Annotated in this window: 61 protein-coding genes (2 of these 61 running past the window's edge); 22 read left to right on the top strand and 39 right to left on the bottom strand. The window is 54.3% G+C overall.

The window, feature by feature from the left end; genetic code table 11:
- The 4 genes from mfd to AC6I8N_RS08410 all read left to right on the top strand — a co-directional run.
- Window positions 1–481, top strand: partial view of a transcription-repair coupling factor gene (gene mfd, locus AC6I8N_RS08425; RefSeq protein WP_497830488.1) — the final stretch only. The gene continues 2963 nt to the left of window position 1, outside the view; 481 of the gene's 3444 nt are visible here — the last part of the coding sequence; the start codon falls outside the window, past its left edge; it ends in the stop codon at window positions 479–481.
- Window positions 482–704: 223 nt separating this feature from the next.
- Window positions 705–1991 carry an HlyD family secretion protein gene (locus AC6I8N_RS08420; RefSeq protein ID WP_208725256.1) on the top strand — a complete coding sequence of 429 codons (1287 nt, stop codon included), beginning with the start codon at window positions 705–707 and terminating at the stop codon, window positions 1989–1991.
- Window positions 1978–4095 carry a peptidase domain-containing ABC transporter gene (locus AC6I8N_RS08415; RefSeq protein WP_497830487.1) on the top strand — a complete coding sequence of 706 codons (2118 nt, stop codon included), beginning with the start codon at window positions 1978–1980 and terminating at the stop codon, window positions 4093–4095. The genes AC6I8N_RS08420 and AC6I8N_RS08415 overlap by 14 nt, the downstream gene beginning before the upstream one ends.
- 259 nt (window positions 4096–4354) lie before the next feature.
- Window positions 4355–4570, top strand: a complete 216-nt coding sequence (locus tag AC6I8N_RS08410) for a hypothetical protein (RefSeq protein ID WP_021185622.1) — start codon at window positions 4355–4357, stop codon at window positions 4568–4570.
- Window positions 4571–4759: 189 nt separating this feature from the next.
- Here the strand turns inward: AC6I8N_RS08410 and AC6I8N_RS08405 are convergent, their stop codons facing one another.
- From AC6I8N_RS08405 to hinT, 8 genes are all read right to left on the bottom strand, one after another.
- Window positions 4760–5302: a glycine zipper 2TM domain-containing protein gene (locus tag AC6I8N_RS08405; protein ID WP_021185621.1), complete on the bottom strand. Its 543-nt coding sequence runs from the start codon at window positions 5300–5302 to the stop codon at window positions 4760–4762.
- Between the two features lie 283 nt (window positions 5303–5585).
- A complete protein-coding gene (locus tag AC6I8N_RS08400) occupies window positions 5586–6890 on the bottom strand; it encodes an NAD(P)/FAD-dependent oxidoreductase (RefSeq protein WP_152521908.1) in 1305 nt (434 codons plus the stop codon).
- Between the two features lie 212 nt (window positions 6891–7102).
- Window positions 7103–7645, bottom strand: coding sequence for an alpha/beta hydrolase YcfP (ycfP, locus tag AC6I8N_RS08395; protein WP_021185619.1), 543 nt, complete (start codon window positions 7643–7645; stop codon window positions 7103–7105).
- 39 nt (window positions 7646–7684) lie between these two features.
- Window positions 7685–8728: a beta-N-acetylhexosaminidase gene (gene nagZ, locus AC6I8N_RS08390; RefSeq protein WP_497830672.1), complete on the bottom strand. Its 1044-nt coding sequence runs from the start codon at window positions 8726–8728 to the stop codon at window positions 7685–7687.
- A gap of 18 nt (window positions 8729–8746) precedes the next feature.
- Window positions 8747–9562 carry a thiamine kinase gene (thiK, locus tag AC6I8N_RS08385; protein ID WP_497830671.1) on the bottom strand — a complete coding sequence of 272 codons (816 nt, stop codon included), beginning with the start codon at window positions 9560–9562 and terminating at the stop codon, window positions 8747–8749.
- Entirely contained in the window at window positions 9549–10145 is a 597-nt protein-coding gene (gene lpoB, locus AC6I8N_RS08380) for a penicillin-binding protein activator LpoB (RefSeq protein WP_021185616.1), read from the bottom strand. The genes thiK and lpoB overlap by 14 nt, the downstream gene beginning before the upstream one ends.
- Window positions 10146–10155: 10 nt before the next feature.
- Window positions 10156–10521: a YcfL family putative periplasmic lipoprotein gene (locus AC6I8N_RS08375; RefSeq protein ID WP_021185615.1), complete on the bottom strand. Its 366-nt coding sequence runs from the start codon at window positions 10519–10521 to the stop codon at window positions 10156–10158.
- A gap of 19 nt (window positions 10522–10540) precedes the next feature.
- Window positions 10541–10891, bottom strand: coding sequence for a purine nucleoside phosphoramidase (gene hinT / locus AC6I8N_RS08370; RefSeq protein WP_013508671.1), 351 nt, complete (start codon window positions 10889–10891; stop codon window positions 10541–10543).
- A 352-nt stretch (window positions 10892–11243) separates the two neighbouring features.
- Between hinT and AC6I8N_RS08365 the strand changes: the two genes are divergently transcribed.
- Both AC6I8N_RS08365 and bglB read left to right on the top strand, forming a co-directional pair.
- Window positions 11244–12836: an MFS transporter gene (locus tag AC6I8N_RS08365; RefSeq protein ID WP_497830486.1), complete on the top strand. Its 1593-nt coding sequence runs from the start codon at window positions 11244–11246 to the stop codon at window positions 12834–12836.
- 9 nt (window positions 12837–12845) lie between these two features.
- Window positions 12846–13985 carry a beta-galactosidase BglB gene (gene bglB / locus AC6I8N_RS08360; protein WP_497830485.1) on the top strand — a complete coding sequence of 380 codons (1140 nt, stop codon included), beginning with the start codon at window positions 12846–12848 and terminating at the stop codon, window positions 13983–13985.
- A 49-nt stretch (window positions 13986–14034) separates the two neighbouring features.
- Here bglB and ptsG read toward each other — a convergent pair whose 3' ends face one another.
- The 14 genes from ptsG to yceD all read right to left on the bottom strand — a co-directional run bounded on the left by ptsG (window position 14035) and on the right by yceD (window position 26269).
- Window positions 14035–15468, bottom strand: a complete 1434-nt coding sequence (gene ptsG, locus AC6I8N_RS08355; protein WP_021185612.1) for a PTS glucose transporter subunit IIBC — start codon at window positions 15466–15468, stop codon at window positions 14035–14037.
- Between the two features lie 288 nt (window positions 15469–15756).
- Window positions 15757–16548 carry a metal-dependent hydrolase gene (locus AC6I8N_RS08350; protein ID WP_021185611.1) on the bottom strand — a complete coding sequence of 264 codons (792 nt, stop codon included), beginning with the start codon at window positions 16546–16548 and terminating at the stop codon, window positions 15757–15759.
- 18 nt (window positions 16549–16566) lie between these two features.
- A complete protein-coding gene (gene holB, locus AC6I8N_RS08345; RefSeq protein ID WP_497830484.1) occupies window positions 16567–17556 on the bottom strand; it encodes a DNA polymerase III subunit delta' in 990 nt (329 codons plus the stop codon).
- Entirely contained in the window at window positions 17553–18188 is a 636-nt protein-coding gene (gene tmk, locus AC6I8N_RS08340) for a dTMP kinase (RefSeq protein WP_497830483.1), read from the bottom strand. Before tmk ends, holB begins: the two co-directional genes overlap by 4 nt.
- Window positions 18178–19197: an endolytic transglycosylase MltG gene (mltG, locus tag AC6I8N_RS08335; protein ID WP_208725249.1), complete on the bottom strand. Its 1020-nt coding sequence runs from the start codon at window positions 19195–19197 to the stop codon at window positions 18178–18180. Before mltG ends, tmk begins: the two co-directional genes overlap by 11 nt.
- The gene (gene pabC, locus AC6I8N_RS08330; RefSeq protein WP_497830482.1) at window positions 19194–20006 is read right to left on the bottom strand and encodes an aminodeoxychorismate lyase; all 813 of its coding nucleotides are present in this window, start codon (window positions 20004–20006) and stop codon (window positions 19194–19196) included. The genes mltG and pabC overlap by 4 nt, the downstream gene beginning before the upstream one ends.
- 123 nt (window positions 20007–20129) lie before the next feature.
- Window positions 20130–21371: a beta-ketoacyl-ACP synthase II gene (gene fabF, locus AC6I8N_RS08325; protein WP_497830481.1), complete on the bottom strand. Its 1242-nt coding sequence runs from the start codon at window positions 21369–21371 to the stop codon at window positions 20130–20132.
- An 87-nt stretch (window positions 21372–21458) separates the two neighbouring features.
- A complete protein-coding gene (acpP, locus tag AC6I8N_RS08320) occupies window positions 21459–21695 on the bottom strand; it encodes an acyl carrier protein (protein WP_208725246.1) in 237 nt (78 codons plus the stop codon).
- Between the two features lie 153 nt (window positions 21696–21848).
- Complete coding sequence (fabG, locus tag AC6I8N_RS08315; protein WP_021185603.1) at window positions 21849–22583, bottom strand: 3-oxoacyl-ACP reductase FabG; 735 nt, start codon at window positions 22581–22583, stop codon at window positions 21849–21851.
- Between the two features lie 10 nt (window positions 22584–22593).
- Entirely contained in the window at window positions 22594–23526 is a 933-nt protein-coding gene (gene fabD, locus AC6I8N_RS08310) for an ACP S-malonyltransferase (RefSeq protein ID WP_415175162.1), read from the bottom strand.
- A 15-nt stretch (window positions 23527–23541) separates the two neighbouring features.
- On the bottom strand, window positions 23542–24495 hold the full coding sequence (locus AC6I8N_RS08305) for a beta-ketoacyl-ACP synthase III (protein WP_021185601.1): 954 nt from the start codon (window positions 24493–24495) through the stop codon (window positions 23542–23544).
- A complete protein-coding gene (plsX, locus tag AC6I8N_RS08300; RefSeq protein WP_497830480.1) occupies window positions 24496–25536 on the bottom strand; it encodes a phosphate acyltransferase PlsX in 1041 nt (346 codons plus the stop codon).
- A gap of 26 nt (window positions 25537–25562) precedes the next feature.
- A complete protein-coding gene (gene rpmF, locus AC6I8N_RS08295; protein WP_013508656.1) occupies window positions 25563–25733 on the bottom strand; it encodes a 50S ribosomal protein L32 in 171 nt (56 codons plus the stop codon).
- Window positions 25734–25747: 14 nt separating this feature from the next.
- Window positions 25748–26269, bottom strand: a complete 522-nt coding sequence (gene yceD / locus AC6I8N_RS08290) for a 23S rRNA accumulation protein YceD (RefSeq protein ID WP_021185599.1) — start codon at window positions 26267–26269, stop codon at window positions 25748–25750.
- Window positions 26270–26409: 140 nt separating this feature from the next.
- Between yceD and AC6I8N_RS08285 the strand changes: the two genes are divergently transcribed.
- The gene (locus tag AC6I8N_RS08285; protein ID WP_208725243.1) at window positions 26410–26994 is read left to right on the top strand and encodes a Maf family protein; all 585 of its coding nucleotides are present in this window, start codon (window positions 26410–26412) and stop codon (window positions 26992–26994) included.
- Between the two features lie 11 nt (window positions 26995–27005).
- Here AC6I8N_RS08285 and rluC read toward each other — a convergent pair whose 3' ends face one another.
- On the bottom strand, window positions 27006–27962 hold the full coding sequence (rluC, locus tag AC6I8N_RS08280) for a 23S rRNA pseudouridine(955/2504/2580) synthase RluC (RefSeq protein WP_497830479.1): 957 nt from the start codon (window positions 27960–27962) through the stop codon (window positions 27006–27008).
- Between the two features lie 573 nt (window positions 27963–28535).
- On the opposite strand from rluC, the gene rne reads away from it, so the two are divergent.
- Window positions 28536–31727, top strand: a complete 3192-nt coding sequence (gene rne / locus AC6I8N_RS08275; protein WP_497830478.1) for a ribonuclease E — start codon at window positions 28536–28538, stop codon at window positions 31725–31727.
- 218 nt (window positions 31728–31945) lie between these two features.
- On the opposite strand, the gene flgL is transcribed toward rne, so the two are convergent.
- From flgL to flgB, 11 genes are all read right to left on the bottom strand, one after another.
- On the bottom strand, window positions 31946–32908 hold the full coding sequence (flgL, locus tag AC6I8N_RS08270; RefSeq protein WP_021186014.1) for a flagellar hook-associated protein FlgL: 963 nt from the start codon (window positions 32906–32908) through the stop codon (window positions 31946–31948).
- A 19-nt stretch (window positions 32909–32927) separates the two neighbouring features.
- Window positions 32928–34571: a flagellar hook-associated protein FlgK gene (flgK, locus tag AC6I8N_RS08265; RefSeq protein WP_021186015.1), complete on the bottom strand. Its 1644-nt coding sequence runs from the start codon at window positions 34569–34571 to the stop codon at window positions 32928–32930.
- Window positions 34572–34691: 120 nt separating this feature from the next.
- Complete coding sequence (gene flgJ / locus AC6I8N_RS08260) at window positions 34692–35633, bottom strand: flagellar assembly peptidoglycan hydrolase FlgJ (protein ID WP_497830477.1); 942 nt, start codon at window positions 35631–35633, stop codon at window positions 34692–34694.
- On the bottom strand, window positions 35633–36739 hold the full coding sequence (locus AC6I8N_RS08255; protein ID WP_021186017.1) for a flagellar basal body P-ring protein FlgI: 1107 nt from the start codon (window positions 36737–36739) through the stop codon (window positions 35633–35635). Before AC6I8N_RS08255 ends, flgJ begins: the two co-directional genes overlap by 1 nt.
- 9 nt (window positions 36740–36748) lie before the next feature.
- A complete protein-coding gene (locus tag AC6I8N_RS08250) occupies window positions 36749–37459 on the bottom strand; it encodes a flagellar basal body L-ring protein FlgH (RefSeq protein WP_021186018.1) in 711 nt (236 codons plus the stop codon).
- Window positions 37460–37521: 62 nt separating this feature from the next.
- Complete coding sequence (gene flgG, locus AC6I8N_RS08245; RefSeq protein ID WP_013508646.1) at window positions 37522–38304, bottom strand: flagellar basal-body rod protein FlgG; 783 nt, start codon at window positions 38302–38304, stop codon at window positions 37522–37524.
- 16 nt (window positions 38305–38320) lie between these two features.
- The gene (locus AC6I8N_RS08240; RefSeq protein ID WP_021186019.1) at window positions 38321–39079 is read right to left on the bottom strand and encodes a flagellar basal body rod protein FlgF; all 759 of its coding nucleotides are present in this window, start codon (window positions 39077–39079) and stop codon (window positions 38321–38323) included.
- Between the two features lie 20 nt (window positions 39080–39099).
- On the bottom strand, window positions 39100–40320 hold the full coding sequence (gene flgE, locus AC6I8N_RS08235) for a flagellar hook protein FlgE (protein WP_021186020.1): 1221 nt from the start codon (window positions 40318–40320) through the stop codon (window positions 39100–39102).
- A 26-nt stretch (window positions 40321–40346) separates the two neighbouring features.
- Window positions 40347–41021, bottom strand: coding sequence for a flagellar hook assembly protein FlgD (gene flgD / locus AC6I8N_RS08230; RefSeq protein WP_021186021.1), 675 nt, complete (start codon window positions 41019–41021; stop codon window positions 40347–40349).
- A gap of 12 nt (window positions 41022–41033) precedes the next feature.
- The gene (flgC, locus tag AC6I8N_RS08225) at window positions 41034–41438 is read right to left on the bottom strand and encodes a flagellar basal body rod protein FlgC (RefSeq protein WP_013508642.1); all 405 of its coding nucleotides are present in this window, start codon (window positions 41436–41438) and stop codon (window positions 41034–41036) included.
- A gap of 2 nt (window positions 41439–41440) precedes the next feature.
- Entirely contained in the window at window positions 41441–41854 is a 414-nt protein-coding gene (gene flgB / locus AC6I8N_RS08220; protein WP_021186022.1) for a flagellar basal body rod protein FlgB, read from the bottom strand.
- Window positions 41855–42008: 154 nt separating this feature from the next.
- Between flgB and flgA the strand changes: the two genes are divergently transcribed.
- The 3 genes from flgA (at window position 42009) to flgN (ending at window position 43516) form a co-directional block, all read left to right on the top strand.
- A complete protein-coding gene (gene flgA / locus AC6I8N_RS08215) occupies window positions 42009–42668 on the top strand; it encodes a flagellar basal body P-ring formation chaperone FlgA (RefSeq protein WP_497830476.1) in 660 nt (219 codons plus the stop codon).
- A 105-nt stretch (window positions 42669–42773) separates the two neighbouring features.
- Entirely contained in the window at window positions 42774–43079 is a 306-nt protein-coding gene (gene flgM, locus AC6I8N_RS08210; RefSeq protein WP_497830475.1) for a flagellar biosynthesis anti-sigma factor FlgM, read from the top strand.
- A gap of 5 nt (window positions 43080–43084) precedes the next feature.
- Entirely contained in the window at window positions 43085–43516 is a 432-nt protein-coding gene (gene flgN / locus AC6I8N_RS08205; RefSeq protein WP_021186025.1) for a flagellar export chaperone FlgN, read from the top strand.
- 120 nt (window positions 43517–43636) lie between these two features.
- Here the strand turns inward: flgN and murJ are convergent, their stop codons facing one another.
- The 4 genes from murJ to rimJ form a co-directional block, all read right to left on the bottom strand.
- The gene (murJ, locus tag AC6I8N_RS08200; protein WP_021186026.1) at window positions 43637–45175 is read right to left on the bottom strand and encodes a murein biosynthesis integral membrane protein MurJ; all 1539 of its coding nucleotides are present in this window, start codon (window positions 45173–45175) and stop codon (window positions 43637–43639) included.
- 121 nt (window positions 45176–45296) lie between these two features.
- On the bottom strand, window positions 45297–46217 hold the full coding sequence (locus tag AC6I8N_RS08195) for a Gfo/Idh/MocA family protein (RefSeq protein ID WP_021186027.1): 921 nt from the start codon (window positions 46215–46217) through the stop codon (window positions 45297–45299).
- A gap of 1 nt (window position 46218) precedes the next feature.
- The gene (locus tag AC6I8N_RS08190) at window positions 46219–46857 is read right to left on the bottom strand and encodes a YceH family protein (RefSeq protein WP_497830474.1); all 639 of its coding nucleotides are present in this window, start codon (window positions 46855–46857) and stop codon (window positions 46219–46221) included.
- A 17-nt stretch (window positions 46858–46874) separates the two neighbouring features.
- A complete protein-coding gene (rimJ, locus tag AC6I8N_RS08185) occupies window positions 46875–47465 on the bottom strand; it encodes a ribosomal protein S5-alanine N-acetyltransferase (RefSeq protein WP_013508634.1) in 591 nt (196 codons plus the stop codon).
- 247 nt (window positions 47466–47712) lie between these two features.
- Here rimJ and mdtH point away from each other — a divergent pair, with 247 nt between their 5' ends.
- The 10 genes from mdtH (at window position 47713) to AC6I8N_RS08135 (ending at window position 55490) form a co-directional block, all read left to right on the top strand.
- On the top strand, window positions 47713–48915 hold the full coding sequence (gene mdtH, locus AC6I8N_RS08180; protein ID WP_021186030.1) for a multidrug efflux MFS transporter MdtH: 1203 nt from the start codon (window positions 47713–47715) through the stop codon (window positions 48913–48915).
- Window positions 48916–49003: 88 nt separating this feature from the next.
- The gene (gene grxB / locus AC6I8N_RS08175; RefSeq protein WP_021186031.1) at window positions 49004–49651 is read left to right on the top strand and encodes a glutaredoxin 2; all 648 of its coding nucleotides are present in this window, start codon (window positions 49004–49006) and stop codon (window positions 49649–49651) included.
- Between the two features lie 110 nt (window positions 49652–49761).
- On the top strand, window positions 49762–50325 hold the full coding sequence (locus AC6I8N_RS08170) for a lipoprotein (protein ID WP_036627684.1): 564 nt from the start codon (window positions 49762–49764) through the stop codon (window positions 50323–50325).
- Between the two features lie 179 nt (window positions 50326–50504).
- A complete protein-coding gene (gene pyrC / locus AC6I8N_RS08165; protein ID WP_021186033.1) occupies window positions 50505–51551 on the top strand; it encodes a dihydroorotase in 1047 nt (348 codons plus the stop codon).
- A gap of 69 nt (window positions 51552–51620) precedes the next feature.
- Entirely contained in the window at window positions 51621–51866 is a 246-nt protein-coding gene (gene dinI / locus AC6I8N_RS08160) for a DNA damage-inducible protein I (protein ID WP_013508629.1), read from the top strand.
- A gap of 143 nt (window positions 51867–52009) precedes the next feature.
- Complete coding sequence (locus AC6I8N_RS08155; protein ID WP_208725234.1) at window positions 52010–52279, top strand: hypothetical protein; 270 nt, start codon at window positions 52010–52012, stop codon at window positions 52277–52279.
- A 289-nt stretch (window positions 52280–52568) separates the two neighbouring features.
- Complete coding sequence (bssS, locus tag AC6I8N_RS08150) at window positions 52569–52823, top strand: biofilm formation regulator BssS (RefSeq protein ID WP_013508627.1); 255 nt, start codon at window positions 52569–52571, stop codon at window positions 52821–52823.
- Window positions 52824–52929: 106 nt separating this feature from the next.
- Entirely contained in the window at window positions 52930–54045 is a 1116-nt protein-coding gene (gene solA, locus AC6I8N_RS08145) for an N-methyl-L-tryptophan oxidase (protein ID WP_497830473.1), read from the top strand.
- 292 nt (window positions 54046–54337) lie between these two features.
- On the top strand, window positions 54338–54913 hold the full coding sequence (locus tag AC6I8N_RS08140; protein WP_497830472.1) for a cytochrome b: 576 nt from the start codon (window positions 54338–54340) through the stop codon (window positions 54911–54913).
- A gap of 1 nt (window position 54914) precedes the next feature.
- Complete coding sequence (locus AC6I8N_RS08135) at window positions 54915–55490, top strand: YceI family protein (protein ID WP_497830471.1); 576 nt, start codon at window positions 54915–54917, stop codon at window positions 55488–55490.
- A gap of 39 nt (window positions 55491–55529) precedes the next feature.
- On the opposite strand, the gene trhO is transcribed toward AC6I8N_RS08135, so the two are convergent.
- Window positions 55530–56585, bottom strand: a complete 1056-nt coding sequence (gene trhO, locus AC6I8N_RS08130; protein ID WP_497830470.1) for an oxygen-dependent tRNA uridine(34) hydroxylase TrhO — start codon at window positions 56583–56585, stop codon at window positions 55530–55532.
- A gap of 266 nt (window positions 56586–56851) precedes the next feature.
- Between trhO and AC6I8N_RS08125 the strand changes: the two genes are divergently transcribed.
- A protein-coding gene (locus tag AC6I8N_RS08125; protein WP_497830469.1) for a Kdo(2)-lipid IV(A) acyltransferase crosses the window boundary here: on the top strand, window positions 56852–57481 show its 5' portion. It continues 294 nt past the right edge of the window; the window shows 630 of its 924 coding nt (coding positions 1–630); the start codon lies at window positions 56852–56854; the stop codon falls past the right edge of the window.

Below are 57481 nucleotides of genomic sequence, written 5' to 3'. Positions count from 1 at the left end.
CGGACGCGAACCCTCGCTGGAAGACCTCACCAGTAACCAGACGGACATTGAGCTGCGTATGCCAGCGCTGCTGCCGGATGATTTTATCCCTGATGTGAACACCCGTCTGTCATTGTACAAACGCATCGCCAGCGCCAGCGATGACGGCGAACTGGCTGAGCTTAAGGTGGAGATGATTGACCGCTTTGGCTCCCTGCCTGATGCAGCACGTAATCTGCTGGATATTGCAGCGTTGCGTTTAGTTGCGCGTCAGCTGGGTGTGCGCCGCATCGAGGTCAGTGAAAAAGGCGGTTTCTTTGAGTTCGCGCCGCAGAATCACGTCGATCCTGGCTGGTTGATTGGTCTGCTGCAAAAAGACCCGCGCCAGTGGAAGCTGGATGGTCCGACACGCCTGAAATTCACCCGCGATTTAGCCGAGCGCAAAACGCGCATGGAGTGGGTGCAGAATTTCGTCAGTGACCTGATGAAAAATCGGGTGTAAGGCTTATTGCTGGTGCGCAGCAATGCGCACCAGCTTAAATTAAATTAAATTAATGGTTTTATCATTCCATTGAAAACACCATAAATTGATTGTCTTTATATATCATAAAATTAAACCTGACTCTTTTTAACCCTGCCCACGTAAAATATCAGTCCTGATACTGGATAAGCCCAGGGTTGCTGACTATCTTTCTCATCAGTCCATTTTATGCGCTGGTGTGTTTATGCTGTTTCGCAAGGAAGTCAGTGAACATTTGCAGTCACGTTACGCCGGACCGATTCTGCTTATCACGGGCTGGCCCGTATGGATAACGTTGTGCATCACCTTACTGTTTCTTGCCGCGCTGTTGCTTTTTCTGTGGCAGGGCAGCTACACACGCCGGGCCAATGTCAGTGGCGAAGTCATCACCTGGCCCCACACCATCAATCTGTTTGCACCTGAACAAGGAGTGATTTCCCGTTTATTAGTCTCCCCCGGCCAACAGGTCAATGCCGGTACGCCGCTGTATGCGCTGGATATCAGCCGCGTGTCCTCTTCCGGCAACCTCAGCGCCACCACCCGTGCCCTGCTGAAAAAACAGCAGCAGCAGATGGGAGAAATGCAGCATCAGTTGGAACAAAATCGACGCGCCACCCTGACCAGCATTCAGCAGCAACTTGATCAGTTACGCAGCGCCCGCGAAAAAACCCAACAGATGGTGGATTCTGCCACTGAAGGGTTGAACGTGATGCGCAGCAGTATGAACGACTATAGCCGTTTCATGCGTAAGGGGTTGATCACCACCGACCAGCAAAACAATCAACGCTATCTTTTTTATCAACAGCTTAGTGTCTGGCATAGCCTGAACTCGCAGCGGGTACAACAGGATATGCAGATTGCAGAACTGCTCAGCCAGCAGGTGACCCGTGCCGCCGATTTTGACGCCCAGCAGGCGCAGTACCACATCCGTCAGGCCGATATTGAGCGGCAGTTGGCGGAAGCTGACGCAGGCAGTGAGCGCCTGATTTCCGCCCCCTCAGCCGGACGTATCTCGTCATTAAGCGTCACTGAAGGTGAGATGGTTAGCGACGGCGATAGCCTGGCGCAACTGGTGCCGACCGGCGATAGCACCCCCAGCCTGGTGATCTGGCTACCGAACGACAGCGTCCCCTACGTCAAACCCGGTGACATGATTAATATCAGCTATGCTGCGTACCCGGCGGAGAAATATGGTCAGTTTCCGGGCAAGGTGCTGTCGATATCCTCCGCGCCGGTTTCACCGCGTGAACTCAACAACTATGGCAGCGCGCCACGGTTAGCGGATGGGCAGATCGCCGGAGCCTGGTTTAAAGCCAATGTAGCGCTGAATCACCAGGGATTGCGCTGGCAGGGAAAAACGCTGCCATTAGCCAGTGGTATGCAGCTTCAGGCCACGGTGTTTCTTGAAAAGCGCCCACTGTGGCAGTGGATGCTCTCCCCTTACTATTTCCTGAAAAACAGCATCACGGGGCCAGTCAGTGACGAACGGTGAAATGAAAGAACTCTTCTCCCGCCTGCATATCCGCCTGCGACGTCGCATACCGGTGCTGTTGCAAACTGAAGCGGCTGAATGTGGGCTGGTTAGTCTGGCGATGATCGCCAGTTGGTATCAGTTACCGGCAGATCTGAGACTGCTGCGCCAACAATCCGGCATCTCATCCCGGGGGGCGACCCTGCGTACCGTGATCGATACCGCAGCGATGGCCGGTCTGAAATCGCGCGCACTACGGCTGGAGATGGATAATCTGCGAGCACTGAAGTTGCCCTGTATCCTGCACTGGGATCTTAACCATTTTGTAGTGCTGGTGGCGGTTAAGCGTAACCGCGTCGTTATTCATGATCCGGCTACAGGTCATCGTGTGCTGGGGATGCAGGAAGTTTCGCTGCATTTTACCGGCGTGGCGCTGGAATTATGGCCCTCGGGTGAGATACCGAAAAATTCCCCTGCCCGCCCACGCATACCTCTCTGGTCACTGACGGGACGCATTGCTGGCCTGGGAACTACGCTCACCAAATTATTCTGTTACTCGGTGCTGATAGAATCCGTCAGTCTGCTGCTGCCCGTGGGGATGCAGATGGTGCTGGACCATGCCATCCCCGCCAGCGATGCCGGACTACTGACGTTGATTTGTCTCGGATTAGTGTTTTTTGTGCTGTTTCGCACCGGCGCCAGCATGCTCAGAGGCTGGACTTCGCTGGTCATGAGCACCCTGATTACGGTGCAAGGCAAAGCGCGGCTGTTTGATCATCTGCTCGCGTTGCCAACCGAATGGTTTGAAAAGCGCAAGCTTGGCGATATTCAGTCGCGCTTTATCTCGCTGGAGACGCTACAAACCACTCTGACCAGTAATGTGGTCAGCGGCATTATCGACAGCATTATGACCGTAGGTCTGATTATCATGATGCTGTTGTATGGCGGCAGTTTATTATGGGTAGTGCTGGCGTTTACCCTGCTGTGGATCCTGTTTCGTCTGGGTACCTACCAGGCATGGCGACAAAGCTCAGAAGAACAAATTGTCAAAAATGCCCGTTCCGGTTCCCATTTTATGGAAACCTTGTATGGCATCCACACCATCAAAGCGCTGGGATTAGCGGCACTACGGGCGCAGCATTGGTTAAACCTGAATGTCGAAAGCGCCAATACCACCATCCGCAAGACCCGTTTTGAGATGCTGTTTTCAGGCGGCAATACCCTGATTGCCACGCTGCAACAAATTACCCTGTTGTGGCTGGGGGCGAATGCGGTGATTGCCGGGCATATGACGCTGGGGATGTTTGTCGCCTTCAGCACCTATCGTGGACTCTTTGCCGATCGCACTGCGGCCCTGCTGGATAATGTGCTCCAGCTCCGCATGCTGTCTGTGCATAAGGAACGCGTGGCCGATATCATCCTTGCGACACCTGAAACGACACCTGGCGCACCTGTCCATCCGCTTCTGCACCACGAGGAGCCAGCGGCATTATCCGTCAGAAAATTGACCTTCCGGCACGACCCGTTCAGCCCCTTGCTGTTCAATGAGCTGGATTTGGATATTCATGCCAGAGAATGTGTGGCGATCACCGGCCCCTCCGGTAGAGGAAAAACCACCCTGCTGAAGATTATGGCCGGATTGCTGAAGCCGACTGGCGGAGAAGTGTATGTCAATGGCATCGACATACGTGCCAGCGGGATCGCCAACTGGCAGGCCTGTATCGCCTGCGTACTTCAGGAGGACACGCTACTGGCCGGTTCCGTGGCGGAGAACATTTGCTCCTTTGATACCCAGCCAGATGATGCGTGGATACAGGAATGCGCCAGACTCAGCCAAATTCACGATGATATTCTGGCAATGCCGATGGGGTATCAAACGTTGATCAGTGAGTTAGGGGGAAGTCTCTCTGGCGGGCAAAAGCAGCGGCTGCTGATCGCCCGCGCACTGTATCGTCGCCCCCAGGTGTTATTTCTGGATGAGGCAACCAGCCACCTTGATGTCGATAACGAGAGCCGAATCAATGCAGCCATCCGCGGGCTGAACATCACCCGAATCCTGATCGCCCACCGCCCTTCAACTATCGCCTCGGCAGACCGGGTGATCGATATGGCGGAGTGGTCATAACCTATTTAGGACAGAACTGAGTTTATTACGGAATTATTCTTTTCCGTATTGATGGTTATATAAAATAATCCGGAAAAATACCGGAGACTTATTTTCGCCAGTAAAAATAACTTTCTTTTTTAGGGCCAATTATTTTTCAAAAATATTCTTTTCATTCATCCAATGCCGTCTATCCTGAATAAGGGCTTTAAAAAAACAAGGCCCGATTCAAATATCGTTATCATCCAGTCAACCATTTTTGATAATCTGGAGTCCAACTATGAATGAATCAATGCGTGAACTCTCTGAGCAGGAAATTTCACAGGTTAGCGGCGGCGCGGTATCACTTCCTGGTGTCGCGGATGTGAGCGGAGTCGTGGGTAACCTCACTTCAACTGTCACGGGCTTACTCGGTTCGGTGCTATCGACCGTCGGTGGCGTGGTGAGTGGCCTTGGCTCAGCATTGAGTGGGTTAACCAATAACTCAGGTATTTGATGGTTGTAGTTTTCATATATCTGTAGCGCCTCAGGGATGAGGCGATAATTAGCCATGAAAAATGACTTTAATTTGTAGCACCGCGATTTATCGCGCTATTTTTTTATAAAAATCCGCGCGATATATGCCAGAAATGATTAGGGGGCGATCCCTGAAGATCGCCCCCTGCTGTGATGTGTCTTTGCCCAATCAGGCCTGATTTGAATTCAGGATCAACTGACCATTACGGTCAAGCGGAATGCGGGTGCCAGGGTCTTTTTCCATACGGATTTTGCCCTGCTGGTCGCCTATTTTATAGGTCACGTCATAACCCAGCATTTTTTCCTGTTTGTCATACACCGTTTTGCAACGTTGTTCTGAAGTGGTGTAGGTATCACGTTCCTGCATACCGGCCTGCACCTGATTACCGGCGTAGCCACCCGCCAGTGCACCTGCGACTGTCGCCACATCCCTGCCGCGTCCGCCACCGAACTGGTGACCCAGCACACCGCCAGCCACCGCACCCAATACGGAACCGGTCAAACGATTCTCATCTTGCACCGGACGGCGATGGGTTGATGTCACATTGCGACACTCCTGTCGCGGTTGCTTGATACTCTCTTTAATCGGTGTTGCGGAGAGAACCTGAGCGTATTGCGGGCCACGGTCAAAGACATCCATGCTGGCAACTGCAGCAACCCCTAATGCGGCCGCTACGCCAATACCGATACCCGCTAACATTGATTTGTTCACAGGAATGTCCTCCTGAAGTTGTTACCGCGCAATCCTGAAACTCACAGCATCCTGTGTAGCCGGGACATAACCGGCGTGCGCGACGCGCCGTGTCTGTGAGATAAGTTTTACAGATGGCCCGATTTTGCAACATCAGATTAATGGAGGAAACGCAGCGCCGGGCCGTCAGGGCCAGCTTTTCGGAGAGTTCTTAGTTCAGAAAAACGCCAGACGGCGCTGCGGGCCGGTCTGAACGTTTTCAATCAGTTAGCAGATTCGGGCGGCTGAAACCGCCCGGAATGGCTTAGTGCAGCTTGAGGCGAGGACGCAGCACGCGGTTCAGGCTACCAACCAACATCATCAGGCCCGTTTTGAAGTAACCGTGCAGGGCGATCTGGTGCATACGATACAGAGAAATGTAGACGAAACGGGCGATACGCCCTTCGACCATCATCGAGCCACGCATCAGGTTGCCCATCAGGCTGCCGACAGTACTGAAGCGCGACAGCGACACCAGCGAGCCGTGATCTTTATAGACATAGGCTTTCAGCGGCTTGCCCTTCATCTGCGCCAGGATGTTCTCCAGCGCGCGCGAGGCCATCTGATGAGCCGACTGCGCACGCGGCGGCACGAAACCACCAGACGGCAGCGCACAGGAGGCGCAGTCGCCGATGGCATAGATGTCATCATCCAGAGTGGTCTGCAACGTGTCCTTCACCACCAGTTGGTTGATGCGGTTGGTTTCCAGCCCGCCGATCTCTTTCATGAAATCAGGTGCCTTGATACCGGCCGCCCACACCATCAGGTCGGCTTCGATAAACTCGCCACCTTTGGTATTCAGGCCGTTGGCTGCGGCGCTGGTGACCATGGTTTGCGTCAGCACGCGCACGCCGAGTTTAGTCAACTCCTGATGCGCCGCAGCAGAAATACGTGGCGGCAGCGCAGGCAAAATACGCTCACCGGCTTCCACCAGCGTGACATTCAGTGCGGAGCTATCCAGACCTTTGTAGCCGTAGCTGTGCAACTGTTTCACCGCATTATGCAGTTCCGCTGACAGCTCAACGCCGGTCGCACCGGCGCCGACAATGGCGATGTTCACTTTATCCAGGCGGCCTTCGCTGGCCGAGAATTTCAGGAACAGGTTGAGCATTTCGTTATGGAAACGACGCGCCTGATGCGGGTTGTCGAGGAAAATGCAGTGATCTTTCACACCCGGAGTGCCGAAATCATTCGAGGTACTGCCCAGCGCCATCACCAGCGTGTCATAGGCCAACTCACGCTGCGGCACCAACACTTCACCTTCCGCATCGAGAATCTCTGCCAGCTCGATGGTTTTGTTTTCACGGTTGATCTGCGTCAGGGACCCCAACTGGAACTGAAAACCGTGATTACGTGCGTGGGCCAGATAGCTCAGCGCATCAATACCTTCATCCAGTGAACCGGTAGCGACTTCATGCAGCAGCGGTTTCCACAGATGGCTGTGGTTACGATCAACCAGAATCACCTCAGCTTTCTTTTTCCGGCCCAGCTTGTGTCCGAGCTGGGTGGCCAGCTCTAAGCCGCCGGCACCACCGCCGACAATGACAATTTTTTTCATAGATGTAGTCAACAAAGACCCCCTCAAAGTTGTAAACCAAAAGTTAATTAATGGTTAATAAAAACCTTAATAAACATAGGGTTGGCGAAATTAAATCGCGAGCTGAGGGCAGAATATCATGGCGGGATCGGGATATCACAACAAAATTGATGTACATCAATCTTTCAGCGGCATTATCAGAATGTTACACAAACATTGCGCCGCATCACACGGCGCAGGCAGGATTAAACCAGGGTTTTGAAGGCTTTGATGCGTTGAAGATGCGGCGCGATGTTCCTGAATTTATGGCTGGCTTCTTCGTCCCAGACAATTTCATAGAAGTGATGCAGCTGTGCGGCACTGCGTTGATTATCCAGCGCTTCATCATGGCGTGATAAAATGGCGAGGCAGTGATCGCGGTTCTTCTCGCGAAAATTGTTGACGCATTTGGTGGCGATATCGGCGTACTCTTCCGGGCGATCGATCTTGCCCTCCATATTCTCTTCCGGGAACAGGTTAGGATTAAAGATCACCTGGCGAATGCCACACAGAAAGCCGATACGTTCGGCCCAATACCCTCCCAAGCCGACACCACAAATCAGCGGCCGATCATCGGCAGCCTGATGCAGCAGCTTGTCACACTCTTTCAGCAAAAACTGCATATCGTGTTTTGGGTGGCGGGTGCTGTAACTGATCAGCCTGACGTCCGGGTCAATAAACTGCAATTGCAGCACCTTTTCATGGTTGCCCGGACTGTTGGAATCGAAACCGTGCAAATAGATGATCATGATTATCCTCAGCGTGGTGAACGTTCCGGGCAGCGGCCGTTATCTGCCCGACGCTTTGTGTGCCAGCCAGCGGTGTTGCAGCTCACTGAGCTGGCGCTGATTCTGCTGCCAGCGCGTGCTCGCCTGTAGCATATCGCGCGTGAATCGTCCCTGATGGTATAACTGCGCCACCCGCGTCGCCCCGATCGGGATCAAATTATCCAGCACGCTGATCGCCCCCTGACGATGGTTACATACCAGAATCATGTCACATCCGGCGTTCAGCGACTGTTGCGCGCGTTCAGCGTAGCTACCCATGACGGCGGCGCCTTCCATCGACAAATCATCGGAGAAAATCACCCCGTCGAAGCCCAGTTCCTCACGCAACACGGTTTTCAACCAGTAAGGCGAACCGCTGGCAGGTAACGGGTCCACCTCAGTATAGATAACGTGGGCGGGCATCACCGCATCTAACGCACGCTCGTCAATCAGTTGCTGGAAGATCGCCATATCATGCTGACGCAGGGTGGCGGCATCACGCGGATCGCGTGGCGTCTCTTTATGCGAATCGGCGCTCACCGCACCGTGTCCGGGAAAATGCTTGCCGGTGGTTTTCATACCCGCTTCATGCATGCCCGCGATAAAGCGACGCGCCACTTGTAAAGCAATGTGCGGATCGGCATGGAACGAACGATCGCCAATCGCCGCGCTGATATGACCAATATCCAGCACCGGAGCAAAGCTGATGTCGATATCCAGAGCAATCATCTCCGCCGCCATTTGCCAGCCTGCCTGCTGCGCCACGTCTCCTGCGGTCGGCAGATCATGCAACGCCGCGAACGACTGCATCGCCGGTAACGTGGTGAATCCCTCACGGAAACGTTGTACCCGTCCACCTTCCTGATCCACCGCGACCACCAGGCGGCTATGCGATGCCGCACGAATCTGCCGCACCAGTTCAGCCAGCTGCGCCGGGTCATGATAGTTGCGGGCAAACAGAATCAGGCCACCTACCAACGGATGTTGCAAAATTTCCCGCTCCTCGGCGTCAAGCTCATAGCTTTCGACGTCGAGCATCAGTGGTCCGGGGGTATTCATCGTCATCATATCAATCCTGTAAAATCAAAGGTCTTGCCAGCTGGCACGCGCCAGTTGCTCCAGCGTGTCATCCTGGCTCTGCTCGGCGCGGAGTTGGTACCAACTGGCCATCAACACCTGTAGCCACGGCTGCCATTGCTGAATTTGCCGCTGCAATACGGCGGGAATCAGCTGCGTCGCCTCGGCATAAGTCGCGATCCATTCCTGTTGCTGTGCTGGATTGACCGCGCAAATTGCCGCGAGTTCCAGCGCGACGTCCCCGTCGGCCGCATACTCCCAGTCAATCAGACGCAGTCCCGCATCGGTCATGATCAGGTTCCCGGCGTGAACATCCATATGGATGGGAGCCAGACGTAATGGACGCGGCTCACCCACTTTCGCCAACCGCTGCAATCGCCGCTGCCAGCGCCAGTGTTTCTGCTGACAAAGCTGCCAGTAACGCTGCAACAACGGCGTAAGGGAGAGCCGATAGCCGGTCAGCGGCTGTTGATGCAGACGCTGCAGTAACGCCACCACCGACTCACGCTGTTGGCTGAACTCGGCGTCTGACAACACCTCTCCCGTTATCCACGGCAACAGCAGCCAGGGCTCGCGCCAGCCCAGGGGGCGAGGTGCCAGTTGGGAGGCCTGGAGTTTGTTCAGCAGACGATATTCACGCTGACGGTCGACAAAGGGAATCGGTGAGCCAGGTGCGCGCCGCGCCAGCAATGAACCCTGCCCACTATCGATGCGTACACTCTGTCCACTCAGACCTGGTAACGTGAAAAAATGACCGCCAGCTTGCGCCGTCGGCCATTGTTGTTCAATCAGATAATTCAGCTGAATATCAGGGCTGTGCAACACCGTTTCCTGACCAGATAATTTCGCCGGTCTGCACCAACATCAGCTGCATTTGTAACGTCGGGGATTTCACATCACCCGCGGCGTTGCTGTACAACACATATTGCGCGTTCACGTTACGTGCCAGGCCAATCGCCTTGCTGCGCGAGTTGAGGCTGTCGTCCGCCGATAAACCCAGCGCCTGTTTCGCTTGAGCCAGTTGCTCCGGCGTTACCAGGGTAAACTTGCCGTTGTTCGCCAGCGCATTCTGGATAGCGTCGGTGGCTTTGTCGCTCTGCAACGCGCCATTGGTGCTGTTCTTGATGCGATCCACCATCAGCACGCTGCCCGGATTGACCCCGGCTGATTGCACCATGTTGGCCACCAGCGGTTGTACGCTGGCGCTCCAGTTGATGGTTTTCAACTTAGGCGGCTGTGGCACCGTTTCCGGTGGCTGTTGCGGCTGGGTTGGCGGCGGAACAGGTTGAGTCGGTGTCGTCGGTTGGGTCGGTTCTACCGGAGCCGGTGTTTGCTGTTTAATCACACAGCCGGTCAGCATCAGCGCAAATAACAGCGCGCCGGAACGTTGTAAACTGCGAATCACGGATTACTCCTCAGAGATAAAGATAGAGACGCACCTTGCTGGCGGTCAGATTGCCGATTTGCGATGCGGCTTCCACGCTGCCATGCGCAGGAACCGTTAGCGTTTGCGCCGGTTCGCGCGGCGTGATTTCCAGCCCCTTATCGTCGTACCAATAATAACGATAGTGTACAGTGACCGGCGTTTCGCGTTGATTGTAAAGCACGCTGGCAGCGCGCAGTTGCCCATCATTACCCGCCAGCTTCGGCTCATCGGTGATGATACCGGCCGAGAGCACTGACGATTCCATCACCAGCGATTGCGAAGTATTGATCATCGGCTTATCACTGCTGCAACCCGCCAGGGTCAGCAATAACAGGCCGCTCAGCCATTGACGCATAGCAAGTCCTGCCTGAGGTTTAGTCAACCAACATCGGTCCAAGCGGTTTGCCGCCGACCAGATGCATATGAATGTGGTAAACCTCCTGGCCGCCATGACGGTTGCAGTTCATGATCAGACGATAGCCATCTTCGGCGATCCCTTCATCACGGGCGATTTTCGCTGCGACGGTAATCATGCGCCCCAATGCCTGCTCGTGTGCGGCCTGCACATCATTCGCGGTGGGAATCAGCACGTTAGGGATGATCAGAATATGCGTAGGTGCTTTGGGTGCGATATCACGGAAGGCGGTAACCAGTTCGTCCTGATAAACCACGTCAGCGGGGATTTCGCGACGGATGATTTTACTGAAAATGGTTTCTTCAGCCATGGTGCATTTCCTTAAACCTGGAGTTTAGTCAGGCAGTATGCGGGAGGAATTCTGTTTCTTTCAACCTCGGGACCACTTTTCTTACATTAAATGGCTGCGTTTACATCACTTTTCCGCGCAATAAATCGCGTCGCGACACAATTCTGACATTTTTCCCACCACGAAAATGAAACGCTGTTTTATAAATTAGATTTATCACCATCGTTTCTTTGCGATTTTGCCACTTGCACAGGGAAGCTTGCCAAATCGCGAAGGTTTAGCACCGCTTCCCGCTCTACTTTCTAACCAATCCGAGCCAGCTGTCCGGAAGGATGAGGGATGTACACCACATTTGTCTCAGGGAGTACCTGCAATGCGCTCACGTAAGATTGGTTTGGGCCACTATCTGGCATATGGCTCCGGGGATTTCCTCGGCGCAGGCACCACGGCGCTGACTGCCGCCTGGCTGCTGTATTTCTACACCACGTTTTGTGGACTGACCCCTATCGAAGCCACCTTTATCTTTGCTGCCGCGCGCGTGCTGGATGCGCTGGTCAGTCCGTTAATGGGTTTTCTCACCGATAACTTCGGCTCCACCTGGCTGGGTAAACGCTTTGGTCGCCGCAAGTTCTTTATCATGCTCGGTATCCCCTGCGTCTTCAGCTATAGCCTGATGTGGATCGCCGACATGAGTTTCTGGTGGTATCTGCTGACCTATTTGCTGTTCGATATCGTCTACACCATGATTCTGGTGCCCTACGAAACGCTGGTGCCGGAGATGACCGATGATTTCAAACAGAAAACTCGCTTCTCGGGTGCACGCATCGCCCTGGCGCAGCTGTCGGCGATTTTGGCGGCGTTTCTGCCGGGTATCCTGATTGGCTGGTTCGGCAAAGAAAATCCGCTGTCGTTCTTCTATGCCAGCCTGGTGTTCGCGGTGATTTGCGCCCTGGTGCTGACGCTGGTGTGGCGCTTTACCTGGGAGCGCCACCCGAATGATTTTTCAGCGGAATCCCTGCGTGCCGAGCAGGAGAAATCCGGCCTGTCGCTGTGGCAAAGCCTGAAACGCCTCTACATCGAACTCGGTTCAACGCTGCGCATTCGTATCTTCCGTCAGCATCTCGGTATGTATCTCGGTGGCTACATCGCGCAGGACGTGTTTAACGCGGTCTTCACCTGGTACGTGGTATTCGTGTTAATGCAAAGCGCGCAGATTGCTTCCAGCCTGATGGGCACCATGGCGGTGCTGCAATTTATCGCGGTGATGGCGATGATCCCACTGTGCATCCGCCTGGGACCGGCACCGGCGTATCGTCTGGTGGTGATACTGTTCGGCCTGAGCGCCCTCTCCTATGCAGGCCTGTGGTACACCGGCATGAATAACAACATGGCGCTGCTGGTGCTGATTTCCGCCCTGGCCGGACTGGGACGGGGTGGCATCAACTATGTGCCCTGGAATACCTACACCTATATCGCCGATGTGGATGAGGTGGTCACCGGTCAGCGCCGTGAAGGGATCTTTGCCGGCATTATGACGCTGACCCGCAAAGCCTCACAGGCCGGAGCCGTCATGCTGGTTGGCATCGTGTTGCAACTGGCGGGATTTGTTTCCGGGCATACCACGCAGGTGCCGGCGGTAAGCCACACCATTCTCGCGATCCTCAGTATCGGCACCGTCTGCGTACTGACCTGCGGTTTTCTGGTGTCACTGCGCTTTAAACTCAATCTGCATACCCACACCGTGTTGCGTGAAGAGACGCTGAAGATGCGTGATGCCGGGCGTCCGGTGCCGGAGCGTATCACCCCGGAAGCACGCGAGATTGTCGAAACGCTGGCGGGGATGCCCTACGAACATTTATGGGGTAACAACAACGTTGGCTACCTCAATCGCCTTAAGCCCGCGGCACCGCCTTTACCGCGAAAAGCCAGCGCGCTACATCCTCTCCCTGCCCCTTCAAAACGATAGGAATAGATCATGACCGTATTTCCGGTAAAACATAGCGACCTGTTACGTCAGCCCGAATATCTGCTGCCGCGTAAGGAATTGGTGCAGCTGATCCATCAGTTAACGCAAAATCTGGTCAATATCCGCGACGAAAGCGGCGAATTTCTGCTGCGCCTCGATGATGGCCGCGTAATTGATACCAAAGGCTGGGCAGGTTGGGAGTGGACGCACGGTATCGGGCTGTATGGCATGTTGCATTTTTATCAGCAGACAGGCGACCAGGCCACGTTGCAGATCATCGATGACTGGTTCAGCACTCGCCTGGCAGAAGGCACCCCCACCAAAAACGTCAACACTGTCTGTCCGTTTTTGACGCTGGCATACCGCTATGAAGAGACGCGCAATGCAGCCTGGCGACCGGTACTGGAGCGCTGGGCGGAATGGGTAATGTATGAGATGCCACGTACCGAAAACGGTGGATTGCAGCACATCGTCTATAACAACGAAAATACCCAGCAGTTGTGGGACGATACCCTGATGATGAGCGTGATGGCGCTGGCGAAGATTGGTCAGTTGCTGGAACGGCCGGAATTTGTTGAAGAAGCGAGTTTCCAGTTTCTTCTCCATACCCAATACCTGATGGATCGTCAGACCGGTTTATGGTTCCACGGCTGGAATTTCGCCGGCCGCCACAACTTTGCCGCCGCGCGCTGGGCGCGCGGCAACAGTTGGGTCACCATTGTCATCCCGGATTTCCTCGAACTGATGAACTGGCCGGAGCAGCACGCCACGCGTCGTTTCCTGCTTCAGGTGCTGGAAAGCCAGGTCAAAGCGCTGGCCGACTGCCAGCACAGCAGCGGCCTGTGGCATACCCTCTTGGACGATCCACACAGTTACCCTGAAGCCTCCGCCACTGCCGGTTTTGCCTATGGCATCCTGAAAGCGGTGCGCAAACGCTATCTGTCACGCGACTATTTGCCTGTCGCGGAAAAGGCGTTACGTGGCGTGATTGCCAATATTGATGACGATGGCGAGCTGAAGCAGGTGTCGTTTGGTACGGCGATGGGTAACGATTTGGACTATTACCGTCAGGTGCCCCTGACGTCGATGCCTTATGGTCAGGCGATGGCGCTGCTGTGCCTGACAGAGTATTTACGGGTGTATTTATAACAAAACGGCCCCCAAATTGGGGGCCGTTGTTTATCACTCGTCGGAGTGATTACATATTACGGATATAGTCATCCATTTCAGTTTTCAGGTTATCGGACTTGGTGCCGAAAATCGCCTGAACACCGGAACCTGCCACCACCACGCCACGCGCGCCGAGGCTTTTCAGTTCAGTCTGGTCAACTTTGCCCACATCAGCCACGCTGACGCGCAGACGGGTAATACAGGCATCAAGGTTAGTGATGTTCTCTTTACCACCGAATGCAGTAACCAATTTACCCGCCATTTCGCTACCGGTCGCGCTGCTCTGCTCAACGGCGTTATCTTCACGACCCGGCGTTTTCAGGTTCAGCTTGGCAATCAGCACGCGGAATACGGTGTAGTAGATCAGACCGTAGATGATACCGACAATCGGGAACAGCCAGATTTTGCTGCTGTTGCCGCTCAGCACGATAAAGTCGATCAGACCGTGTGAGAAGCTGGTGCCATCACGCATACCGAGCAGAATACAGATCGGGAATGCCAGACCAGCCAGAATGGCGTGAATCACATACAGGATCGGTGCCACGAACATAAAGGAGAACTCGATCGGCTCGGTGATACCGGTCAGGAACGAGGTCAGCGCAGCGGAGATCATGATACCGCCCACTTTGGCGCGGTTTTCTGGTTTAGCTGAATGCCAGATAGCGATAGCAGCGGCTGGCAGACCATACATTTTGAACAGGAAGCCGCCAGACAGTTTGCCCGCAGTCGGATCACCGGCCATATAGCGCGGAATGTCACCGTGGAACACCTGGCCTGCCGCGTTGGTGAATTCACCAATCTGCATCTGGAAAGGTACGTTCCAGATATGGTGCAGACCAAACGGCACCAGCGCACGTTCAACCACGCCATAGATACCGAAAGCAACCACCGGGTTCTGATAAGCCGCCCATTGCGAGAAGTCCTGAATCGCGGTACCCACCGGTGGCCAGATGAAGGACAGCAGCACACCCAGTACGATAGCCGCCAGGCCAGAGATAATCGGCACAAAGCGTTTACCGGCAAAGAAGCCAAGGTATTCCGGCAGCTTGATACGGTAGAAGCGGTTAAACATATACGCCGCGATCGCACCGGCGATAATCCCGCCGAGTACGCCGGTATCGGCCAGATGTTTCGCCTCGATTTCAGCCGCAGGCAGATGCAGCACCAACGGGGCCACCACTGCCATGGTTTTCACCATAATGCCGTAAGCCACCACCGCCGCCAGCGCAGAGACGCCGTCGTTGTTGGTAAAGCCGAGCGCCACACCGATGGCAAAAATCAGCGGCATGTTGGCAAACACCGAACCGCCAGCCTCGGCCATCACATGCGATACCACCGCAGGTAACCAGCTGAAGTTGGCAGAACCAACACCTAATAAAATACCGGCGATCGGCAAGACCGACACCGGTAACATCAGCGATTTACCTACCTTTTGCAGGTTCGCAAATGCGTTCTTGAACATAGCGTGAAGCTCCTGAGTATGAGTGCATTTCGCGCAGTGCGCGTGGCAGAGGGGGGAGGACCCTTTACCGGGATGACGCTGAGCGTCTTTTGATTTATTACGAAGAGTAAAATAAATAGAATTTTCTTACTTTGACGGCTATCACGTTTCGCTCATGCCACTGTCCGGCTTTCAGGTAATTCTGACTGACTTGCTGCTATTTACGACAATAAATGACTGGCTGTGCCCTTTCAGGCAAAGCCAGTCTGATGAATTTCTGATTAATTACAGAGTTTGAAATAAAGTGTCTTAACCGCCCAAGCGGCTCATCGGGACATGAAACAGGCGGGAGAAATTCTCGGTAGTTGCAGCTGCCAGCGTTTCAATATCGACGCCCTTCAGTACCGCCATATAATCAGCGACATCGCGGGTAAACGCCGGTTGGTTCTCTTTGCCACGATGCGGCACCGGAGCCAGATAAGGTGAATCGGTTTCGACCAGCATCCGGTCGAGCGGCACATAACGCGCCGCATCGCGGATCTGCTCGGCGTTACGGAACGTCAAAATTCCGGAAAAGGAGATATAGAAGCCCATATCCAGCAGTTTCTCTGCCGTTTCCCGATCTTCGGTGAAACAGTGCAACACGCCGCCGCACTTCTCCACCTGTTCCTCGCGCAGGATTGCCAGCGTGTCTTCACGCGCGTCGCGGGTATGCACGATAATCGGCTTGTTCAGCGCGATCCCGGTACGGATATGCTCACGGAATGAAGCCTGCTGCTGCGCTTTGGTTTCCTGCTGATAGAAATAATCGAGGCCGGTTTCACCCAACGCGATCACCTGATCTTCCGCCGCCAGACGACGAAACTCTTCAACATCGTACGGCGTTTCCTGATTAAGCGGATGCACCCCGCAGGCCAGCGCAATGTTGTCGCGCTCACCCACCAGCGCTTTCAGGGTGTGGTAATCCGGTAAGGTGGTGGCAATTGCCAGCATAAATTTCACATCGCGTGCCGCTGCTTTGGCGATCACATCATCCAGGTCACGATGCTGCTTTTCATAATCCAGGCCATCGAGATGGCAGTGGGAATCAACAATAAACATACTTCTCTCTTTTTACCGTTATCCGAAGGTGGCCGGGCTGAGCAGACGACTCCAGCTCAACAGGCGATCGGTCAACATTAATTCACGATTGAGCGCCGCCACCTGTTGCAGTTGCTCGCGGCACTGCATCCACAATTGCACGCTGGCATTCAGGGCGTTGCTGTTTAATTGCTGCGCCAGTAACGTCACTACATCGGGGCGATCACCATTGCTCAGCCAGCGACTCGCGCCTTGTTGCACCTTCATCGCATCGACCAGCAACGAGAGGAACCAGGCGAGACGGTCAGCAACGTCATCGCTATTCAGGCATGGCAACAGTTGCAGGATGTCCTGCTGCAACGCACCCGCCAGCGCATTACACAACGTCTCGCGGGTCTGCCAGCGCTCAGGTTGCAACAAGGTCAACGCCGCCGCAGGCGCACCGTTACTTAAACGCAACGCCGCACGCAACGTCTCTTCCGGCTGCGAAATCTGCTTTTGCAGCCATTGCAGGCTGTGGATTTCATCGGGTGGCGACAGATGCCAGGTCATACAACGGCTACGCAGCGTGGCAAGCAGACGCGAGGGTTCGCGGGTACTGAGGAAAAACCAGGTATTAGCGGGTGGCTCCTCCAGGGTCTTCAACAAGGCATTGGCCGCCGCTTCGGTCAACTGCGCCGCATCCGGCAACCACACCACTTTGGCCCCACCCTGCTGGGCAAAATGGTAGAGTTTTTCCGTCACATCACGCACTGCATCAATCCCCAACGAGGATTTGCCTTTCTCGGCTTCAAGTCGATACCAATCCGGGTGCGTCTGCGCCTGCATCAACTGACAGCCGTGGCAGTGTCCACAACTCTTCAACCCTTCCGGTTGCTGGCACATCAGCCAGCGGCTGACACCCCATACCAGAGCATCATCACCCATCCCTTCAATCGCCTGAATCAGCAGCGCATGGTGCGCCTGGCCGCTCTGATGCCGGGTAATGATGCGCCGATAGGGTTGATTCAGCCACGGATACCAGTTCATGCCGTCTGACCCACCAGCCAGCGCTGCACCGCCGCTTTGATTGACGCGGTCACCTGCGGCAATGTTTGAGTGGCATCGATGGTGATAATGGTTGGATCCTCGGCCGCCAGAGCCAGATAACGCTCGCGGGTACGCTCAAAAAAGCGTAGCGATTCCTGTTCAATCCGGTCTAGTTCACCGCGCGCACGCGCACGCTGCAAACCAATTTCCGGTGTGACGTCGAGGTACAGCGTGCAGTCCGGGCGAAACTCGCCCAGCACCGCATCACGCAGCGTCGTCATCAATTGCGTGTCGAGGCCGCGTCCACCGCCCTGATAGGCTTGCGACGAGAGATCATGACGGTCACCGATCACCCAGGCACCCCGTGCCAGAGCTGGCTTAATCACGTTTTCCACCAGTTGCACGCGTGCCGCATACAACATCAACAATTCGGCTTTGTCCGTCACCTGCTCGCCATCAATGCCCTGCTTAACCAGCACGCGCAACTGCTCTGCCAGCGGCGTGCCGCCCGGCTCACGGGTAAACACCAGATCATCAATGCCCTGCTCACGCAGTACCTCGACCACCACATCACGCGCGGTGGTTTTGCCCGCCCCTTCCAGGCCTTCAATGACGATAAACTTACTTTTCATTTTTTTCCTTCATTGCCAGCCGATACGCCTGCACGGCTTTATTATGGCTGACCAGATTGGTGGTGAAGGTGTGACCACCTTTGCCATCCGCAACAAAATAGAGGTAATTGGTTTTTTCCGGGTGTGCTGCCGCTTCAAGTGAAGCCCGGCCCGGCATCGCAATCGGCCCCGGCGGCATACCGCTGATGGTATAGGTATTGTAATCGGTTGGCGTGTCGAGATCTTTACGCGTGATAGTACCGGTATAGTTATCACCCAGGCCATAAATCACCGTGGGATCGGTCTGCAACTTCATGCCAATCCGTAGACGGTTGATAAACACCGAGGCGACGCGTGCACGTTCTTCACTGACGCCGGTTTCTTTCTCGATGATCGAAGCCATCGTCACCAGATCCTGCTCCTTTTTATAGGGCAGATTATCCATGCGACCTTGCCAGATTTCATCCACCAGTTTGTTCATCCGCGCATGGGCGCGCTCCAGCAACGCGACGTCACTGGTGTTGGCGGTATACAGATAAGTATCGGGATAGAATCCGCCTTCAAGCTGGTTAGCATCGAGTTTCAGTGCCGCAGCCACCGTCGCGAACTGGTCATCTTTCAGGGTGTGCTTCAGATAAGGTGCGGCACGCAACTGCGCCAGCCACTCCTTGAGGCGAGAACCTTCCACAAAACGGACCGGGAACTGCGCTTCTTTACCGCTCGCCAGCAATTCCAGCAATTGACGGACGGTCATATTGCTTTCCAGTCGATAAGTCCCGGCCTTGAAACGCGCCAGTTCCGGCTCCAGCTTTAATAAGGGACCAAACCACAGGCTCGGCGCGATAACATGTTCGCTCTCCAGTTGCGCTTCCAGCGCCACCCGGCCAGTGCCCGCAGGCAGGGTGAAAATGGTTTCCTGGTGCAACGTCAAAGGTGTATCGGCGAAACGTTCAATCTGCCAATAGCTAAAGGCCGCAGCGAGGCCAATAATCACCGTGGCGCCGGCGATAATTTTTTTCATTCGAGTCATGATGCTTCCATTTTCTGGCAACTGGCGAGCAGTTGCTGGTACAGCGAACGTGCGCTAAACGTAATGTCGTCAATGCTACGCACGGGTAAAACTGGCATCAGGGCATTGCATATCACCACTTCATCTGCGGCGAGTAGCCTCTCCCGGCTGCCATCAATCAACTGACAATCCTGACCTGCGGCTGCCATCTGCGCCATCAGATAACGCCGCATAATCCCGGCAACGCCAGCCTGTTCAAGTCGCGGTGTGAAGACGGTGTCGCCCTCACGCCAGAATAAATTGGCCGCACAGCATTCCACCACCGTCCCCTCAGTGTCAAGCACCAGCGCCTCGTCGGCGTCGGTCTGGTCAAGATGATGGCGAATCAGCACTTGCTCCAGTCGGTTGAGGTGTTTGATCCCCGCCAACAGCGGGTTACGTCCCAGTCGTACCGGGCTGGTTACCAGACGTACGCCCTGCTGTTGTAGCGCCTGATAATGCTGCGGCCAGGGGGAAAGTGAGAGAATACGTGTTGGGGCGCTGCATCCTGCACGGCTATAACCGCGTCCACCTGCGCCTGGGGTCAATATGACTTTTAACACCGCCTGTTGTTGGTTGTGCGCAGCAACGCGCATTTCCGCTTCGAGTTGCTGCCAGTCAGGTTCAGCCATCAGCAACCGCTCACAACCCTGCTTCAGACGTTGCAAATGCGCCGCAAACAGTTGGATCTCGCCCTGTTGTACCGCCGCCGTGGTAAAACAGCCATCACCGAATTGCACCGCCCGATCGCGCGCGGTCAGTTGCGTCTGTTCTGCGCCATTTATCCACATCGTAACGACCCCAATCAATTGACCTTGCTTTGAATAGCATTGAAGGCCGTAAGATTCTATGCAACTGCGTGACAAAATATAAAAAAGGCCCGCATTGCGGGCCTCTGTCTGGAACGATGTGACTTACACTTTGCGGAAAATCAGTGAACCGTTGGTTCCACCGAAACCGAAGGAGTTACACAGCGTGTATTCCAGACCACTCACCTGACGCGCCGTGTGTGGCACGAAGTCCAGATCACAGCCTTCATCAGGGTTATCGAGGTTGATGGTCGGTGGAATTGCCTGATCGCGCAATGCCAGGATTGAGTAGATAGATTCTACCGCGCCCGCAGCACCCAACAGGTGGCCCGTCATCGATTTGGTTGAGCTGACCATCACAGAGCTGGCTGCCGCACCAAAGACCGATTTCACCGCCTGCGCTTCCGCTTTATCTCCGGCTGGCGTCGAGGTGCCATGCGCGTTGACGTAACCGATCTGTTCCGGATTCAACTGTGCATCACGCAGAGCGTTGACCATAGCCAGCGCCGCGCCTGCGCCATTTTCCGGCGGAGAGGTCATGTGGTAAGCATCGCTGCTCATGCCGAAACCGACAATTTCAGCATAAATCTTCGCACCGCGTTTCTTCGCGTGCTCGTACTCTTCCAGCACCACAATGCCTGCACCGTCACCCAGCACAAAACCATCACGATCTTTGTCCCACGGACGGCTTGCCGCCTGCGGATTATCGTTACGGGTGGAGAGCGCACGCGCCGCACCAAAGCCACCGACACCCAGAGGGGTACTGGCTTTTTCTGCACCACCGGCCAGCATGACATCAGCATCGTTGTAAGCAATGATGCGTGCCGCATGACCAATGTTATGTACACCCGAAGTACAGGCCGTGGCGATAGAGATGCTCGGACCTTTCAGGCCATACATAATCGTAAGATGACCCGCGACCATGTTTACAATGGTAGAAGGCACAAAGAACGGGCTGATTTTGCGGGGACCGCCATTAACCAGCGAGGAATGGTTTTCTTCAATCAAACCCAATCCGCCGATGCCGGAACCAATCGCCGCACCAAAACGACCAGCATTTTCTTCAGTTACGACCAGACCGGAGTCCTGCATAGCCTGTATGCCAGCAACGATGCCATATTGGATGAAATCATCCATCTTGCGCTGATCTTTGCGCGAGATGAATTCATCACAATCAAAATCTCTTACCAAACCTGCAAAACGTGTTGCATAGGCACTGGTATCAAAATGGTCGATCAGGGTAATGCCGCTCTGACCGGCAAGGAGAGCACTCCAGGTAGACTCTACGGTATTGCCGACAGGAGACAACATGCCAAGACCGGTCACAACTACACGACGCTTAGACACGTTCGTCCTCCAGGGAGGGATAAAAAAAAGCTATGTGGGACAAACTATAAAACTCAGGCGGTCGAGCGACCGCCTGAAGGATATTCATTAGCCTTGGTGGCTAGTGATGTAGTCGATCGCTGCCTGAACGGTAGTGATTTTCTCAGCTTCTTCGTCTGGAATCTCGGTATCGAACTCTTCTTCCAGAGCCATAACCAGTTCAACGGTGTCAAGAGAATCAGCACCCAGGTCGTCAACGAAAGACTTTTCATTAGTCACTTCTTCCGGTTTCACGCCCAACTGCTCGATGATGATCTTCTTAACTCTATCCTGAATGTCGCTCATGCTATTAAATTTCCTATCAAAACTCGCTTTCGCGATGGTTTTCGTAGTGTATAAAATGTTGAAAAAGATGCAACAAAATCCCGGCTGGTCGAACCACGATTTTACGCTATTCTGCGGTTTTTACCGCGAATAATGCAAATTATTTCGTGATTATCAGACCATGTACATACCGCCATTGACGTGTAGCGTCTCACCTGTGATATAGGCGGCTTCGTCAGAGGCTAAGAATGCAACAGCATTGGCGATTTCCTGCGGATCACCTAAGCGACCTGCTGGAACTTCCGCCAGAATGCCCGAGCGCTGATCTTCGTTCAGTGCACGCGTCATGTCCGTTTCAATAAAGCCCGGAGCCACGACGTTTACGGTAATGCCACGGGACGCGACTTCTCGCGCCAGTGATTTGCTAAAGCCAATCAAACCTGCTTTTGCTGCTGCATAGTTTGCCTGGCCCGCGTTACCCATGGTTCCAACTACAGAACCGATGGTAATGATACGGCCCACACGTTTCTTCATCATGGCACGCATAACCGCCTTCGAGAGACGGAAAACTGACGTCAGGTTGGTATCGAGGATATCCGCCCATTCATCGTCTTTCATGCGCATCAGTAAATTATCACGCGTAATGCCTGCATTATTGACTAAAATGTCCACTTCGCCAAATTCTGCGCGCACTTTCTCGAGCACACTCTCAATGGAAGCAGGATCGGTCACGTTCAACAGCAGACCTTTACCACTGTCGCCGAGGTAAGCACTGATTGCCTCCGCGCCGCTCTCGCTGGTGGCAGTTCCCACCACTTTGGCACCGCGTGCCGCCAGCGTTTCCGCAATGGCGCGACCAATACCGCGGCTCGCGCCGGTAACCAGCGCAACTTTACCTTCAAAGCCCATGATTTTCCTCTTATTCCTGGCTAAGCGCAGCAGTCAATGAAGCAGGATCGTTCACTGCGGCTGCGGTCAGGGTATCCACAATACGTTTAGTGAGACCGGTCAACACTTTACCCGGACCAATCTCCAGCAACTGAGTCACGCCTTGCGCGGCCATAAACTCAACCGCTTCTGTCCAGCGTACCGGACTGTACAATTGACGCACCAGCGCGCTACGAATCGCCTCGGCTGAGGTTTCACACTGCACATCAACGTTGTTAACCACCGGGACTGACGGGGTATTGAAGTTGATCGCTTCCAGTGCCACCGCCAGTTTCTCTGCCGCTGGCTTCATCAGCGCGCAGTGAGATGGTACGCTGACCGGTAACGGCAGCGCACGTTTCGCCCCTGCGGCTTTACAGGCTGCGCCTGCACGCTCAACGGCTTCTTTGTTACCCGCAATCACCACCTGGCCCGGCGAGTTAAAGTTAACCGGCGACACCACCTGGCCTTGCGCACTCTCTTCACAGGCTTTACGAATGGCGGCATCATCAAGACCGATAATCGCCTGCATCGCGCCAGTGCCTTCCGGCACCGCTTCCTGCATCAGTTTGCCACGCAGCTCAACCAGTTTGATGGCATCGGCAAAATTCAGTACGCCCGCACAGACCAGCGCTGAGTATTCACCCAGACTGTGGCCGGCCATGATGGCAGGCTGAGGCGCATTTTTGCTCTGCCAGACGCGATAAATCGCAACTGAAGCCGCCAGCAACGCGGGTTGTGTCTGCCAGGTTTTGTTCAGTTCCTCAGCAGGCCCCTGCTGAACCAACTGCCATAAGTCATAACCCAGTGCGTCTGAAGCTTCACGGAAAGTAGCCTCTACCTGCGGGTATTCAGTGGCCAGGTCAGCCAGCATGCCCACAGTCTGTGATCCCTGTCCGGGGAACACAAAAGCAAATTGCGTCATCATTCGTTCCTGTAATCAAAAGCGAACCAGCGCGGAACCCCAGGTGAAACCACCACCAAAGGCCTCCAGCAGAATCAGTTGTCCCGGTTTGATGCGACCATCACGTACCGCTTCATCCAGCGCACTGGGTACGGAAGCCGCAGAGGTGTTACCGTGACGATCCAGCGTCACCACCACTTTGTCCATGCCCATACCGAGCTTTTTCGCCGTGGCGCTGATAATGCGCAGGTTAGCCTGATGCGGCACCAGCCAATCGAGCATTTCGCGATCGAGATTGTTGGCCTGCAAGGTTTCATCCACAATATGCGCCAGTTCAGTGACCGCCACTTTGAAGACTTCGTTGCCTGCCATCGTCAGGTAAGCAGGTTGATCCTGCTGCTCGCGGTCCTGATATGGCAGCGTCAGCAGTTTACCGTAACGACCATCCGCATGCAGATGGGTAGAAAGAATGCCCGGTTCGCTGCTCTGGCCCAGAACCACCGCACCCGCGCCATCACCGAACAGAATAATGGTGCCACGATCGGCAGGATCGAGCGTACGTGCCAGTGCATCCGCACCGATCACCAGCGCATGTTTCACTGCGCCATTTTTGATGTACTGATCGGCTACGCTCAGGGCATAGGTAAAACCTGCGCACGCGGCTGCAAGGTCAAACGCCGCACAGTCGTTGATCTCCAGCATTTGCTGGATCATGCAGGCCGAGCTTGGGAATGCGTGGCTGGAAGAGGTGGTCGCCACAATAATCAGACCCACGTCACTCGCCGCAACGCCCGCCATTTCCAGCGCGCGCTGTGCTGCCGAAAAGCCCATGGTGGCGACAGTTTCATCCGGCGCAGCAATGCGGCGTTCACGGATGCCGGTACGGGTGACAATCCACTCGTCCGAAGTTTCCACCATTTTTTCCAGATCCGCGTTGGTACGTACCTGGCTGGGCAAATAACTGCCCGTACCGAGAATTTTGGTAAACATCTACGCTTTGTCACTCCTGGCTAATACAGTATCCAGGCGCGCAGCAATCCGTTCCGGGACTTGCCGCCGCACCGCCTGCTCTGCCTGTTCTATCGCTACGGCAAACGCACGTTGATTCGCCGCGCCGTGGCTCTTGATCACCGTTCCGCGCAATCCTAACAGACAAGCGCCATTATACTGGTCGGGGTTGAGGTGACCGAAACGCTTCGCCAGACGCTTTTGGATCCAGCGCCCCAGCCACTTCAGCCACCAGGCCCGTTTTTTTCCTTCCCCTGACGATTTAAGCAGCGAAAGAAACATTCTTACCACACCTTCCATCGTTTTCAGCGTGACGTTGCCAACAAAGCCATCGCAAACCAGCACATCCGTTTTGCCGGTGAGGAGATCATTCCCCTCAAGGTAACCAATATAGTTGATCTGCGGGGATTCCCGCAGCACCGCCGCTGCTGTGCGGATGGCTTCCAGACCTTTGGTCTCTTCCTGTCCGATATTGAGCAACGCAACGCGCGGCTGGTTAATGGCAAGCACTTCTTCGGCTACCACCGCACCCATCACCGCAAATTGCACCAACATTTCACTGTCGGACTCTACGTTGGCGCCCAAATCCAGCACCACCGTTTTGCCGTGCTGCTGATGTGGCAGAACGGTCATCAGCGCCGGGCGCTCAATGCCATCCAGCGGTTTGAGCAACAATTTGGCTAACCCCATCAGCGCGCCGGTGTTCCCCGCGCTGACACAGGCTTGTGCCTTACCCTCTTTCACCAGCTCCAACGCGATACGCATGGAACTGCCGCGACTGTTACGAATCGCCTGTGAGGGTCTGGCATCACTTGCAATAACCGATTCGGCAGGGATCACCTGCACACGCCCCGCTACAGAGGAATCCGCTTTGGCAAGTAATGTCATGATTGTGTCGGGATTACCGACCAGAAGGAGAACCAGGTGCGAATGAGAGGCCAGTGCCTGCAAGGCTGCAGGCACTGTCACGCAGGGACCGAAATCCCCGCCCATGGCATCTATCGCCAGGGTCAAACGTGTCAAAGTATCGCCTTGCGTAACCGCAAGAATTACTTAGCGATAACCTTGCGACCGCGGTAGTAACCATCCGCAGTGATGTGGTGACGCAGATGAGTTTCGCCAGAAACTTTATCTACAGACAGAGTGGTGGTGGTCAGAGCATCATGAGAACGACGCATACCACGCTTAGAACGGGTGGGTTTATTCTGTTGTACGGCCATGGACCTTACTCCTATTACTTACGCTTTAAACTGGCTAATACGGCAAATGGATTTGGTTTTTCTGCCTCTTCAGGCAACTTACCAAAAACCATGTCCGCGTCGGACACTTCACAGTGTTCAGAATCATGCACCGGAACCACCGGCAGTGCGAGGATGATTTCATCTTCAATCACCGCCAACAGATCGATTTCGCCAAAATCATCGACATCGATCGGTTCGTAGGCTTCCGGCAGTGCTTCGGCCTGCTCTTCAGTAGAGACAGGACTGAAGCAATAGCTTACGTGAACCTGATGCGGAAACGGCTGGTTGCAGCGCTGACATAACAACGTTACCTGCACATCCGCTGTTCCTTGCAGAACCGCGAGGCGCTGGTTGTCAACCGCAAACGACATGGCACATTCCACATCACTGTCCACACTCACGACCGAGTCGGCCACGCGCGCCACCAATTCAGGCGAATAAACACCATGATAATCAAGGCGTTTTTGCGCAGCGCGTACCGGATCGAGCGTCAGGGGTAATTTTACCTTTTGCATAGGGCGCGAATATTAACTTTGTAACGTCATAGAGTCAAAGAAAAAGGCCGTTTTACAGCATCTTTCACCCGTTAGTCGCATCCAGTGCGGCGCACAGTTTAAAATGACTGTCTCCTTTACGCTATCTATTCTGCAAAAAAATGACGACATCGCTGGTTTTAGCTTCAACCTCACCCTTCCGCCAGGCTTTATTAAGTAAGCTTGGCCTGCCTTTTCTCTGCGCGGCACCGCACACCGATGAGACGCCGCAGCCCGGCGAAGCGGCAGATGCGTTGGTACAACGCCTCGCGCTGGCGAAAGCCAGGGCGCTGGCGGCCGACTATCCGGATCGCTGGATCATCGGTTCCGATCAAGTCTGCGTGCTGGACGGACAGATCACCGGTAAGCCGCACACGGAAGAAAACGCGCGCAAGCAACTGTCTGCCGCCAGTGGCAAAGCCATTACCTTCTATACCGGCCTGGCGCTCATCCAACCGCAAAGCGGGCAGCAATTTCTCTGCTGTGAACCCTTCACCGTCCATTTTCGCACGCTGAGTGCAGCCGAAATTGCCGGATACGTTGCCAAAGAACAACCACTGCAATGTGCAGGCAGCTTCAAAAGCGAAGGCCTTGGCATTTGTCTGTTTGAACGGCTGGAAGGACGCGATCCCAATACCTTGATTGGGTTGCCGCTGATTGCGCTGAATGGGATGTTACGAGAAGCGGGCATCAACCCCTTGTGTTGATGCCCGTGACGTTACGCCTTTTTCTGGCGTAACAGCGACAGGCAATGCTTCAAAGCGCCGTCCAGCGGCGCTTCCATCCGTAACGTCTCACCGGTATTGGGATGGGTAAACGTCAACGCCGCCGCATGCAGGAACAGACGGGAAAGTCCGGTCGGTGCCAGCTGGCGTTCAAATTCCCGATCGCCATAACGATCGTCAAACGCGATGGGATGGCCCGCATGCAAAGTATGCACACGAATCTGGTGAGTGCGGCCAGTGACCGGGCTGGCTTTTACCAGGGTGGCAAAGCCAAAACGCTCTTCCACTTTAAACCGTGTCTCCGAAGGTTTACCTTCCGCGCTGACGCGCACCACGCGCTCACCGCTTTGCAGGATATTCTTCAGCAACGGTGCCTGTACCACTTTCAGGTGGGATGGCCAGTCGCCACGCACCAGCGCAAGGTAATCTTTTTGCATGCCTTTGTCGCGAAGCTGTTCGTGCAGGGAACGCAGTGCCGAGCGTTTCTTCGCAACCAGCAAGATACCCGAGGTGTCGCGATCGAGACGATGCACCAATTCGAGAAAACGCGCTTCCGGGCGCAGCGCACGCAAGCCTTCAATCACGCCAAAACTTAAACCGCTGCCGCCATGTACGGCGGTGCCGGAAGGTTTGTTCAGGACCAGCAGATAATCATCCTCATACAGGATGGCGTCAGCCAGTGAAGCCACTTTCTCCAGCTTCGGCGAGACAGTCTGCTCTTCACGTTCCGCAACCCGTACAGGTGGAATACGGATCTCATCGCCCTCTTCCAGCTTATATTCAGGTTTGATGCGTTTTTTATTTACCCGCACTTCCCCTTTACGCAGGATGCGATAAATCATACTTTTCGGCACACCCTTCAATTGGGTGCGCAAAAAGTTATCGATACGTTGTCCGGCATTTTCAGCCGTAATGGCGACAAATTGTACGCCGGGATTCTCAGTTTTCATGGCGGCGATTCTAAATAGTGTCCCCGGATAGCGCCACCCCTTTTTCTGTGCTTAACTCTCTGGTTGTCGCGGCGCTAAAGAGTCGAAATGCTGACTTTTTCAACAATGCGATGATAACCCCTGCAAATGAACAGGTTAAGGATGAATAAACTTCACAGCTCGGCAAAAGTCGCCTTGCTATATGTTGGTGAGCAATGGAATAATGCAGGGGTTTCTGTCCTGGAAAGATTCAGGCAGAAAAAAGAGCGAAATAAGTCATTTTGCCGGATTAAACGGACACGCAGCAATGGCGTAAGACGTAATGTTAAATCAGGCACTTAGCGGGCTGCGGGTTGCAGCCAGGACGACAGACTGGGATGTGTGGATTTTTGAATACTCTGTAGCACTTCCACCTTCAGGCGCTGGATTTCCTTATGAAAAACAGGCCACCGACAAGATTTGCGCCCCTTTAGCCGCCGACAACCGTGAGGTTGACGTCTGTGCATTAAAGACACGGGGCCATCGGTTGATTCTCGTCCAGGGTAACGATGCCCGCAGCTTTGTCACTCATGAGAGAATAACGAGTAAGTCACGATGAAAAGAATGTTAATTAACGCAACTCAGCAGGAGGAGTTGCGCGTTGCCCTGGTTGATGGACAACGTCTGTACGATCTGGATATCGAAAGCCCCGGACACGAACAGAAAAAAGCCAACATCTACAAAGGTAAAATCACCCGTATTGAACCCAGCCTGGAAGCTGCGTTTGTTGATTACGGTGCTGAGCGTCACGGTTTTCTCCCTCTGAAAGAAATTTCCCGCGAATATTTCCCCGCCAGTTACAACGCGCACGGACGTCCCAATATTAAAGATGTTCTGCGTGAAGGTCAGGAAGTCATCGTTCAAATTGATAAAGAGGAGCGTGGTAATAAAGGAGCAGCACTGACCACCTTTATTTCACTGGCCGGTAGCTACCTGGTGCTGATGCCGAACAACCCGCGTGCGGGTGGCATTTCGCGCCGTATTGAAGGTGATGATCGCACCGAACTGAAAGAAGCCCTGTCAGCGCTGGAACTGCCGGAAGGCATGGGCCTGATTGTGCGCACCGCTGGCGTTGGCAAATCCGCCGAGTCGTTACAGTGGGACCTTAGCTTCCGTCTGAAACACTGGGAAGCGATCAAAAAAGCCGCTGAAAGCCGCCCGGCACCTTTCCTGATCCATCAGGAAAGTAATGTGATCGTGCGCGCCTTCCGCGACTATCTGCGTCAGGATATCGGTGAAATCCTCATCGATAACCCGAAAGTCCTCGAACTGGCGCGTCAGCATATCGCTGCGCTCGGTCGTCCGGACTTCAGCAGCAAAATCAAGTTGTACACCGGTGAAATCCCGCTGTTCAGCCACTACCAAATCGAATCGCAGATTGAATCTGCTTTCCAGCGTGAAGTGCGTCTGCCATCTGGCGGCTCTATCGTCATTGACAGCACCGAAGCACTGACGGCGATTGATATCAACTCAGCACGCGCGACGCGCGGTGGTGATATCGAAGAGACGGCGTTCAATACCAACCTCGAAGCGGCAGACGAAATCGCTCGTCAGCTGCGTCTGCGTGACCTCGGTGGTCTGATTGTTATCGACTTCATCGATATGACGCCGGTACGCCACCAGCGTGCCGTGGAAAACCGTCTGCGTGAAGCGGTACGTCAGGATCGTGCACGTATTCAAATCAGCCATATTTCACGCTTTGGTCTGCTGGAGATGTCACGTCAGCGCCTCAGCCCATCACTGGGCGAGTCCAGTCATCACGTCTGCCCACGCTGTAGCGGTACCGGCACCATCCGTGATAACGAATCGCTGTCGCTGTCTATTCTGCGTCTGATTGAAGAAGAAGCGCTGAAGGACAACACCAAAGAAGTCCACGCGATTGTGCCGGTTCCGGTCGCTTCCTACCTGCTGAACGAGAAACGTGATGCGGTCAGCGCCATTGAGAAGCGTCAGGGTGGCGTGCGCGCCATCATCGTACCGAACGATCAGATGGAAACGCCGCACTACTCCGTGTTGCGCGTGCGCAAAGGCGAAGAAACGCAAACGCTGAGCTACCACCTGCCGAAACTGCATGAAGCGGAAATGGCACTGCCTTCCGAAGAAGAGCAGTCAGAACGTCGTCGTCCTGAGCAACCGGCCCTCGCCGCCTTTGTGATGCCGGATGCACCGCCTGCACCGGTTGAAGTGGCAGAAGAGAGCAAGCCTGCGGTGAAAGCTGAGCCGAAGAAGGCCAGGACAACCGACACCGTCGCAGCACCGGCTGCGTCAACCGGCTTTATGGCACGTCTGCTGGGTGGATTGAAAAAACTGTTTGTTGGTGATGCACCGGCGACTACGCCGGAAGCCAGCGAGAAACAGGAAAGCAAAGCAAACGCTGATGAAAACGGTCAACCGCGTGGCGATCGTCGCAACAACCGCCGCAATAACCGTCGTGAACGCACTCCGCGTAACGCTGAAAATGCGCCGGTACGTGAAGCACGCGAGCCGCGTGAGCCACGCGAAGCGCGTGAAACCACCGAAAACCGCCGCAATAAACGCCAGAACGAGCCGCGTGAAGAACGCAGCCCGGCACAAAGCGAAGAAGCACGCCAGCAACGCGAAGAGCAGCAACAACAGCGTCGCGAACAACGTGCGGAGCGCCAGCGTCGTCGTCAGGAAGAGAAACGCGCCCAGCAGCAGGAACAGAAAGCCGCTGAGCCGGTGGTGCAGGCTGAAATCGTTGATGAGGCAGCACAGGAAGAAGAACGTGTTCAGGTCATGCCGCGTCGTAAACAACGCCAGCTGAGCCAGAAAGTGCGTTTTGGTGATGAAAGCGAAGCGACAACCGAGAACGTTATCGCTCCGGTTGAAACTGCGCCGCGTGCAGTCGCTAATGAAGAACCGGAAGCGGTCAATGATGATCAGGATGACGTTGATAACCGTGACAGCGCCAATATGCCGCGCCGTTCACGTCGTTCACCGCGCCACCTGCGTGTCAGCGGTCAGCGTCGTCGCCGTTACCGTGATGAGCGCTATCCGACCCAATCTGCAATGCCTCTGGCTGCGGCTTCGGCTTCACCGGAAATGGCCTCTGGCAAAGTCTGGGTACGTTATCCGGTTGCACAAACCAATGAAGAACTGGTCACACAGGATGCACTGAACGAGACGCCGGATTACAGCCGCGAAGAGACGGCTGCTGCCGTTGCTCTGCCTGCCAGCGTTGAGCCAGCGCAAGAAGTGGTTGCTGAGCCAGTCGTCGAAGTAGTGGAACCGCAGGCACACACCGACGTTCCGGTAGTGAACACCGATGACACCCGTCCGATTGAATCTCCGGTCAATGAAGAACCGACCGTGATTTCAGCGGCGGATGAAGCGGTTGCCGAAGTAACCGCCGCGCAGGCCGAACCGGTGGTTGATGTTGCTGCTGAGGTCAACGAAGCCGTAACCGCTGCCATCGAAGCACCTGCTCAGGAGGCACCGGAAGTGACTGCACCAGTGGAAGAGATCCTGTCCACGCCGGTTGCCGCAGAAGCGCAGCCAGCGCCAGTTGCCGCTCACGCTACCGTGGCCAACAACGCAGAAACCCGCTGGAAGCATTATGCTTCGGCACCGATGACCAAAGCACCGGCACCGGCATGGGAACCTGAACCGGCTCGCCATAGCGATTGGGTACGTCCACCGTTTGCCTTTGCGGGCCGTGGATCGGCTGGCGGTCATAGCGCCACACAGCAGGCGACTGCACCGGCAACCAAGCCAGAAAGCGTCTAAGTTAGCGCTACGTCACACAGCAAACCCCGGCCAGTCCGGGGTTTTTTATTTGCATCTATCCGTAGCGGCGCGATTTATCGCGCAATTTCGTGCGCGCTGCGTGAAAAATCCGCGCGATAAATCGCACCGCTACGGACAAAAAAAAATCCCACGGCCTGTGAAGGCAGTGGGAAAAAGCAAGCGCACCCGGTTTAAGTACGCTCAAATCTTCAGGTCAGTTACGAATTCAATTGGAACAGTGACATCTTTGACATCTGGGTAAAGACCGTGTAGGAGGCTTGCAACGCCGTCTGCTGCATGGTGTAGCTGGAGATAGCCGAGGTGTAATCCACATCCACCAGGTCACTCATTTGTGACGCCATAATGGTATCGCGGTCATCACCCTGCGCATCCAGCGTGTCCAGCTCAGACATTTTTGAGCCCACCGCAGAACGCACACTCAGCACGTTGTTCAGTGAGTTGCTCAAACCACGGTTGGTCTTATCCATCGCATCCTGGAACGTTTGTTTGGTGGCATCGTCAGCGTTGTCCTGTGGCACTTTCAACGCGGCAATCGCACTGTCGAGCATATTGAACAGGTTAGTTTCACTGGCGCTACCGTCCGGCTCTGCTTTGGCGTTGCTGGTGATCGACATAAACACCGAAGTACCGGTATCGCCAACCGACATGGTGCGGCTGTCATCCACTTTTTGCGTAATCGGATCACTGCCGCCGACATAAGTCACGCCAGTGCCATCATCAGTGAATGGCTCGGTATCGGTTTGATAGCCGGCGAAAATATAGTTGCCGTTACCGTCTTTACTGTTAGCCAGCCCCAGCAATTGCGAGCGGATCCCTTCCAGTGACGTGGCGATCGAGGCACGGTCATCATCACTCAACGTACCTGTTGAACCCTGAACAATCAGGGTCTGCGCATCCTGAATGCTGCTGGTGACGCTGGAGAGCGTATTTTCTTCCATTGACAGACTCTGGTTGGCAAAGCTACGCGCGGTGGCGTACTGAGCGCTTTTGGCCTGAGTCTGCGACAACACCACAGCGCGCGAAGCCGCAATCGGGTCATCAGAGGGGTTAGTCACGCGGCGACCGCTGGAAAGCTGTTCACCGACTTTGAGCCAGGAAGCTTGCGAATCCGTGATACCGCGCACCTGCTGGTTAAAAATCATATTGGTACTAAGACGCATGGTTTTTTATCCTCTCTGCTTAGCCGAGGCTATCGATCAACGCGTTGAAAATGGTACTGGCGGTTTGCAGCACCTGCGCGTTAGCCGTGTAATATTGCTGATATTTAGTCAGGTTGGCGTACTCTTCATCGAGGTTGACGCCCGAAATTGACTGCTGGCGATCACTTAACTGACTCACCACACTTTCCTGAGTGGTACTGGTGGTTTCCAGCGTGCTGGTTTTGTTACCCACCGTACTGACGATGCTGGCATACGCCTCGGCCAGGGTGGCGTTACCGTTCACCAGTTTGCTGTCCTGCAAATCCAGCAGTTTTTGCGCATTGGTATTATCGCTGGCACCATCCACCGCACCTGCCGCCGCAATCTGTGACTCATCGGTGATCGCCACTGACATATCACCAATCACGTTCTGCACCGGTTTTACCAGGAAGCTGTCTTTCGCCGCCGGCGTACCACTTACGGTTAACTGAAGACCATCAAAACTCAGCGTGGTGTTACCATCGGCATCGGTTCCCTGCGTCGCCGTCACGCTAACGTTGTCCGACTGACGAGTCACCGACCAGTTGGTGCCGTCGTAGCTGACGGTGTAGTTTGAGGCTTTCAGCGCGCTGGTGTCGGTCCATTCCGCTGTCAGTGAGGCACTGGAGGTATTCTTGGTGTTGCTCAGGACTTCCGGGCTGCCGATGTTAAAGAAATCAGTGCCCTGATCACCGTTGCTGTCATACCCTTCTTTATGGATGGTATTGAAGCTGGTAGCAAAGGCAGCGGCAAGCTGGCCGAGCTGGTTCTGAGCGGTATCCAGATCCTGGGTGCGGAACGCCAGCAGACCACCCAACGAACCGGTTGTCAGGGTTTTCTCAGCAATTTCTACGTTACCCGCCTGCTTATCAACATAACCGACGGTGATACGTGAAGGGTCGCTGCTGGAAGGCATCGCCACCAGCGAAGTGGTTTTGCTGCCATTGACCAGCGTGGTGCTGCCCATTGAAACGATATAGCTGCCATCCTGCTGCGACACCGTGACACCGACGATATCATTCAGGCTGCTCACCAGTTGGTCGCGCTGATCCAGCAGGTCATTCGGCGCAGTGCCATCACCGGTAGTCAGTTTGGCAATCTGGGTGTTGAGGTTGGCAATCTGGCTGGTGTAGGTATTGATCTGGTCAACACTGGAGGTGATATCGGTGTTGACGCTGGTCTGCATATTGGTCAGATATTGTGCTGTCGTCTGGAACTGGTTGACCAATCCCTGAGCATTACTCAGCATTGACTGACGCGCTGACGGATCGTCGGCGTTACTGACCACGTTTTGTACGTTGGTGAAGAAGTCCTGAATCGACGTTGACAGGCTGGTGGTCGAGGTTGATAACAGATCGTCAATATTTGAGATCTGAGAATATTGGGTATTTTGCGCATTATAGGTCGCACTGGCACTGCGTAACTGCGCAGTGATGAATTCATCATATTCACGCTGCACAGTCGTCACATTCACACCGTTACCGTAATAGCTGCCACCAGACAGGGTGCTGTTCGCCTGCCCCAGGATCGTCGTCTGGCGTGTATAACCCGCCACGGTATAGTTACTGATGTTGTTACTGGTGGTACTTAATGCGGCCTGTGCGGCGCTCAGCCCGCTCATCGCTGAGTTGATTATACTGGACATCTCGGTTCCTTAATTTCCCGTTCACCGGGCTGGCTGTCATCAGTGCGGTTACCGGGGCGATGAAACGCCCGGGTTGTATGAAGGTTATCGGCGTGCTTAAGTGAAACTTGAGGCAAAAAATCAGAACAAATCGGTCAAATCGTGGCTGTACGCTTTCACAACTTTTTCGCCCATGTTTTTGAATTGCTGGATCATTCCCACCAATTTCTGAGCATATCTCGGGTCAGTCGCATAACCGGCAGCCTGCAACGCTTGTGCCCCCTGCTCCGCCGTCTGCGCGTTGGCGACCGCGGCATAACGTGGGTTGTTTGACAGCAGTTTGACGTAGTCCGTCAGCGCCTCCAGATAGGAGCCGTAAACACGGAAGGTTGCGCGTACTTTTTTCGCTTCGCCGTGTTCATATTCGGTGGTCATGATATCGGTGGTTTCACCTTTCCAGTCACCGCTGGCCTTGATACCGAACACGTTGTAGCTCGGTTTACCGTCACGCGTCAGAATCTGACGCTGCCCCCAGCCGGACTCCAGCGCCGCCTGCGCCAGAATCAGATGGTGTGGAATACCGCTCTCGTCACTCGCCACTTTGGCAGGCTGCGCCAGTTGAGCAATAAAGTCGCTGCTGTCGCCGGATAAACTGCCGGGTGATACCGGCAGTCGCGGTATCGCTTTACGTACCATTTGTTCCAGCTGCATCGGCGCCATGCTGCTGTAAATGAAGCTGTTATCCAGCTTCATCGGTACGGTACCCGCACGCTCATCCGGTTCCTGTGCGGGTTGCATCTGTTTAACGATGGTTTCCGCCAGGCCAAGTCCGCGTTTGCCCATCTCCTGCGCAATCTGCTGGTCGTACATTGAGGTAAAAAGCCGCGTCTGGTCGTTGCTCAACAGGCCATCTTTTGGCAACGCCTCACGCATACTTTTCAGCATCATCTGCACGAACATGCCTTCAACCTGCTTCGCCACCTGTAAGGCTTTACCTTTCGGGTCCTGACTGGCTTCGCGTTTCAGGTCATTGAGCGAGCGGCTGTCATAAGCCGCATTCATCAGCGATTGCGTATCACTCATCAGATAATTTCCAGTTTGGCGCGCAGACAGCCCGCACTCTGCATTGATTGCAGAATTGACATCAGGTCAATCGGTGTTGCACCCAGCGCATTCAGCGCACGCACCACATTATTGAGGTTGGCGCTGGCGTTGACGTGTTGCAGCGCCCCGCCACTCTGGCGCATATCGATCTGCGTCTGATTGGTCGTCACGGTTTGACCACCTGCGAACGGCGTATTCGGCTGATTGACGTTCTGCTGCTGATTGACGGTGACCGACAGGTTGCCCTGCGCGACCGCACAGGTACTCAGCGTCACTTCGCGGTTCATTACCACCGAACCGGTACGTGAGTTGATGATCACTTTGGCGTCTTCCAGCGGTACGGAAACATCCAGATTCTGGATATCCGACAGCAGGCGCACCTGCGAACTGTTATTCGGCGACACACGAATTTGCACGGTACGCGCATCCAGCGGCTGGGCATAACCATAGCCACCACGATTGATGGCATCCGCAATACGCTGCGCCATAGTGAAATCTTCGTTGTTCAGTTGCAGGTTGATGGTGCTCTGGCTACCAAAGTTGCTTTGCAGCTCACGTTCCACCGTGGCCCCACCGGTAATGCGACCACCGTTCAACTGGTTTACCTGGACGCTGCTGCCACCCGCAGCGGCACCGGCACCACCGACCAGAATGTTACCTTGCGCCAGCGCATAGACCTGGTTATCCACGCCTTTCATCGGCGTCATCAGCAGCGTACCGCCACGCAGGCTTTTGGCGTTACCCAGTGACGACACCACCACATCAATGGTTTGTCCCTGACGCGCAAAGGCCGGCAGTGAGGCGGTGACCATCACCGCCGCCACGTTTTTCAGCTGCATGTTGGTGCCGGTCGGTACGGTGATCCCCAGCTGCGACAGCATGTTGCTGACGGTTTGTGTGGTAAACGGCGTTTGCGTGGTCTGGTCACCGGTGCCGTCCAGCCCCACCACCAGGCCATAACCGATCAACTGGTTGTCGCGCACGCCCTGTACCGTGGTCAGATCGCGGATGCGGTCAGCATGAGCGATAAGGCTGAATCCGAGCAGGAAGCTCAGGCTCAAACGCAGCAGAGTGTTCATTTTCATCGTAACCTCTTACATCGGCGAAACGTTCAGGAAGAAACGCTGGAACCAACCCATCGTCTGCGCCTCATTGATATAACCATTGCCGACATACTCAATACGTGCGTCGGCCACTGCGGTTGACAGCACCGCGTTACTGGCGCTGATGGTGCGGGGGTTAACCACACCGGAGAAACGAATAAATTCGGTTCCCTGATTAATCTCGATCTGTTTTTCACCCACTACGCGCAGGTTGCCGTTGGACAGCACCTGATTCACGGTGACGGTGATGGTGCCGGTAAAGGTATTATTTGCCGTAGCACCGCCTTTGCCGGTGAAGTCGTTTTTGCCTTCACCATCAAGACCGACCTTCTCCCCACTCGCGCCGACCAAACCATTCAACGCGGTTGGCACGGTAGTCAGCCCAAAGCTTCCACTGCCATCACGACTGGCATTGGCAGACGAACTTTTGCTGGCGCTGACGTTTTCCTGCAAGGTAATGGTCAGGGTGTCGCCGATATTGCGTGGACGACGATCCTCAAACAGCGGCTGATAGCCGTAGTTCAGCGGCGCAACGCCCTGAAAAATGGAACCATTCACCACCGGTGGCGCAGAAGGCGTTGGCTCAGCCGTTGTCGAGCCTTGTACCAGTGGCGTGCGTGGAACCAGCGCACAACCGTTTAATGTCAGTAGTGATAACGCTACTAACCAATGACCAGGCTTGAGAATCACTTGCTTCGCCACGGAGTTCTGACCTTTTTCATGTTCTTAATCAGGCCAGCCAAGCTGGCCCAACGACACCAGATTTATAACTGGGTTAACTTCGCTAACATCTGATCAGACGTGCTGACCGCTTTACTGTTGATCTCATAAGCGCGCTGCGTCTGGATCATGGAAACCAGTTCTTCCGCCACGTTGACGTTCGAGGTTTCCACATAACCCTGATACAACAAACCAGCACCGTTCTGGCCAGGCGTGCTCTGGGTAGCCGCACCCGATGCCTGGGTTTCCTGATAGAGGTTTTCACCCAGGCTATCGAGACCGGCGTCGTTCATAAAAGTACTGAGTGTTAACTGGCCAACCTGGGTCGGGTTGGTCTGGCCCTGCTGCGTCACACTCACGATGCCATCACGCGAAACGGTGATACTGGTGGCGTTGGCAGGAATGGTGATACCTGGCTGCACGGTATAACCTGAGTTGGTCACCAGCTGACCATTCTGATCCACCTGGAATGAACCATCGCGGGTATAGGCGGACGTGCCATCCGGCATCTGCACTTCAAAGTAACCCTGACCGTTAATCGCCAGGTCTTTTGAGTTACTGGTTTGCGACAGGTTGCCCTGAGTATGCAGACGTTCAGTGGTCACCGGACGCACACCGGTACCAATCTGCATACCAGACGGTAACGTGGTTTGCTCGGATGACTGCGTGCCCGGCTGGCGCACGGTCTGGTACATCAGGTCTTCAAAAACCGCACGCGAACGCTTAAAACCGTTGGTGCTGACGTTCGCCAGGTTGTTGGCGATGACGTCCATATTGGTTTGTTGGGCATCAAGGCCGGTTTTCGCAATCCATAAGGAACGAATCATTGTTTTGTCCTCAGCCTTAGCTGCTCATGTTGAGCAACTGATTGGCTTTTTGTTCGTTTTCATCAACGTTCGAGATCACTTTCATCTGCATCTCAAAACGTCGGGCGTTGGCGATCATATCGACCATGGTTTCCACGGGCTTAACGTTACTGCCCTCCAGCACCCCCGGCGACACCTGCACGTTGGCGTCCTGCGCCAGCGTCGCACCGCGTGTAGCCTGGGTTTGTGCGGTAGGACGGAACATCCCGTCGTCACTGCGTTGCAGTTCCTGGCCGGTCGCCGTGACCAGCTTCAGACGACCAATCTGCACCGTGGCATTGGGTGCATCGCCCGGGTTACGAGAGGTGATGGAGCCATCCGTTGCAATAGTCAGTTCAGCGCCTTGCGGCACGGCAATCGGCCCGCCATCGCCCATCACGGGATTGCCCTGGATTGTCAGGATGCCGGTGGAGCTGATTTGAATGTTACCGTTGCGGGTGTAAGCCTCGCTGCCGTCGGCGGTACGTACCGCCAGCCAGCCGTCCTGCCCCACCGCCACGTCGAGTGCGCGACCGGTGTTGTCCATCGCCCCTGCACTCATATCGGCACCCGGCGTAGAGGCCGTCACCAGGGTACGCGTCGGCAGCGACCAGCCATTGACCGGCACCGCGCGGTACGCTTCCAGCTGAGCACGGAAACCCGGCGTGGAGGCGTTGGCGAGGTTGCTGGCCGTGACGGACTGCTGCTCCAGCGTCTGGCTGGCGGCTCCCATCGCGGTATATATCGCGTGATCCATAATGCAATCCCGTTAGTGAATTAGCGTAAGTTGACCAGGGTATTGAGGATCTGGTCCTGGGTTTTGATGGTCTGCGCGTTCGCCTGATAGTTGCGCTGCGCGACGATCATGTTGACCAGTTCCTGACTCAAATCCACGTTGGAGGCTTCCAGCGCGCCTGCGGTCAGTGAACCGAAGGTGCCGGTGCCTGCGGTACCGATCGCCGCCTGACCAGAAGAACTGGTGGCGCTCCACACGTTGTCACCTTCAGACTGCAACCCTTCCGGGTTAGAGAAGCTCGCCAGCACGATCTGACCCAACAGCTGCGTTTGCTGGTTGGAGTAGGTACCGGTGATGGTGCCGTCATCGTTGATGGTGTAGGTGGTCAGATCGCCCGGTGCATAGCCATCCTGAGTCGGGTTACCGAAGGTGGTGGTGCCGGTGTTTTGTTGCAGACTGCCCTGCATGCTCAGGGTAATGGACTGACCTGCGGCTGCACCATTGGTCCCGTCAATACTCAGGGCTACGGTGGTGGCACCGGTGACGCCGCCCACGCTGGTCAGGTTACCGCTGCTGTCAAACGTCAGGTCGAAATCACCCGCAGAAGTTCCGGTGGTGGAGTCGATAGCATGGACGGTCCAGGCGTTATCACCGGTTTTGACGTAGTACATGTCGAGAGTGTGATCGTTACCCTGAGAGTCGTACACCGTCATGGTGCTTTTGGCGTTGTAGCTGTCAACGTCCGACGCATCAAAGGTGGTGACCGTCGGGATATCACTGGTGGAGTTAAGGTTCGCCACCTGCGTTGCCGTGGAGGTCGCTTTTGCTGACATCTGGGTGGTTGGAATGCTCAGCGCCACCGGGTTGGCACCGGTCTGAATGGTAGCCGGGGAGCCGCTGGCCGGATAGCCGGTCACGTACAGGCCCTGCGTGTTGACCAGGTTACGGTTCTCATCCAGCGTGAACTGACCGTTACGCGAGTAGTACACCGCGCCGCTGCTGTCAGTCATACGGAAGAAACCGTTGCCGCTCAGCGCCACGTCCAGACCACGGCTGGTGGTGGTGGTGGTGCCGTCGTTAAAGTTCTGGATCACCGCTGCAACTTTAGTCCCCAGACCAACGTCTGAACCGGCAAACAGGTCAGCGAAGGCGATGGTGCTGGATTTAAAACCCGCTGTCGCGGAGTTGGCGATGTTGTTACCAATGACGTCGAGGTTGCTTGAAGCAGCGCCCAGGCCGCTCACCGCTTGGGAAAAAGACATGTTAATTTCTCCGGGTTACAGGTTAATTAGAGAATCTGACGTACTTCATCAAGGGTCGCGGTGCCCATGGTGCCGAGGTCCAGTGTCGAGGTGTCATCCGTTGTACTGACGCCACTGACGTAGGCGTAATTCAACGGCTGAGCCACCAGTTGGGTGCTGCCATTGCTGGCGGCAATCGAAACGGTATATTTGCCATCCGGGGCAGTTGAGCCGTCGGTCAGGGTGCCATCCCACGAGAAGGTATGAACGCCTGACGACAATGCGCCGAGATCAATGGTGCGCACGGTTGCACCGGTTGAATCTTTGATGGTGGCGGTGGTGGCGGTTGACGCGGTGGTCAGCTCCACACCAAATGGCGTGGTGGTGCCACTGCCTACCAAAATCTGGCTGCCATCCACCATCACGCCATGACCAATCAGCGTGGTACTTTGCAGGTTCTGGCTGGTGCTGATCTGCCCGGAGATCGAACCCAGCGTGGTATTGAGTTTTTCAATGCCGCTCAGGGTGTTGATCTGTGCCAACTGCGTGGTGAGCTGGCTGTTATCCATCGGGTTAGTCGGATCCTGGTTCTGCAACTGCGTCACCAACATGGTCAGAAACTGGTTTTGTAAGTCTTCTGCGCTGTTACCTGTGCTGCTACTGCTGGAGGAGCTGAGGACCGTGGGGTCCAGGTTTTCGTTAACGCCTACCGCGATACCCATTGTGTTTCTCCGTTACTGACCCATGGTCAGCGTTTTCATCATCATTGATTTCACGGTGTTCAGGACCTCAACGTTGGCCTGGTAACTGCGTGAGGCTGACATGGTGTTCACCGTCTCTGCCACCACATCCACATTGGGCATCTTGACGTAACCTTTCTGGTCAGCCATCGGATTGCCCGGGTCATACACCAGTTTCGCCGGGGAAGGATCGTCCACCACCCCCGCCACCTTGACGCCACCGGTCGCCATACCCGGCGCGGCATCGGTCTGAAACACGACTTGCTTCGCCACGTAGGGCTGACCATCTGGCCCGGTGACGCTGTCGGCGTTAGCCAGGTTACTGGCGCTGACGTTGAGGCGCTGCGACTGCGCCGTCATAGCCGACCCGGCGATATCAAAGATATTTAGCAATGCCATTGTTATTGCCCCTGCAGAACGCTCATCATGCCTTTGATTTGGCTACTGATAAGGGTGAGATCGGTTTGATATTTCAGGCTGTTGTCGGCGAACTGCGTACGTTCCCGGTCCATATCCACGGTGTTGCCATCCGCGGCAGGCTGATCGGGAATGCGGTACAGCAGATCCATCGACGGCTGAGCGTCGCTCTGCGCTTCAATGTGGCGGGCAGACGTCACTTTGAGCGCCAGACTGCTGCCCTCCGAGCGACCGTTTTCCATCACCTTGCTGAGCTGGCTGGCAAAGTCGATATCCCGAGCCTGGTAACCCGGGGTATCGGCGTTGGCAATGTTGGATGCCAGGATCTCCTGACGCTCCGCTCGCAAGTTAAGGGCTTCTGTACCAAATCGCAGCGCGGCATCGAGTTTGTCGAGCATGCTTCCTCCGCGAATGAGAATTTCGAGCTGACAGCTTAATTGGGGAAAAGCAAGGGCTATCGTCTGAATAGCGCCAAAAACATTGGCTATTTTTGACATTGATTTTTTTGCGCGAGGAGTAGACTCAGTGCCATCTTCAGTCAGGAGGCGTGTTATGCGCAGATTTACAACCTTACTGGCCCCAATTTTGCTGGCCCTGGCGCTGCCCGGTCAGGCGGCCGATCTCCAGGCCCAACTGACGCAGTACTTTAAAGCGCGCGATCCGCAACACGCGGCAGGGATGAATGTGGTGATTCGTACGCCACAAGCGCAGTGGCCAGACTGCGCTGCGCCACAAATTGTGTTGCCCGGCAACAGCCGCCAGTGGGGCAACATGAGCATCGCCACCAATTGCGGGCAGAATCGCCGTTATTTGCAGGTTCAGGTGCAGGTCACCGGTGTTTATCTGGTGGCAAATCATCAGGTAATGCGTGGCAGCAACGTCACGGCCAGCGATTTTCGTTTACAATCCGGGCGGCTGGATACGCTGCCCGCGCGAACCCTGTTCTCCACCGATAACGTGGCCGATGCCATCGCCATGCGCGATATCACCCCCGGGCAGCCGGTAACCGCCACTATGGTGCGTTTGCCCTGGCGGGTAAAAGCAGGACAAAATGTGATTGTGGTGGCCAGCGGTAACGGGTTTGATGCCAGTAGCGAAGGCAAGGCATTAAATAATGCGACCACCGCGCAGATGGTCAGAGTACGGATGGGTAATGGTCAGGTCGTCAGCGGCCGGGTCGGCGAGGATGGGAATATTCTTATATCGCTATAAAGCGCTAAAGAACCCTGTTTTTCTGCCGATAGTGAAAGCAACAAAGAAATTACCCTATGCTGACTCAGTTGGCTTATCCCCAACTGACCTTACAGGAGCAAGATCATGAGCATCGACAGAACCCAGCCTATTCAGCCGCCGAGCACTGTTCAGACCCGTGAAAATACGGACAACGGCAGCAAAGTGCGCCAGAGCAGCACCGCAGCCACGTCCAACACCAGCGAAAGTGGTGCGCAGGTGAAACTGAGCGCTGCCCAGGCGCAGCTGACACAACCCGGCAGCAGCGACATCAATACTGCGCGCGTTGAGCAACTGAAAACCGCCATTCGCAATGGCGAACTGAAAATGGATACCGGCAAGATCGCCGACGCGTTGATTGCTGATACTAAGGCGTATTTAGAGGGTAATTAATCCCGATGAACAATCTGTTGACCACATTAGATAAGATGCAGGAAGTGCTCTCTTCACTCCGCGAAGTGATGAATGAAGAACAGCAGCAACTTGCTTCCGGCCTGATTAACGGCAACCTGTTGCAGCGCATCACCGAAGATAAAAGCGCGCTGCTCTCGACGCTGAATTATCTTGACGAGATGCGCCGGACTACCGAGCAAAGCACCGGTACGCAGGCGCCTTATCGTGGCAACAGCGATATGTCACGCCGCTGGACGTCTATCCAGAAACATACGCGTCAACTGCGTGACGCCAATACGCATAATGGTTTGCTGCTACAGCAGCAGATCCGTTTTACCGATGATGCGTTAGCGGTGTTGAAGCCCCATCAAACGCAGGCATTTTATGGTCCGGACGGATTAGGTAAAGGTCAGTCAACACTGAGCCGCAAAGGGTAACCGTCCGCGTTCCAGCTGTAAAAAAACCGCCATCGCTGATAACGAGGCGGTTTTTTTGTGCGTTAAATCGCGCCCGGATTTTTGTAGCGGCGCGATTTATCACGCAAGGTCAGAGCGCTTTTATGCCTGCGTACGGCGGGCAAAATCGCGCGGGCGAAATCCCATCAGACCGAGCACCACAAAATACGCCCCGCCACCGACAGCACACACCGCTGCCAGACGCAGTAAACGCCACCACATATGTCCCACTTCCCATGACGGCATGACATACAACAGGCCCAGAAGCGCCGCCGCCATCGCCACCACGGCGATCAAAAGACGGATCAAAAAGCTAAACCAGCCCGGTTGTGGCTGAAAAATCTGTTGTTTTCGCAGCTGCCAGTAAAGCAGTGCCGCATTGAGGCAGGCCGCCAGACCGATGGACAGCGACAACCCGGCATGCTTCAGTGGCCCGATAAACGCCAGGTTCATCAGCTGCGTCATGATCAGGGTGATAATGGCAATTTTCACCGGCGTTTTGATGTCCTGACGAGAATAGAAACCCGGTGCCAACACTTTCACCACAATTAACCCCATCAGCCCGACCGAGTAGGCAATCAAGGCACGTTGCGTCATCGCCGCATCGAAGGCGGTAAATTTCCCGTACTGGAACAGGGCTACAGTCAGGGGACCGGAAAGAATGCCCAGCGCCACCGCACTCGGCAGTGCCAGCAGGAAACACAGGCGTAACCCCCAGTCCATCAACCGTGAATACTCATCATGGTTATTGCTGGCAAAACTTTTCGCCAGCGAAGGCAGCAGGATAGTCCCCAGTGCCACGCCCAACACGCCAGAAGGAAACTCCATCAGGCGGTCGGCATAGTACATCCAGGAGACAGAACCCGAGACGAGGAATGATGCAAAGATGGTGTTGATAATAAGAGAAATCTGGCTGACGGAGACACCAAGAATCGCTGGCCCCATCTGACGCATCACGCGCCAGACACCCGCATCACGCAGGTTGACACGCGGCAGTACCAGCATGCCAATTTTCTTCAGATGCGGCAGTTGATAGAACAACTGCAGCACGCCCCCCACCACCACGGCCCAGGCCAGCGCCATCACTGGCGGATGGAAATGCGGTGCGGCAAACAGCGCAAAACCAATCATGCTGATATTTAACAACGTCGGGGCAAAGGCAGGAACCGAAAATCGATTCCAGGTATTCAGAATGGCCCCAGCCAGCGACGCCATTGAAATCAAAAAGATATACGGAAAAGTCACCCGCAGCAGCGAACTGGTGAGCGCAAACTTATCGGCGGTATCCGCAAAGCCCGGCGCAGTCACCACAATCACCCAGGGCGCGGCAATCATGCCCAACACCGTCACCAGCGCCAGTACCAGAGTTAATAGCCCGGAAACATAGGCCACAAATACCCGAGTCGCTTCTTCGCCCTGCTTACTTTTGTATTCGGCAAGAATCGGCACAAATGCCTGAGAGAAGGCCCCTTCAGCGAAAATACGTCGCAGCAGGTTAGGCAGTTTAAAGGCGACAAAGAAGGCGTCGGTGGCCATTCCGGCACCAAACACTCGCGCCACGATGGCATCGCGGGCAAAGCCCAGCACGCGGGAAAACAGGGTCATCGAACTGACCGCTGCCAGCGATTTCAACAAATTCATAATTAGCGGCGCATCCTGAAAAGAGTCGGATAAATGAGCAACTTAGCGCGGGCATTCGAAAATGCCCGGCGATAGTCTACTGCCACGGCGGGAAATGACCAGCATTGAGTGTTACAAGGGATTATTCCTGTTCGGCATCACGCCACAGCTTTTCTACCAGACGCTGCGCCGCCAGCGCTTGTTCGCCACTGGTTACAGGCATCGTCTGATTTTGTACGCACTGAATAAAATGGTGAGCGGCCCCGGTAAAACCACGCTGTGTCAGATGACTCTGCCATGCGGGTGGCGCGTCAAGGCGTAACCCTGTCAGGTTTTCCTGCTGCCAGTCACGCATCTCTGCCACCTGAATGTAATCACCCTCACAAATGGCACTCACCACTTCACGTTGCGTTCCGGCACGACGGTGCATGCTGGTGGTGATTTGCAGCGCACCGGCGGAAAAATGGTGCTCCGCATACAGCATCGCTCCCTGCTCGTTGGTTTCAATATGACCGTGGAGGTGCGAGAGTTTACCACCCGCCAGCCATAACGCGGTGTCAACCACATGCAGATAGTCGTCTAACAACGTAAAACGCAAATCTTGCGGCCCGACACTGTCGGCACGGTGCTTTTCGATACGCAGCGATGCGGCACGCGCCATTTCAGCCTGTAATTGTTGATAACGCGGCGCAAAACGGCGGTTGAATGCCACCATCAGTTTGCGTTTGCGTTTCTCCGCCAGCGCCACCAGCGCTTCAGCCTGCTGTAGCGTTTCCGCCAGAGGTTTATCGACGCAGACATCTTTATCTGCCAGCAGCAACGCTTTGACCACCTCGTAATGTGAGGCGGTGCTGCTATGCACAAACACCGCGTCGCTGGCGGCCGCCAGCGCATCGAGCTGACCAAAACAGGGAATGCGGTAGCTATCGCAAATCGGCTGCGCTTTGGCCTGATTAGGCGAGAACGCGCCGGCCAGTTGCCAGCCTTGCGCTTGCGACAACACCGGCAGCCAGGCTTTCTGTGCAATGCCGCCTAATCCGACCATCCCAATACGCAATGTCATTTTAATGCTCCTGTTGCAGCAACTGTTCCAGTTGCGCCTGCAACCGGGCTACCGTTGCTTCCAGTTGGGCGACCCGCTCCTCCAGATCTGCATTATCTTCAGCGGTGGTTGTGGCAGGTACATCTACCACATCACCGCCGAAAAGATGCATATAACGACTTTCACGCTTACCCGGTTCTCGCGTCAGACGCACCACCATAGGGCCATCATCACGGGAAATTAAGCCGTTCAGTGTCTGCTCAACCTCGTTCATATCGCTGAATTCATGCAGGCGACCACTGCGGGTACGCAACTCGCCGGGTGTCTGCGCTCCACGTAAAAACAGCAACGTCAACACCGCCACTTCCGCGCTACTCAGTTGCAGATTACCAAACGCGGAGTTGCAAAAGCGTTGTTCATATTTACTGACGCGCTGACCAAAGCCGCTGTTCGACGTGACCAGGTGCTTTTTGACCAGTTCATCCAACTGGGATTGCACCTCGCTCTCGCTCAGGTTCATCACCGGTTCACGGTTAGATTTTTGATTGCAGGCGGTGACCACCCCATTGAGAGACAGCGGATATTGATCGGGTGTGGTGACCTGTTTTTCCAGCAGACAACCAATCACACGCAATGCCCGCACTGATAATGCCATTTTCATCGAATTATTCCCTTTTCTTATCCGCGGCGGTCCGGGGTCCACTCGCGCCAGGTTAAGGCTGTCAGAACATGATCCTGCCAGCGGCCATCAATTAACAGGTAATCTTTGGCATAACCCTCTTTTTCAAAGCCCAGACGTGCCAGCAGATCGCCGCTGCGCTGATTATGCGGCATGTAGTTCGCCATAATACGGTGCATGTGCTGCTGCCGCTGCATATATCGAATGGCGCTTTGCAGGGCTTCAAACATCAGTCCCTGCCCCTGCCATTTCTCTCCTAATGAATAGCCAAGGTAGCAAGCGTGAAAGGAGCCTCGTAGCACGTTGCTGAAGTTGGCAACACCGCGCACTTCACGCTCTTCCTGATCCATTAAGACAAAATAAAATGCCGAGCCTTGTTTGTGCATGTCGGCAATCAATCCCAAACGCGCCTGCCAGCCAGACGGATAGCAATGACTTTCATCACGTACCGGTTCCCAGGGCTTGAGAAAAACACGGTTTTCCGCGTAGTAATCTGCCAACCGCCAGGCATCACGCTCATGAACTAAACGGACCACCAAACGATCGGTCGTGAGGCGCACGCGCGGCCCAGCAGAACGATAGCCAAACATCTTGACTCCTGAAATCCAAGACTTAAGAAGGAAGTACGCCATCGGCGTTATATCTCACTATAACCGTCACCCTGCTTGCGGTAAAACCCCGTTTCCCGCCCTTCGCTATTCATCCCAATTCAGGATTAATTTCTTTACCGGCTCGATGAAAAAATATCATCCTGATAATCCTGTTTTTCCTGCCTGCACAGGCGGAAAATAGACCAACTGGTCTCTTTTCTCCTCTCTTCCTTGCTCAGGATTTAGCATGTCTCGGGTTGCGCGGGCACGACGCCTTGGTAAAACATTTTTATTAGTAGATAACATGCTGGTGGTGTTGGGTTTTTTTGTGGTATTTCCTCTCATCTCCATTCACTTTGTCGAACAACTCGGCTGGGCCGCGCTAATGGTCGGGATTGCGCTGGGTCTGCGTCAGTTTGTGCAGCAGGGTTTCGGTATTTTTGGCGGTGCGATTGCTGACCGCTTCGGCGCTCGTCCCCTTATCGTTTCGGGTATGCTGATGCGCGCTGCGGGCTTTGCCTGTATGGCGCTGGCGCACGAACCCTGGGTGCTGTGGCTGGCCTGCCTGTTATCGGGCCTTGGCGGCACGCTGTTCGATCCTCCCCGTAGCGCGATGGTGGTGAAGCTGGTACGCGCCCGCGAACGTGGACGCTTCTTCTCCCTGTTGATGATGCAGGACAGCGCGGGCGCGGTACTGGGTGCGCTGATCGGCAGTTGGTTACTGGCCTGGGACTTCCGTCTGGTTTGTTGGGTAGGTGCGGCGGTTTTTGTCAGCGCGGCATTATTTAACGCTATTTGGTTGCCCGCCTGGCGTATCTCCACCGAACGTATCGCGATGCGTGAAGGTATGCACCGCGTCTGGCAGGACAAACGTTTTCGCCTGTATGTACTGACGCTGACCGGTTACTACATTCTTGCCGTGCAGGTGATGCTTATGCTACCGGTGATGGTTAACCAGGTTGCGGGGGCACCCGCGGCGGTGAAATGGATGTACGCCATTGAAGCGCTACTTTCGCTGAGCCTGCTCTATCCGTTGGCACGCTGGAGTGAAAAACGCTTCCGGCTGGAGACGCGGCTGATGGCCGGATTATTCCTGATGACCATCAGCCTGTTGCCGGTGGGTCTGACCACGACGCTGCCGTCGCTGTTTTTCCTGATCGCCGTGTTTTATCTCGGCTCGATCATTGCTGAACCGGCGCGAGAGACCCTCAGCGCCTCGCTTGCCAGCCCACGCGCGCGTGGTAGCTATATGGGGTTCAGCCGTCTTGGCCTGGCGATTGGTGGTCTGATTGGTTATTCCGGCGGTGGCTGGATGTTTGATGTCGGACAGCAACTCTCGCTGCCGGAATTGCCGTGGATGCTGCTCAGCGCGGTGGGCAGCATGACGCTGTTGGCGCTGTGGTGGCAGTTTCAACCGCGCTCGGTGGCCCCGGCGTTGTACAGCAGCTGATTTGCCCGCCCCCATAATCTCTCCCATACTTCCCGCACGTCTGTAAAAAGGGTGACGCCAGTCACCCCGGGAACCGAGGAGAAACAGGATGAAACTCTACATCTACGATCACTGCCCTTTTTGCGTCAAAGCGCGCATGATTTTTGGCCTGAAAAATCTGCCCATTGAACTGGTCGTGATGCTCAATGACGACGAGAACACCCCCAAAAAGCTCATTGGTCAAAAGATGGCACCCATTCTGCAAAAAGCCGATGGCAGCGCGATGCCGGAGAGTATGGATATTGTCCGTCTGGTGGATAAGCAGGATGGCGAAACCTTGTTAAATGGCAAAATCAATCCCGCCATCACCGACTGGTTGCGCCATGTGAATGGTTACGTGAATAAACTTCTGCTGCCGCGTATTGCTGACGCTGCTTTTGCTGAGTTCGCCACCCCTGAAGCCCGTCATTATTTCCGGGAGAAAAAGCAGGCCAGCATCGGCGATTTTGGCGAGCTGCGCAAACATTCACCCGGATTAATCAAAAACATCAACGATGATTTGCGTCAGCTGGATAAATTGATCGTCAAACCCAATGCGGTAAACGGTGAGCTATCAATAGATGATATCAATTTGTTTCCGTTGTTACGTTCACTGACCCTGGTTGCCGGTATCGAATGGCCAAGCCGGGTAGCGGCTTATCGCGACAATATGGCGAAACAAACCCAGGTAAATTTGCTGTCATCTATTGCTGCCTGACCGTTTTGATGAGGAGCGCCCGCGCGTTTCTCATCGCTCTCCTGGTGACACCCGCCCCTGATTCAGGCAGGCTATGGCACGTTTGCCGTATTGTTCAGGATGAGGAAAGTATGAAGAAGGCATTTCCCGGGCTGATGGCCCTGCTTTTTGCCGTGCTGCTGGCCGGCTGTAACCAATTAACCCAATACACAATCAGCGAGCAGGAAGTTAATCAGGCACTGCAAAAACACAACAACTTCGAGAAGGATGTGGGTGTTTCCGGACTGGTGAATGCGCATATTGTGTTGACTGATTTGAGCAGCCAGATTGGCCGTGAAGAACCCGGTAAGATCACCTTATCCGGTAAAGCTAACATTAATGTCAGCTCCCTGTTTGGCCCACAGCAAGCTGAAATGCAGCTAAAAATGAAAGCACAGCCGGTCTTCAATGCGCAACAGGGAGCAATCTACCTGAAGGATCTGGAGATCGTTGATGCCCAGGTGCAACCGGAAAAAATGGCGTCGATCATGAAAACGCTGACGCCTTATCTCAATGAATCGCTGAAACGTTACTTCGATGAAAAACCCGCGTATGTGTTGAGCGAAGATCGTAGCAAAGGCGAAGCGCTGGCGAAGAAATTCGCCAAAGGCCTGGAAGTGAAACCCGGTCAGTTGGTGATCCCGTTCACTGACTAATTCCCTTGCAATGATACGTAGCGGCGCGATTGATCGCGCTGTACGGGGTAAAACCCGCGCGATAAATCGCGCCGCTACGCAACATGAATAAAATCCCGTGCAAACGGTTGCTCACATCCTTATGATTACTCCCCGGCCTAAACGTGCCTTTCGTTTTCTACCTAGCCGGAGCCTTTTGAATGACAGCCCAACCTCAGCAAATCACGATTCGCCGCCCTGACGACTGGCATATCCATCTGCGCGATGGCGCAATGCTTCAGGCAGTTTTGCCTTACACCAGTGCGGTGAATGGTCGTGCGATTGTCATGCCAAACCTGGTTCCGCCGGTGACCAGCGTTGCTGCTGCCATCGCGTATCGCGATCGCATTCTCGCTGCACTGCCAGCAGAGCATAACTTTACGCCGCTGATGACCTGCTACCTCACCGATTCTCTGGATCCCGATGAGATTGAACAAGGCTTTCGTGCCGGGGTGTTTACGGCCGCAAAACTCTATCCGGCCCATGCCACCACTAACTCCAGCCACGGCGTGACCAATATCGCGTCTATCGCTCGCGTGCTGGAACGGATGCAGCAAATCGGAATGCCGATGCTGGTGCACGGTGAAGTAACCGATTCGCACATTGATATTTTTGACCGCGAAGCGCGTTTTATCGAAACCGTACTGGAACCGCTGCGTCAGCAATTCCCTGGCCTGAAAGTCGTGATGGAGCACATCACCACCAAAGAAGCGGCTGAATATCTTGCTGCCGGTAATGAACTGTTGGGCGCGACCATTACTCCCCAGCATCTGATGTTTAACCGTAACCATATGCTGGTTGGCGGTGTGCGTCCCCACCTGTATTGCCTGCCAATCCTGAAGCGTAATATTCATCAGGAGGCACTGCGCAAACTGGTCGCCAGCGGAAACCGTCGTGTGTTCCTCGGCACCGATACTGCGCCGCATTTGCGTCATCTGAAAGAAGCCAGTTGCGGGTGTGCCGGGGTCTTCAACGCGCCGACATCTTTACCGGCCTACGCTACCGTATTTGAAGAACTGGGTGCGTTGCAGCACTTTGAAGCCTTCTGTTCCGAAAACGGGCCAAACTTCTACGGCTTGCCATTGAATGAAGGGACACTGACGCTGGTGCGGGAGCCGTGGACGGTTGAGCAGAGCGTGGCGGTCGCTGACGATACCCTGGTGCCCTTCCTCGCCGGTGAGACACTTAACTGGCGTGTGACTGACTGATATTTTTCGCGCTTGCCTTCGGGATAATTATACTGTACAAATAACCAGTATATTATTTCGGAGGCGTTTATGCGTGTTGAAATTACCGTAGCAAAAACTCAGCCCCTTCCTGCGGGCGCACTGGATGCGTTAAGCGCAGAGCTTACCCGCCGCATCTCCCGTGATTTCCCAGACGATGAACATCATGTCAAAGTTCGTTATGCCAGCGGCAATCAACTGAGCGTTTTTGGTGGTTGCAAAGAAAATCGCGAACGTATCAGCGATATTTTACAGGAAACCTGGGAAAGCGCTGACGACTGGTTTATTACCGATTAACCGCCACTGCGCAGTTTTTGCCGGGTTTCGCCACCCGGCTTTTTTGTTTTATTTCCGCCTCGCCAGACAAACTCTCTGCATCTAAAATCATCATTACTCCCCACCCATTCTTGCGCACGTCATGCTGACAGGAGACGTTTTACATGACTCACGATAAACCGGAAGAGGCAATGACGTTTGGCGAGCTGCTGGCATTAATCAGCGAACAGCAACGCCGCTTGACCGTGCTGGAAAGTGCCTTCGCCAATCTGACCTTCTGTCTGGACGATCGCGCCAGCCAGTTGCTGGTCCATAATCTGACGCTCGAAGCGCAAAATCAGAACCACGACGAGCAGTTACAGCACCAATTTGCTCGTCTGGCTGAAGAGATTCAAAAATGCGCGGGAACCGTTCAGGACCAGGAAAAGGGCTAACTTCACAGTTTTCATCGGCTCAAGAGTTTTCCTAAAGCCAGGCGACTTTGCTGCCGATAATCTCTTTAGCGTCGGTAATTTGTTGCGCGGAAAAATACCCACACCGGTAGGTGTATTATTATTTTTTAAAAAGACGCATCTCAAAAGCATTTATTTTGTGTTTTTTTTCACCACCACATTTTTTAACTATTGTACCGTTCGTTTCATGTTATAATTATCTCGCTTGTGCAAGAACAGCCGCATTGAACCTCAAGAATCACTTCGTTTAACGAGTAAAAAGGAGGTTATAATGGACAGAAATAAAGACGTCATCCAGACTCATCCATTAGTGGGATGGGACATTAGCACCGTTGACAGCTATGACGCCATGATGATTCGCCTGCACTCGCTATCATCGCAGGATCAGAAAGAAGAAGAAGCTGATGTTGGCCCTACCTACTGGCTGACCACCGACGTGGCCCGACAGTTTATCTCGATACTTGAAGCTGGCATTGCGAAAATTGAGTCTACCGAGCAATACCTACGCGATAATCAAAAGCATTAATTTCTCCCATCGCGTGTAAGGGGCACCCTCAAGGGTGCCTTTTTCATGTGCGCGCTCTTTTGATATGCTGCTGAAAAAGTTCGCCGTTTTTCAGGAGTAATGTCACATGGTTTATGATCTGATTGTGGTTGGCAGTGGATCAGTAGGTGCAGCCGCCGGGTACTATGCCACTCAGGCGGGTCTCTCGGTATTGATGATTGATAGTGCCCACCCGCCCCATACTCAGGGTACCCATCACGGTGAAACCCGCTTAATCCGCCACGCCTACGGTGAGGGCGAACGCTATGTTCCGTTGGTGTTGCGTGCGCAAACCTTGTGGGATGAACTGGAACAACGCGGTGGTGAACGCATTATGCACCGTAGCGGCATCCTCAACCTCGCTCCTGTCACTTCCACCTTTATTCAAAACGTCATCGACAGCGCGCGCGTCTGGCAACTTGACGTACAGATTTTGCAGGCAGATGAAGTTCGCAAACGCTGGCCACAATTTTCCGTACCCGATGGTTACATTGGGGTGTTCGAACCCAATTCCGGTTTTCTCAAGTGCGAAGAGGCGGTGCGCAGTTGGGTAAAACTGGCGGAACAGGCGGGCTGCGCGCAGCTATTTAACTGCCCGGTGACAGACATTGGTCGGGATGGCGATCTGCAACAGGTCACCACCAGTGAAGGCATGTTTCGCGCCCGTAAACTGCTGGTCAGTGCCGGAACCTGGGTGAGCCAGTTGGTGAACAATTTGCCGGTCACCCCGGTGCGAAAAGTGTTTGCCTGGCATCAGGCGGATGGGCGCTACAGTGAAAACAACCAATTCCCTGGTTTTACCGTAGAGATGGGCGACGGTAGTCACTTCTATGGCTTCCCGGCAGACAATAATGCGCTCAAAGTAGGCCGACATGATGGTGGGCAGGTTATGCAGACACCTGCGGATCGCAAGCCGTTCGGCAGTGTCGCCGCCGATGGTAGCGAAGCCTTCAGCTTTTTACGCCAGTTTCTGCCTGGCGTGGGGGTTTGTTTACATGGTGAAGCCTGTAGCTATGACAACACGCCTGACGAGGACTTTATCATTGATACGTTACCAGGCGAGCCAAACCGCTTAATTATCACTGGACTGAGCGGCCATGGCTTTAAATTCGCCAGCGTACTGGGTGAATTGGCCAGTGAGTTTGCTCAGGACAAGCCTTTTTCGTTCGATATTACCCCCTTCTCACTGACGCGTTTTGCCTGACATCTCATGGCCGCTGCCCCTGCGCCAGCGGCCTGCCTGACACTTCCTGACATAAACCCACAAATATTTAATTACTGGATTAAATGACAGCGCAAAAGGTGTAGTAATTAATTTCAACGCTTTATTCCAGCGACTTTCCCGCGTAGTTATTCAATATTTCTGAGCGCTTCGGGCATATATCACCATAAATACCGAATGGTTATTTCATAGTTTATAGAAAAGTAAGGGTGATTGATTTTATATTTCAATATATGGATTCTAATTACCAGTTATTTCCAAACAGGATTTACCGATGATGTGGCGCAATTCCCCACAGCAATTTGGTTTGATATCTATCTTATTACACTGGCTAATGGCGCTCGCCATTTATGGCATGTTTGCGCTCGGATTGTGGATGGTCGGGCTGGGTTACTACGACAGCTGGTATCACAGCGCACCAGAAATTCACAAAAGTATTGGCATCCTGTTATTGATGGCCCTGTTGCTACGCCTGCTGTGGCGTTTCCTGTCCCCTCCTCCGGCACCACTGCGCAGCTACTCCCCTGTGGTCCGGTTTGCGGCGATTGCCGCTCACTGGCTGCTGTACAGCCTGCTGCTGGCCATACTGGTCAGTGGCTATTTGATCTCCACCGCTGACGGTAAACCTGTTTCGTTGTTTGGCTGGTTCGATATCCCCGCGTTGGCTGCTGGGGCAGCAGAACAAGCCGATGTAGCTGGCGATATTCATCTCTGGCTTGCCTGGACGGTGGTGGTGCTTTCGGTACTACACGGGCTTGCCGCGCTGAAACACCACTTTATTGACCGTGATATCACGCTGCAAAGGATGCTGGGTTGCCGCATCCCATTAACCTCTGAAAAGGAAAAGTGACATGCTTAAGAAGACCCTGCTGATGCTTTCAGGTGCTGGTTTACTGGCCGCCAGCCTGACGGCCAATGCCGCAGATTACAAATTTGATAAACAGGGACAACACGCCTTTGTCCAGTTCCGTATTCAGCATCTCGGCTACAGCTGGCTCTACGGTAGCTTTAAGGATTTCGATGGCAGTTTTACCTTTGATGAAGCGAACCCAGGTGCCGACAAAGTCAATGTCACCATTAATACCGGTAGTCTCGATACCAACCATGCCGAACGTGATAAACACCTGCGCAGTGCTGATTTCCTGAATACGGACAAATTCCCGCAGGCGACGTTTGTCTCCACTGCCGTTAAGAAAGAGGGCAATGAGTATAAAATCAACGGCGATTTGACCCTCAACGGCGTAACCAAACCGATTACGCTGAATGCGCATTTGATTGGCGAAGGTAAAGATCCCTGGGGAGGCTATCGTGCAGGCTTTGAGGCCAGTGGCGATGTGGTGTTGAAAGAATTCAACATCAACAAAGATCTGGGACCAGCATCGCAAAAAGCGGAATTGATTATTTCAGTCGAAGGGGTTCGACAGTAAAAAATGAGGCAGCCTGCATCGTGGCAGGCTGCCGGTTACTTACTTCTTCTCTGGCAATGGAATTGCCATCGTCATGTTGAGCAAACCACGCGATTTATTGAAGACTTTGTTGCCATTTTCACGACCAGCGCGACGTGTGCGCTGCTCTTCCGGCGACAGTTTTGACTCTTCCATGCACAGCGGGCTACAGCAATTGTGAAACTTCTCGGCACAGCTTGGGCACTGAATAAACAGCAAATGACAGCCGTCATTGACGCAGTTGGTGTGGGTGTCACAAGGTACGCCACACTGATGACAATTCGACAGCACATCATCGGAAATGCGTTCCCCCATACGTTCATCAAAGACAAAGTTTTTGCCTTTAAAACGTACCGGTAACCCCTGCTCACGCGCCCGGCGGGTGTATTCAATGATGCCGCCTTCGATGTGATAAACATCATCAAAACCGTTATGTTTCATCCAGGCACTGGCTTTCTCGCAACGAATGCCGCCGGTGCAATACATAACAATCTTTTTATCTTTCTGGTCTTTCAGCATGTCGACCGCCATCGGCAGCTGATCGCGGAAAGTATCAGCAGGGACTTCCAGCGCATTATCAAAATGCCCCACTTCGAATTCGTAGTGGTTACGCATATCGACAAACACCGCATTGGGATCATCCAGCATCGTATTGACATCGGCGGCTTTCAGATAGTTACCGACATCGCTGGCATCAAAGCTGTTGTCTTCAATACCGTCTGCGACGATGCGATCGCGTACTTTCAGGCGCAAAACCCAGAATGATTTCCCATCATCATCCAGCGCGATATTCATACGCAGATTATTCAGTGCCGGATCGAAGCCGTAGAGAAAAGCTTTCATGCTTTCATACTGGCTGGCGGGCACACTGATTTGCGCGTTGATGCCTTCATGGGCGACATACACGCGGCCAAATACCTTGAGCTTGGTTAACCCAATGTACAACGCATCGCGGAATGCTTTGGGATCGGCAATCTGGAAGTATTTATAAAAAGAGACTGTGGTACGCGGCTCGGTTTCAGCCAGCATGCGTGCCTTCAGCTCTTTATTGGAAACAAGGTTGTGTAACACTGGCATGGTGTTCGTTCCTGTTAGCAATAGGAAAAAATGAGCGCGCACATGATACCTGAAATCACCACAATGCATAGCCTTTGCCGCGAATATCGGCAAGGGTGAGCTGTGCCGCATTTTTGTTCGGCAATTATATTTTAATGCGATAAGGTGAATTCAGACATCAGCAGGGCAACTATGCTTGATTTCAGTCAGAGAGAAAAAATGGCACAATAGACACAAATAACAGGAACCGGTACCTCTGGTACAAGACGCAGGATACTGACATTTCAATGACTCAACTTCCACAATTTTCCCGTGAACTCCTTCATCCACGCTACTGGTTTACCTGGTTGGGTATTGGGACTCTCTATTTACTGGTGCTATTGCCTTACCCGGTTTTATACGTCATCGGCTGTGGTCTGGGCCGCATTGCCATGCGGTTTCTGAAGCGTCGCGTCAAAATTGCCCAACGTAATCTGGAGTTATGTTTTCCTGATATGCCAATCAGCGAACGCAATGCGATGGTAAAACACAATTTTGAATCGGTCGGCATGGGGTTGATTGAAACCGGTATGGCCTGGTTCTGGCCGGACTGGCGTATCCGCAAATGGGTAGCCTGTACCGGTCTGGAGCATATTGACTCTTCACTGGCTGCCGGACGCGGTATTTTACTTATCGGGATGCATTTTCTTACCCTGGAGTTGGGCGCCCGTGTTTTTGGCATGAACAATCCCGGCATCGGTGTTTATCGGCCAAACGACAACAAACTGATCGACTGGCTGCAAACCTGGGGACGTATGCGTTCCAATAAAAGCATGCTCGATCGTAAAGACCTTAAGGGCATGATCCGCGCAATGAAAAACAACGACATTATCTGGTATGCACCTGACCATGATTATGGCCCGCGTAGCAGTGTGTTC

Source organism: Pantoea sp. X-Soil-TKNS-1279 (assembly GCF_059730565.1).
Note: the sequence above shows the minus strand (reverse complement) of the source record. Positions and strands in the feature narration are given on the sequence as shown.

Bases quoted from the DNA above. Each gene is read 5' to 3' on its own strand.
- acpP (WP_208725246.1), bottom strand. From the start codon at position 21,695: ATGAGCGACATTCAGGATAGAGTTAAGAAGATCATCATCGAGCAGTTG.
- dinI (WP_013508629.1), top strand. From the start codon at position 51,621: ATGCGTGTTGAAATTACCGTAGCAAAAACTCAGCCCCTTCCTGCGGGC.
- rpmF (WP_013508656.1), bottom strand. From the start codon at position 25,733: ATGGCCGTACAACAGAATAAACCCACCCGTTCTAAGCGTGGTATGCGT.
- AC6I8N_RS08420 (WP_208725256.1), top strand. From the start codon at position 705: ATGCTGTTTCGCAAGGAAGTCAGTGAACATTTGCAGTCACGTTACGCC.
- AC6I8N_RS08255 (WP_021186017.1), bottom strand. From the start codon at position 36,739: ATGAAAATGAACACTCTGCTGCGTTTGAGCCTGAGCTTCCTGCTCGGA.
- pabC (WP_497830482.1), bottom strand. From the start codon at position 20,006: ATGTGGATAAATGGCGCAGAACAGACGCAACTGACCGCGCGCGATCGG.
- flgM (WP_497830475.1), top strand. From the start codon at position 42,774: ATGAGCATCGACAGAACCCAGCCTATTCAGCCGCCGAGCACTGTTCAG.
- AC6I8N_RS08140 (WP_497830472.1), top strand. From the start codon at position 54,338: ATGATGTGGCGCAATTCCCCACAGCAATTTGGTTTGATATCTATCTTA.
- ptsG (WP_021185612.1), bottom strand. From the start codon at position 15,468: ATGTTCAAGAACGCATTTGCGAACCTGCAAAAGGTAGGTAAATCGCTG.
- AC6I8N_RS08375 (WP_021185615.1), bottom strand. From the start codon at position 10,521: ATGCGTCAATGGCTGAGCGGCCTGTTATTGCTGACCCTGGCGGGTTGC.
- murJ (WP_021186026.1), bottom strand. From the start codon at position 45,175: ATGAATTTGTTGAAATCGCTGGCAGCGGTCAGTTCGATGACCCTGTTT.
- flgN (WP_021186025.1), top strand. From the start codon at position 43,085: ATGAACAATCTGTTGACCACATTAGATAAGATGCAGGAAGTGCTCTCT.
- fabG (WP_021185603.1), bottom strand. From the start codon at position 22,583: ATGGGCTTTGAAGGTAAAGTTGCGCTGGTTACCGGCGCGAGCCGCGGT.
- AC6I8N_RS08305 (WP_021185601.1), bottom strand. From the start codon at position 24,495: ATGTTTACCAAAATTCTCGGTACGGGCAGTTATTTGCCCAGCCAGGTA.
- tmk (WP_497830483.1), bottom strand. From the start codon at position 18,188: ATGAAAAGTAAGTTTATCGTCATTGAAGGCCTGGAAGGGGCGGGCAAA.
- rne (WP_497830478.1), top strand. From the start codon at position 28,536: ATGAAAAGAATGTTAATTAACGCAACTCAGCAGGAGGAGTTGCGCGTT.
- grxB (WP_021186031.1), top strand. From the start codon at position 49,004: ATGAAACTCTACATCTACGATCACTGCCCTTTTTGCGTCAAAGCGCGC.
- AC6I8N_RS08155 (WP_208725234.1), top strand. From the start codon at position 52,010: ATGACTCACGATAAACCGGAAGAGGCAATGACGTTTGGCGAGCTGCTG.
- nagZ (WP_497830672.1), bottom strand. From the start codon at position 8,728: ATGACGATGAATACCCCCGGACCACTGATGCTCGACGTCGAAAGCTAT.
- flgD (WP_021186021.1), bottom strand. From the start codon at position 41,021: ATGGGTATCGCGGTAGGCGTTAACGAAAACCTGGACCCCACGGTCCTC.
- holB (WP_497830484.1), bottom strand. From the start codon at position 17,556: ATGAACTGGTATCCGTGGCTGAATCAACCCTATCGGCGCATCATTACC.
- AC6I8N_RS08285 (WP_208725243.1), top strand. From the start codon at position 26,410: ATGACGACATCGCTGGTTTTAGCTTCAACCTCACCCTTCCGCCAGGCT.
- AC6I8N_RS08195 (WP_021186027.1), bottom strand. From the start codon at position 46,217: ATGACATTGCGTATTGGGATGGTCGGATTAGGCGGCATTGCACAGAAA.
- AC6I8N_RS08190 (WP_497830474.1), bottom strand. From the start codon at position 46,857: ATGAAAATGGCATTATCAGTGCGGGCATTGCGTGTGATTGGTTGTCTG.
- bssS (WP_013508627.1), top strand. From the start codon at position 52,569: ATGGACAGAAATAAAGACGTCATCCAGACTCATCCATTAGTGGGATGG.
- mdtH (WP_021186030.1), top strand. From the start codon at position 47,713: ATGTCTCGGGTTGCGCGGGCACGACGCCTTGGTAAAACATTTTTATTA.
- flgK (WP_021186015.1), bottom strand. From the start codon at position 34,571: ATGTCCAGTATAATCAACTCAGCGATGAGCGGGCTGAGCGCCGCACAG.
- pyrC (WP_021186033.1), top strand. From the start codon at position 50,505: ATGACAGCCCAACCTCAGCAAATCACGATTCGCCGCCCTGACGACTGG.
- fabD (WP_415175162.1), bottom strand. From the start codon at position 23,526: ATGACGCAATTTGCTTTTGTGTTCCCCGGACAGGGATCACAGACTGTG.
- flgJ (WP_497830477.1), bottom strand. From the start codon at position 35,633: ATGAGTGATACGCAATCGCTGATGAATGCGGCTTATGACAGCCGCTCG.
- AC6I8N_RS08240 (WP_021186019.1), bottom strand. From the start codon at position 39,079: ATGGATCACGCGATATATACCGCGATGGGAGCCGCCAGCCAGACGCTG.
- ycfP (WP_021185619.1), bottom strand. From the start codon at position 7,645: ATGATCATCTATTTGCACGGTTTCGATTCCAACAGTCCGGGCAACCAT.
- AC6I8N_RS08410 (WP_021185622.1), top strand. From the start codon at position 4,355: ATGAATGAATCAATGCGTGAACTCTCTGAGCAGGAAATTTCACAGGTT.
- trhO (WP_497830470.1), bottom strand. From the start codon at position 56,585: ATGCCAGTGTTACACAACCTTGTTTCCAATAAAGAGCTGAAGGCACGC.
- yceD (WP_021185599.1), bottom strand. From the start codon at position 26,269: ATGCAAAAGGTAAAATTACCCCTGACGCTCGATCCGGTACGCGCTGCG.
- rimJ (WP_013508634.1), bottom strand. From the start codon at position 47,465: ATGTTTGGCTATCGTTCTGCTGGGCCGCGCGTGCGCCTCACGACCGAT.
- solA (WP_497830473.1), top strand. From the start codon at position 52,930: ATGGTTTATGATCTGATTGTGGTTGGCAGTGGATCAGTAGGTGCAGCC.
- flgL (WP_021186014.1), bottom strand. From the start codon at position 32,908: ATGCGTCTTAGTACCAATATGATTTTTAACCAGCAGGTGCGCGGTATC.
- mltG (WP_208725249.1), bottom strand. From the start codon at position 19,197: ATGACTCGAATGAAAAAAATTATCGCCGGCGCCACGGTGATTATTGGC.
- flgG (WP_013508646.1), bottom strand. From the start codon at position 38,304: ATGATTCGTTCCTTATGGATTGCGAAAACCGGCCTTGATGCCCAACAA.
- AC6I8N_RS08170 (WP_036627684.1), top strand. From the start codon at position 49,762: ATGAAGAAGGCATTTCCCGGGCTGATGGCCCTGCTTTTTGCCGTGCTG.
- flgA (WP_497830476.1), top strand. From the start codon at position 42,009: ATGCGCAGATTTACAACCTTACTGGCCCCAATTTTGCTGGCCCTGGCG.
- flgC (WP_013508642.1), bottom strand. From the start codon at position 41,438: ATGGCATTGCTAAATATCTTTGATATCGCCGGGTCGGCTATGACGGCG.
- hinT (WP_013508671.1), bottom strand. From the start codon at position 10,891: ATGGCTGAAGAAACCATTTTCAGTAAAATCATCCGTCGCGAAATCCCC.
- bglB (WP_497830485.1), top strand. From the start codon at position 12,846: ATGACCGTATTTCCGGTAAAACATAGCGACCTGTTACGTCAGCCCGAA.
- AC6I8N_RS08135 (WP_497830471.1), top strand. From the start codon at position 54,915: ATGCTTAAGAAGACCCTGCTGATGCTTTCAGGTGCTGGTTTACTGGCC.
- flgB (WP_021186022.1), bottom strand. From the start codon at position 41,854: ATGCTCGACAAACTCGATGCCGCGCTGCGATTTGGTACAGAAGCCCTT.
- rluC (WP_497830479.1), bottom strand. From the start codon at position 27,962: ATGAAAACTGAGAATCCCGGCGTACAATTTGTCGCCATTACGGCTGAA.
- AC6I8N_RS08350 (WP_021185611.1), bottom strand. From the start codon at position 16,548: ATGTTTATTGTTGATTCCCACTGCCATCTCGATGGCCTGGATTATGAA.
- AC6I8N_RS08365 (WP_497830486.1), top strand. From the start codon at position 11,244: ATGCGCTCACGTAAGATTGGTTTGGGCCACTATCTGGCATATGGCTCC.
- flgE (WP_021186020.1), bottom strand. From the start codon at position 40,320: ATGTCTTTTTCCCAAGCGGTGAGCGGCCTGGGCGCTGCTTCAAGCAAC.